Below are 56,794 nucleotides of genomic sequence, written 5' to 3' on the forward strand. Positions count from 1 at the left end.
TTCCTGGCCGACGACACCATGATCGCCAGTTACGAACTCGGCGGCGGCTGGCTGCGCATCGGCGAGGCGAAGGTCGGCAAACGCGCCTTCCTCGGCAATTCCGGGATGACCGCGCCCGGTCGCCGGGTGCCGAAGAACGGGCTGGTCGCGGTGCTGTCGGCGGCCCCGAGCAAGGCGAAGGCGGGCTCGTCGTGGCTCGGCAGCCCGCCCGTGCGGCTGCGCCGCGCCGCCGAAACCGCCGATACCGAGCGCACTTTCGATCCGCCGCTGCGGCTGCGGATCTTCCGTGGTGTGGTGGAAACCTGCCGCCTGCTGCCGGTGCTGGTCACCTTCGCGATCGGGCTCGGCGTGCTGTTCACCCTGGCCTGGCTGGCGCAGACCATCGGCTATCCGGGCGCCGCACTGCTGTCGGGTGTGGTGCTCATGGTCGCGGGCGCGCTGGCCTGCGCGAGCGCGATCACCGCCAAATGGCTGCTGATCGGCCGGATCGGCGCGGAGGAACATCCGCTGTGGAGTTCGTTCGTCTGGCGCAATGAGGTCTCCGACAGCTTCGTGGAAACGGTGGCGGCGCCGTGGTTCGCGCGCGCCGCGACGGGTACTCCGGTTCTGAATCTGTGGCTGCGTGGTCTCGGTGCCCGTATCGGTCGCGGTGTGTGGTGCGAGTCCTATTGGCTACCGGAGGCGGATTTGGTGACCCTCGGCGACGGCGCGACCGTGGAACGCGGCTGTGTGGTGCAGACCCATCTGTTCCATGATCGGATCATGTCGATGGACACCGTCACCCTCGGCCCCGGCGCCACCCTCGGCCCGCACTGCGTCGCCCTGCCCGCCGCCACCATCGGCGCGGGCGCGACCATCGGCCCGGCCTCGCTGGTCATGCGCGGCGACACCGTGCCGCCGTCGACGCGGTGGTGGGGCAATCCCATCGCTCCCTGGGCCGCGGCCTCCGATCCACGGGCCGCTAGCCGATGAGAGGCAAGTTCTACGACGCCCCCATCGACGAATACCTGCCGCAGAACGGAAACCGGGGCTACCGGGTCTCGCGGTACGAACTCGACCTCACCTACAAGGTCGCCAGCAACCGTCTCGCCGGCCGCGCCGACATCACCGCGGTCACCACCGAGGTGCGCCCGCGCTTCGCCCTCGACCTGTCGCAGTCGCTGTCGGTGTCGAAGGTCCTGGTCAACGGCGGCAAGGTGGCGAAATACAGCCACCAGCACGGCAAACTCGTCATCACCCCGCAGCAGAAGATCCCGGCCGGCGGGCTGCTCGCGGTGACGGTGCAGTACGCGGGCACCCCGCGTCCGGTGCGCGGCCCGTGGGGTGAGGTGGGCTGGGAGGAACTCACCGACGGCGCCCTTGTCGCCAGCCAGCCCAACGGCGCCGCGTCCTGGTTCCCCTGCGACGATCACCCGAGTTCCAAAGCCAGCTACCGCATTTCGATCACCACCGACACGCCCTACTACGCCCTCGCCAACGGCACCCTGCTGCGCAAACAGACCAAGGCCAGCCAGACCACCTGGGTCTACGAGCAGTCCGAACCGATGTCGAGCTATCTGGCGACCATCCAGATCGGGCAGTACCGCAAACACCGGATCGGCCCGGCACACGGACCGGTCCCCATGCACGCCCTGGTGCCCGCCCGGCTGCGCGCGAACTTCGACCACGATTTCGCCCGGCAGCCGCAGATGCTCGCGGTCTTCATCGACAAGTTCGGGCCGTACCCGTTCGAGGCGTACACGGTGGTCGTCACCGATGACGAACTGGAGATCCCGATCGAGGCCCAGGGCATCTCGATCTTCGGCGCCAACCATTGCGACGGCCGCCGCGGCGCGGAACGACTCGTCGCCCACGAACTGGCCCACCAGTGGTTCGGCAACAGCCTCACCATCCGGCAGTGGCGCGATATCTGGCTGCACGAAGGGTTCGCCTGCTACGCCGAATGGATCTGGTCCGAGGCCTCGGGCGGGCCGACCGCCGACCAGCAGGCCAGGGCGGCGCGGCACAACCTGGCGCGGCAACCGCAGGACATCGTCGTCGGCGATCCGGGGCCGACCCATATGTTCGACGACCGGGTCTACAAGCGAGGCGCGCTGTGCCTGCATTCGCTGCGGCTCGAACTCGGCGACACCGCGTTCTTCGACATGCTGCGGGAATGGACCTCGCGATATCGGCACGCGTCGGTGACCACCGAGGAGTTCACCGATCTGGCCGGACACTACAGCCTGGTGCCGCTGCGGCCGCTGTGGGACAGCTGGCTGCTGACGGAGGCCTTGCCGCAGCTGCCGCCGTCGGGCGGGATGTCGACCGGCGCCTGAACGTTCGTCAGAAGACCAGGTAGCGGGTGGCGAGTTCCTCGACCAGCGGATCGTCCTCGGCGACGCTGTCGAGGGCATCGAGATCGGTCTCCACCGAGATCAGCCGGGGATCGTCCTGCTCGGAGTCGGTCGGTCCGTCCTCGGCGAGCTGACGCAGCAGCTTGGCACGTACCCGCGCCTTGAGTGAGTCGATCATGCGCTGTGTCCTTTCCGGCCGGTGCCCTACCTCCAGCTTGCCCCGTTTCGCCGGGGAGCGGGGGCGTTCGGGCAGCTCAGACCGGCGTCAACCAGCTACCCCACGGCGTATTGCGCAGCACGGTGAACACCGCGAGGAAACCGAAGATCGACCACATCGTGAGGGCGTTGATGCCGAAGTGCCGCATCGGCTTCCCGCGCCACGCCCGGATCGCCCAATCACCCACCCACACCGCGAACAGCACCAGCAGCGGCAACGCGATGAGGTTGCTGTGCAGCGAATCGAGCACCTGCCCCTCGGTGAGGTTGTGTACTGCCCGCATACCACCGCACCCCGGGCAGTACACCCCCGTGAGCGCGTACACCGGGCATATCCCCCACGACCCCTCCACATGCGGATCCCGCAGATGCACCGCCAGCACCGCGAGCACCCCGGCCCCCGCCACCGCCGCGGGCATCGCCAGCGCCCGCCACCCGGTCCGCGCCGGCCGCGGTGCCATCGGTTTCGCCTGCGTGATGTCCACGAATCTCACCGTAGCGGGGGCGCGGCGGCGCGGCTATCGAGACTCCGGTTACCCGAATCTCAGCGGGTTTCCAGCCGGAACGAGCAGGACGAAGCCAGGTGGCGCCGAGCGGATCCCGTCGGTAACGACACGCACACATCAGCAAACGGCAGGCATACTTCGGCCCTATTTCGGGCATTTTCCCGGTAACGGCATTACACACCGGACCGACACCCGGTGTAGCGGACCGTCGCGGTCAGAGTTTCCGGTAAGCGGCGCTTGCACTTGCAAGCACCCCAGCTTGCATTTACCGTGACGGTAGACACAAAGGAGTGCTCTGATGCTGGTGAAGTCGATGAAGACGCTGGCGCAGGTCCGCCACGGCGCCCTGACCGCCCCCTTTCGCGCCGGACTTCGGTCGCGCACGTTCGAGACGGCGTCGCTGAACGCGCCCACCGCGCCGCACGAGGTCATCCCCGTCACCACTGTCGACGGCGCCCGCCTGCGGGTACACGCCTACGGCCCGGCCGATGGCGATCCGATCGTGCTGGTGCACGGCTGGAGTTGCAGCATCGAGTACTGGAATCCGCAGATCAACGCCTTCGCCGACACGCACCGCGTCATCTGCTACGACCAGCGCGGCCACGGCGACAGCCAGGCCGGAACGCTGTTCCCCAGCGCCGACACCATGGCCGACGATCTCGCCGCCGTCCTCGACGCCACCCTGCGCCCCGGTCAGCGCGCGGTCCTCGTCGGCCACAGCATGGGCGGCATCACCCTGCAAGCGTGGGCCGCCCGGCATCCCGATCAGGTCAACCGTCGCGCGCGGGCCGCCGTGCTGGTGAACACCACCTCGGGCAACATCCGCTACGACACCGATCTGCTGCCGCTGCTGAACAAGCCGCTGACGGTCGCCGAGCGCCCGATCACGGTCTTCGGCGCCGGTGTGCGGGTGCCGATCATCTTCGCCGAGACCCTGCTCACCGCGCCGGTCCCGTTCCCCGGTGGATGGGCGGCCCGCGCGGTGCTCAAGTCCCGCATCATGTCACCGACGGCCACCCCCGACCAGGTCGAGTTCGCCCTCGGCATAGTCCGGTCGTGCCGCCCGCTGGCCCGCGGCCGCCACGCCGCCGCCCTCGCCGACCTCGAACTCGGCGACGCCGCGAGCAAGCTCACCGTCCCCACCACGGTCATCGCGGGCAGCCACGACCACCTGCTGCCCGAACGCATGTCCCGCATCATCGCCGACCACCTCGACCGCGCGGGCCACCTCGCCGGCTACCACGTCTGGCCCACCGGACACCTCACCAATATCGAAGCGGCCGACCGGTTCAACGAAGAACTGACTCGGATCATCCGCCGCACCGGCCTGCGCGCGGCAGCCGCGGGCTGAGCGGAGGTTCACCGAGATCCGGTCAACGGTGCCCGGTCTCGGTGAGCTCTGGTTTTCCGGTCGTGACACCTTCGGGCCGGTCGGCGCGGTAGGTCAGCAGCAGTTCGGATCGAGGACCACGCACAGCGCCGCCAGCGCATCGCGGCGGGCCTGATGGAACACGCTCATCCCGCGTCGCTCGGACGTCACCAACCCGGCCTTGCGTAGCTGGCCCAGGTGATGGCTGACCGTCGATTCGGCCAGTCCGAGCGCGCGGGCCAGCGCGCCGGTGCTCTCCGCGCCGTCATCGGTCGTCAGCAGCAGTGACATCAGTTTGACCCGCGCGGGGTCGGCGAGAGCCTTCAACCGCAGCGCGACCTCCAGCGCGGCGGCATCGTCGACCGGGCCCGCGGCCACCGGCGCGCAACACACCGGGGCCGACATATCCACCAGCGGCAAAGTTTTCGGCACGAATCCACCCTACGCCGGGTATTGACATATGTCGAAAAGGTGAGCAGGCTGATGCCTGTCAGTTCTTCGATATATGTCTCACAGGTGGAGGTTCTGCCATGTCACGCATCCAACTCGCCCTCAACGTCGACGACCTCGAGGCCTCGGTGAAGTTCTACTCGACGCTCTTCGGCACCGATCCCGCCAAGCGCAAGCCCGGCTACGCCAACTTCGCCATCGCCGAACCCCCATTGAAGCTCGTCCTCATCGAAAACCCCGGCCACGGCGGTTCCGTCAACCACCTCGGCGTCGAAGTGGAATCCACCGAAACCGTCCACTCCGAAATCACCCGCCTCGCCGACGCCGGCCTGTTCACCGAGGAAGAAATGAACACCACCTGTTGCTTCGCCACCCAGGACAAGGTCTGGGTCACCGCCCCCGACTCCGAACGCTGGGAGGTGTACACCGTTCTCGCCGACAGCGAAACCTTCGGCAAGGCACCGGAATTGCCCGCCGACGACGAAGCCCGCTGCCGCGGAACCACCGCCGCCGAAGCCGACACCGCCTGCTGTTCGACGGCCGCCCGCGCGTAATCGACACGCGCCTCAGCCGCGAAGCCTAACGCCCATTGTCAGCAAACCGGCTCCGGGATATCGCGCGTCATCAGCGCTATGACCCCACCGGTCGCTGATAAGCGTCCAGAGTCGATTTGCCAGTACTCGACTCCTGGAGCACCAACTCCCATGGCCCCGAGTTGATTTCGAAGTCCTTCCCGAATCCGATCCACTTACCGGCCATCCGGTTGCCGGTCGGGTCGATGAGCAGTTGCACCGCACCGTGGTAGCGGGCGCCACGGTAGTACCCGTCGACAGCGGTGCGCTCCGACCATGTGCCGGTCGCGATATTGCCGTCCACGGTCAGGTCCATCTCGGTGACCGACGGCGACGATCCGGGCAGACTGCGGACGGTGATCTGGGTGTCGTGATGCAAGACCACCGCGTAGTGGGCGACGGTGAAGGTCGCGTCGCGGCCGGTCGAGTAGTACTCGTATCGGCTCAGCCAGACTCCCGAATGATCGCCGTTCACCCGTGCCGCCGCGGCAGGAACGCTGTCGAACGTACCGACCGGCGACTCGACATCGCGGCTGTTGTCGTTGAGGCCGCCGATTCCGCGCCCTGCCCGGACCGCCCCGAATCCGAGCGACTCGATCGGCAGCTTCATCACCCGTTCGAGCGCCTGAGCGTGACTCGGCCGCGGGTAGGCGGTCGCACCGGACTCCCACCGCTGCACCAATCTCTTGGTCGCGCTGACGCATCCGGCCTCACGTAGCGCCCGCGCCAAATCGTCTTGACTCATCAAGCGGGCAGTACGCGCGGCCCGCAACGCCGTGTTGGGTGTCGTCCGCATGACCGCCACGGTAACCGAATGACGCCGAAATGTCGCCCTATTTGCGAACAATCCGACGCCCACTGGGTCGTCGTCCGGACATCCTCGGCCGAGCAGTGTCAGCAGTACGCCCCGCCGCCGGGTGACAGATCTCCGGCAGTGGGAGCGAGCCAACGACAGCACAGAGGGGCAGTTGGGAATGGAATGCATGCCGAAGGCGATCGGATTGGTGCGGCGACGAGTACCGGGCGGAGACGCAGCCGATCTGGGCGCGCTCGCCGACCGGCACGGGTATCGGCTGGTATTCACGGTCGGACTCGACGTGCGCCCGCTGGTGGCGGCGATGGCGCTCGCGCAGCACTTGGGCGATCACGCGGCGACAGCCGTGGTCGTGCCGGCCTTCGAGCACGCCGAACCGTACCGAATGATCGTCACCGAGCTCGCTGAGCTGATCACACCGATGAGGTTCTACCCTCGCGGGTACCGCTGGCCAACCGCTCTCAATGAAAGCGGGTGGAGGTGAGCGGCTGTCTCACCTCGCGGACAGCCTTCAGTTGTAGCAGAACAGCGATGTGACGATCCGTGACAAGGACGGTTCCGGACCAACTACGCCGGAACCGTCGTCGCGGTCGAGAACCAGCTGATCAGAGCTGGTTTCCGAGTGGAGCCGCCTGGGGGAATCGAACCCCCGACCTTTTCATTACGAGTGAAGCGCTCTACCGACTGAGCTAAGGCGGCGTGCCTTTCGGCGTCGCGAGTCTATCGTCTCGGCGGGCGGAACGCGAAAACGGGTGTTCGGAGTACTGGTGGCCAGGGTGAACAGGCGAGGCGTGCGGCTCGGTGGATCACCTCGGGGATGCGGGTTGCTCATCCATGAGGTGTTCGCGGCCCCAGGCCTCGAGCGGGAGGAGGGCGTTGTTGAGCAGGTGGCCGAGCTGGGTCAGGGAGTATTCGACTCGGGGCGGTACCTGGTCGAACACTTCGCGGTGGACGATCCCATCGGCTTCCAGCTCGCGCAGCTGGGTGGTGAGCACCTTTTCGCTGACGCCGGGGACCTGGCGGCGTAGCTCGCCGAAGCGGTGGGGACGTTCGCTCAAGGGCCAGAGGATCAGGACCTTCCATTTGCCGTTCAGGACCGACAGCGTCGCGTCGAGCCCGCACGTGTAGGCGCCCGGTCTGCGTGTGATCGGCACGACTACCCCTTTCACCTGCCTGTTTGCTTACCCGGATGTACGTACCCACTTCGTTGTGCGTACTTGTCCGGCCGCGTGGCCGCCCAAAGACTAACCAGCATGTCCGACAACTCACGCACACTTTCCGTCCTCGGCCTCGGCGATATGGGATCGGCGCTTGCCCGTTCGTGGATCGCCGCCGGCTATTCCGTCACCGTCTGGAACCGCAGCGCTCGACCGGTCCCGTCAGGAGCGGTGGTGGCCGACGACGTGACGGCCGCTGTCCGCGCGAATGCACTGGTCGTCGTCTGTCTGCTCGATGACGCTTCGGTGCGCGCAACGCTCGACGGTGTAGACCTGACCGGTCGTGACATCGTCAACCTGACCACCAGCACCCCCGCGGAGGCCCGCGCGCTGTCGGAGTGGGTGACCGCGCGCGGTGGACGGTTCCTCGACGGCGGGATCATGGCCGTTCCGTCGATGATCGGGGTGCCCGGCTCGGGCGCTTACGTGTTCTACAGCGGCTCCCCCGAACTGCACGAAACCCATAACGACGCGTTGTCGGTGCCCGCCGGAGTCGAATACGTCGGCGCGGACGCCGGTTTCGCCGCCCTCTACGACATGGCCCTGCTCAGCGGCATGTGGGGCATGTTCGCCGGTGCCGCGCACGCGTTCGCGCTGATCGCGAAGGAGGACATCTCGCCGGTCGAGTTCGCGCCCCGGATGATCGCCTATCAGCAGGCGATGGCCGGCTACTCGTTCGGCACCGCGGCCCAGCTCGCGAGCGGCGACTACACCGAGGGTGTGGAGTCGAATCTGGCGATGATGGTGACGACGAACGCGACCCTGCTGCGGACCGCCGAGGAGCAGGGCGTCAGCGCCGAACTCCTCACGCCGTTCATGGCGTTGATGCAGCGGCGGGTCGCCGAGGGTGGTGGGCAGGAGTCGACCACCGGAGTTGTCGACCTGCTGCGCCGACCAGGCGTGGCACCGCAGCCCGGCGGCCTGCGGTGATCATCGCGCCGCGATTCACCGTCTCGGCGGCGCGACCGGACCACACGTATCGTCAGCCGAGGATGCTGCCGCCGATGGCGACCCACCGCCCTGGATGACTCGCTGCTGCGAACCGTCGCAACCGCCGATGTCGGGCCGACGGGCCAGCGCCCACGACAACTAACCACCCCCTCCGGACACGCCGCAAAGCCACTCCGTCGCCGAATCCGGCAAGAGCTCCGGCTAGCCGGACTGAGCGGCGATCAGCGCCGCCACCATCGCCGCGAGGGCGAACCGGGGTTTGACGTTGAGGTCCAGCGCTTCACGGCAGGCCAGCACCGCTTCGAGGGAGCGGAGCAGACCCTCGGGCGGAACCCGGTCGGCCAGGTCGGTGATCTGGTCGGCCAGGTCGGGGTGGGTGAGGGTGATGCCGTCGGCGCTGGGTTTGCGGCGGGAATGGCCCGCGCCGCTTCCGGCGGCGAAGCGGACGGCGAGGGCGTCGCGGTAGACGCCGGCGACGTCGATCAAGGCGCGGTCCAGGGCGTCGCGGCCGGTGCGGGTGGCGCGGGATTTCTGCCGGCGTTCGAGGTCCTTCAGCACGCCGGCCGAGCCGCGGGTGGCGCTCGCGGCGCCCTTGCCGGTGCCGCCCGCACCCATGGCGGTGGCGAGCTCCTCGCGTTCGCGCTCGTCTCGGTCGGCGCTCATCTGCTTGGCTTCGTCGTCGGCGGCTTTCACCAGGTCGTCGGCGGCGGCGTAGGCGGCGCCGGGGCGGGATATCGCGGCGACCAGGGCGAGGGCGCGTTTGCGGTGGTCGCGGGCTTCGGCGTCGGTGGCGAGGCGGCGAGCGCGCCCCACATGCCCACCGCTGACCGAGGCCGCCCATTCGGCGGTCTCCGCGTCGAGCTGGTCACGTTCGCGCAGGACCTGGGCGATCGCGGGGACCGACGGCGTCACCAGATGGACGTGCCTGCACCGGGAGCGCAGGGTGACCGAGATGTCCTCGGGATCCACCGACGGCGCGCACAGCAGGAATACCGTGCGGTCCGGCGGTTCCTCGACCACCTTGAGCAGCACGTTGCCCGCGGCCTCGGTGAGCCGGTCGGCGTCCTCGATCAGCACAACCTGCCAGCGGCCGGTGCTGGGGCGGCGCGCGGCGATCTGCACGATCTCGCGCATCTCCTTGGTGCTGATGCTCAGGCCCTCGGGGATGACCCTGCGCACGTCACCGTGGGTGCCCGCCATGGTGGTGGCGCAGGCGTGACAGTGGCCGCAGCCGGGTGTGCCCGGATCGGTGCATTGCAGCGCTGCGGCGAAGCACAGGGCGGCGATCGACCGGCCGGAACCGGGCGGCCCGGTGAACAGCCACGAATGCGTCATCGCGCCTTCGACCGAACCCGCGCGGGCGGCGATCGCGGCAGCCGTCAGCTCGGATTCGACCGAATCCTGGCCGACCAACCGATCGAAGACACCCGCCACGTCGTACACCCTAGCGGCCGCCACCGACAGGGTCGTCGGCGCTGGCCCGGCCCGCGTCCGGCGTCGGCAAGCGCCGCGATCGGCGGCACATCCTGATCACGGCCGGTACGCCGACCGCCACGCCACTAGGCCGACCGCCATCCGGCCGCTGCGGGGCTGTGTCCGACACCAGCTCGCTCGGCACCAGCGCACCATCGCCGACCAGCGGCAGACCGGCACCGAGTTTCAACACCGGTGCGAGACCGGCTTCCGCTAGTCCGAAACCGCTTTCGCCGCAGACTTCTTCGCCGGCGCCTTCTTGGCCGCGGTCTTCTTCGCCGTGGTCTTCTTGGCGGCGGTGGCCTTCGCGGCAGTCTTCTTGGCGGGCGCCTTCTTCGTGGTCTTCTTCGCCGCCTTCTTCACCGGCCCACGCGCCCGGCGATCGGCCAGCAGCTCGGCCGCCCGCTCGTCGGTGATGGATTCGACCTCGTCGCCCTTACGCAGGCTGGCATTGGTTTCACCGTCGGTGACGTACGGACCGAAGCGACCGTCCTTGATCACCATCGGCTTACCGCTGGCCGGATCGTTGCCGAGTTCGCGCAGCGGGGCGGCACTGGCTGCCTGCCTGCCACGCCGTTTGGGTTCGGCATAGATCTTCAACGCCTCATCGAGCGTGATGCTGAAGATCTGATCCTCATCGGCCAGCGAACGGGAATCGGTGCCCTTCTTCAGGTACGGACCGTAACGCCCGTTCTGCGCGGTGATCTCCTCACCGGAGGCCGGATCGGTGCCCACCACACGCGGCAGCGACAGCAGTTTCAGCGCATCGTCGAGGGTGATCGTGGCCAGATCCATGGACTTGAACAGCGATCCGGTGCGCGGTTTCGGCGCCGCCGCCTTCTTCGCGGTCTTCTTCGCCGGAGCAGGCTCCTCGGCGGGTTCGGGCAGGATCTCGGTGACGTAGGGGCCGAATCGTCCTTCCTTGGCGACGATTTCGTGCCCGGTGGCCGGATCGACGCCGAGTGAACGGCCCTCCTGCGGCGTCGCGAACAGCTTCTCCGCGACCTCGGGAGTCAGCTCGTCGGGCGGCAGATCGTCGGGCAGGTTCGCCCGCTGGGAGATCGGATCGCCGTCCGGGTCATCCGGATTGGTGACCATCCGCTCCAGGTACGGACCGTAGCGGCCGACGCGCACCACCACGTCACGGTTTTCGGCGTCGGTGAAGAGTTTGATCGAGTTGACCTCGCGGGCATCGATATCGTCGAGCCGCTCGCCGACCATCTTCTTCAGTCCGCCCGAGCGCGCGACCGAGCCGTCGGCGCCGTGGTCGCCGCCGAAATAGAAGCTGGACAACCAGTTTCCGCGCTGCTCACGGCCACCGGCGATGGCGTCGAGATCGTCCTCCATGGCGGCGGTGAAGTCGAAGTCGACCAGGCGGCCGAAGTGCTCCTCGAGCAAGCCGATCACCGCGAACGCCACCCACGAGGGCACCAGCGCGCTACCGCGCTTGTAGACGTAGCCGCGATCCAGAATCGTCTTGATGATCGACGAATACGTGGAGGGGCGGCCGATGCCGAGCTCTTCGAGCGCCTTGATCAGCGAGGCCTCGGTGTAGCGGGCCGGCGGATTGGTGCTGTGCCCGTCCGGGTTCAGTTCCACCGCGGTGACGCCCTGGCCCTCTTCCAGTGCGGGCAGGCGCGATTCGGCGTCGTCGGACTGGCCGCCGGCCTCCTCGTCGACGCTCTCGACGTAGGCCTTGAGGAAGCCGGGGAAGGTGATGGTGCGCCCGGAGGCGGAGAACACGCATTCCTCGCCGGTGCCAGCGACGCCGGTGATCCGCAGGGTGAGTGTGGTGCCCCTGGCGTCGGCCATCTGGGAAGCGACCGTGCGCTGCCAGATCAGCTCGTAGAGCCGGAACTCGTCGTTGTCGAGACGGGAGTGCAGCTCACCGGGGGTGGCGAAGGTATCGCCCGCGGGGCGGATCGCCTCGTGTGCTTCCTGCGCGTTCTTGACCTTGCGGGTGTACTGCCTGGCCGTGGGATGCACATATTCCGAGCCGTAGAGCTGGGTGGCCTGCGACCGGGCCGCGTTGATCGCCGACTGCGACAGCGTGGTCGAGTCGGTACGCATGTAGGTGATGTAGCCGTTCTCGTACAGCCGCTGCGCCACCCGCATGGTGCGCTCGGAGGTGAAGCGCAGTTTGCGGCCCGCCTCCTGCTGCAAGGTCGAGGTCATGAACGGCGCGTACGGCTTGCGGGAGTACGGCTTGGCCTCGGCGGAGGAAACGACCAGGTCGGCGCCGTCGAGCGCCTCGGCGAGCCGGCGCGCGTACGCCTCGTCCAGCACGACGACACCGGCGTCGGCCTTCAACTGACCATCGGAACCGAAATCGCGGCCCGATGCCACGCGCGCACCGTCGACGTTGACCAGACGCGCACCGAACGTGCGCGGATTCCCACCGGCCTCGCCGGTATCGCCCGCGTCGAGCTTGGCGGCGATATCCCAGTACTCGGCCGACCGGAACGCCATCCGCTCGCGCTCACGCCGCACGATCACCCTGGTCGCGACGGACTGCACGCGGCCCGCCGACAACCGCGGCATGACCTTCTTCCACAGCACCGGACTGACCTCGTACCCGTACAGCCGGTCCAGGATGCGGCGGGTCTCCTGCGCGTCGACCAGGTCGCTGTCCAGATCCCGGGTGTCGGCGGCCGCGGCCTGAATGGCGGGCTCGGTGATCTCGTGGAACACCATTCGCCGGACCGGAATCTTCGGCTTGAGGGTTTCCAGCAGATGCCAGGCGATGGCCTCGCCCTCGCGGTCGGGGTCGGTGGCCAGGTAGAGCTCGTCGGCATCCTTGAGCAGGCTCTTGAGCTCGGTGACCTTGCCCTTCTTATCCGGGCTCACGACATAGATCGGCTCGAAATCGTGATCGACGTCGACACCGAGGCGCGCCCAGGGCTGGCCCTTGTATTTGGCGGGCACGTCCGCCGCGCCGCGCGGCAGGTCCCGGATATGACCGACGGAGGCCTCCACCGTGTAATTGCGGCCCAGATAGGGCGCGATTTTGCGGGCCTTGGTCGGGGACTCGACGATCACGAGACGACGCAGGGGACGGCCCTGGTCGGCTGCACCGCGGTCTCGTGTTGCCACCGGCGAATACACCTTTCCTTCTCGACCCGCGCGCCGCTGTTCGCGTCCGCACGGCTAGGGCAAATAGTGGCGATGTCGTATATCGCTACCAGACACGTTTATACCTTGACGCTGCGCGTGGTCGAGTGGTTGCGATCGGAACCACCGAGCGTACGCGCTATCGCGGATCAGTATGCAGTGCCCCGGTCCGGCCGTCCCGCGCGGCGGGGGTGGAGACGGAGGAACCTACCCCAGATATAGCTCGTCCCTCACCGCCGTTACCGGTGGTGAGGGACGAGCTGTGGATGAATGCGAGCTCAGCTGAGCGCGCGAACTCCGGTGGCCTGCGGGCCCTTGGTGCCCTGGCCGACCTCGAACTCGACCTTCTGGTTCTCCTCGAGGGTGCGGAAGCCCGAACCCTGGATCTCGGAGTAGTGGACGAAGACGTCAGCGGAGCCGTCCTCGGGCGCGATGAAGCCGAACCCCTTCTCCGCGTTGAACCACTTCACAGTTCCCTGTGCCATTCTGTTCCTCTTCTTTTCTTACCGGAACGGCGGACAACTGGGTTCGTCCACCGGGCCCGTTCCGACCGCTGTACTGTTGGTTCCCCCTGCAAGGAAAGCACCAAGTACATCGTTCGCAACATCGATCCTGCCGACGGTTTGGACTTTGGATCCGTCCCTCGAACACAGAAGCTTGCGACCAGGAACCAGTGAACCATGTCTCTGCGCAATTCGACAGCGGAGTTACCGACAATTTGCAAAAAACTTGATCTTGCGAATGCGCAGGTGAGGGACACATTGGGGGAATCCAGACTTCCGGTACGTTTGCCCCCCGATAACCGAGCGAGCATCTGGCTACCGGGCTGTGACCCAGGTCGCTATTGGGTATCGAATTGGCAGGTAGCGCTCCCCGGACGCACACGTTTCACACTTTTCCGACACGCCGGAGGTCCGAACGAGTGAATCCGGCAGACCGGACGAGCCGTACAGCGACCGCGAACGGCGAAAGCTACGGGCGATCGTTGCTGAATCGTGTCCGAACGCAGGGCATCGACGGGGACTCTCGGCTCACTCACGTGGCCGAACTCCCGGCTCGGTCCGGGCGCATCGGTGCGTGGCCCGAATGGGTGCGCCCCGAGGTCGTCGCCGCACTCGGCGGCATCGGGATCGAGGCACCGTGGTCGCACCAGGTCAGCACCGCCGAGGCCGCGGCGAGCGGACAGCACGTCGTGGTCGCGACCGGCACCGCGTCCGGGAAATCGCTGGGATACCAGCTGCCCGTGCTCAGCGATCTGCTCGACGATCCCAAGGCCACGGCCCTCTATATCGCCCCGACCAAGGCGCTGGGCGCCGATCAGCTGCGCGCGATCGGCGAACTCACCCACGACGGCCCGCTGCGCGATATCCACGCCGCGACCTATGACGGCGATACGCCAGGAGAGATCCGGCAGTGGGTGCGCGCGAACGCGCGATGGATCTTCACCAACCCGGACATGCTGCACGTGGGCATGCTGCGCTCCCACAAACGCTGGGCCAGGGTGCTGCGCAGGCTGCGGTATGTGGTGGTGGACGAATGCCACGCCTACCGGGGCGTATTCGGCTCACACGTCGCGCTGGTGCTGCGCCGTTTGCGCAGGCTGGCCGCCCACTACGGCGCCGATCCGGTATTCGTGCTCTGCTCGGCCACCACCGCCGACCCCGCCGAGGCCGCGTCACGGCTGGTCGGCGCGCCGTGCGTGGCCATCACCGACGACGGCTCACCGCGCGGTGCGCGCACGGTCGCGTTGTGGGAGCCGCCGCTGTTGACCGCCGTAACCGGGGAAAACGGTGCACCGGTACGGCGGGCGGCCAACTCGGAGGCGGCCAGGATCATGGCCGATCTGGTGGTCGAAGGCGCCCGCACCTTGACCTTCGTCCGCTCCCGGCGCGGCGCCGAGGTGGCGGCGATGGAGGCTCGCAGGCTCTTGGCCGAGGTCGATCCGGGCCTGGTCGAACGGGTGGCGGCCTACCGCGGCGGATACCTGCCCGAGGACCGGCGCGAACTGGAAGCGGCCATCTCCGACGGGAGGCTACTGGCCGCGGCCACCACGAATGCGCTGGAGCTCGGCGTGGATATCGCGGGCCTGGATGCCGTGGTGATGTCCGGTTTCCCCGGCACCGTCGCCTCGTTCTGGCAGCAGGCCGGACGGGCGGGCAGGCGCACCCAGGGCTCGCTCGTCCTCCTCGTGGCCAGGGACGATCCGCTGGACACCTATCTGGTGCACCACCCCGAAGCCCTGCTGGGCAGGCCGGTCGAGGCAACAATCACCGACCCGGGCAATCCCTATGTGCTCGGGCCGCAACTGCTGTGCGCCGCCCTCGAACTGCCGCTCACCGACCAGGAAGCCGACGAACTCGGCGCGGGTGCGGTGCTGGACGATCTGGCTGGTCAAGGGCTGATCCGGCGCCGGGAGAACGGTAGCCCGGACACCGCGCGCTGGTACGTCACCGCCGATCTCCAGCCGCACGACGCGGTCGATGTGCGCGGCGGCATCGGAGCACCGGTCGCGATCGTCGACGGCGAATCCGGCAGGCTGCTCGGCACCGCCGACGCCGGTCGCGCCCTGGCGACCCTGCACACCGGCGCGGTCCACCTGCACCAGGGTGAGACCTACGTGGTCGATGAACTCGACCTCGACGGTGGCGTCGCATTCGTCCACCAAGGCGACCCGGGCTGGACCACCAGCGCGCGCCAGACCACCTCCCTCACCGTCGACGCCTTCCTCGATCGACGCGACCACGGCGCGGTCACCGCGGCATCGGCGCAGGTCACCGTCACCAGTCAGGTGGTCGGATACCTGCGCACACTGCCCACCGGCGAGGTGCTCGACCTGGTGGAACTCGATCTGCCGCCGCAGACCCTGCCCACCAAGGCCGTGCTGTACACCGTGACGCCGGAGCTGCTGGCACACGCAGGCATCACGGCAGCCCGGGTTCCCGGCGCCCTGCACGCCGCCGAGCACGCCGCCATCGGGCTGTTGCCGCTGGTGGCGACATGCGACCGCTGGGACATCGGCGGCGTATCCATCGCCGAGCATCCCGACACCGGACTGCCGACCGTGTTCGTCTACGACGGTCAGCCCGGTGGTTCGGGCTTCGCCGAGCGGGGTTACGCCCAGCTCGAGCGCTGGTTGTCGGCGACATCGGCGGCCATCGACTCGTGCACGTGCACGGCGGGCTGCCCGTCCTGTGTGCAGTCACCCAAGTGTGGCAACGGCAACAGTCCGCTGGACAAGGCCGGCGCGGCCCGGCTGCTGACGGCCGTGCTCGCCGAACTGCGAACCGGCAGGTGACGGCCGGCCGCCCGAACGGTGACGTTGCCGCTGCCGTGGTGTAACCGTCCGGTCATCTCCGGCGGTGGTGGCCGGCCCGAAGCCCGGTGCGCACGCCGAGTAACCGGGTTCGCCAGCGCCATCCGATTAAAGAGGAAGATTCTCATGTTAACTGGTGCATAGCCATGACCTCTCATGTATCCATATGCGGATCTATTCATCCCTTTTCCGCGAGCGCCCGGAGAATTAACAGCCGCGCCGTATTAATTCATCGATAAGAAAAGGGAATACTCGCCGTTAACAAAATGCGGGACGTGCCATCACCGCAGTTCTTCGAGCGGTCCGGCGCGTGCCATGGCGCGTACTGTTCGGTCGCCCAATAGACCCATTGGTACTTTTCCTTCCACAGTCACCACGACGTCCCAATCGGCGATCTCACAACCGCGAATGGTCATGCGCATCCGATGCGCGATCTCACCCCCTTCGGCGCATGCGTCCGCCGCTCCGTAGACCAAGGCACCGGCCGCCGCCAGAGCCGCCAGATCGGCCGCCGCCTGTGCCCGATGCCGAGCCACCACTCCCGCACCCACCTGCCCCACCAGCACCGTCAGCCCCAGCAGGCCGGCCAGAGCCAACGCGGCGAAAACGGTGGCGGCACCGGCCTCACTCCGTATTCGCACGGACTCATCCATCCCGGCCCGGTCCGCGCCGAGCCGCCGAAGCCGCAACCGCATGAGCGCGATGCCACAGCCAGCCGAGCCCGGTACCGCACCGACAGCGCCGCGATCAGTCCGCGCTCGGCATTGCGCCGGACCGGACACCGGACGGCCCGACACCGACAGCAGGTGCGACAGGCCGCGTCGCCGGGTGGCCCGTGGACGTCGGTGGCCGAGGCGCGGCACCTCGCCGAAGCGAGGTTCACCGTCGCTCATGGTTCTGCGCCCGGTTCCGGCGTCGCGACGGCGTCGGCCCGCAGCTCCAGCAGCGGCAGCAGTGGCGTCCCGGCGGTGACCGTCGCGAGGATTCGCGTGCCCTCGCGGCGCACAGAGATCTCCGCGCCCGGTGGGGCTATGGCGCGGGCGGCGGGCACGGCGCCCGCGGCGTCGCCTCGGGCGGTGAGCCGGGCGGCCTCGCGCGCGGCGTCGATGCAGCGGACCTGGGTCGAGGCCGCCAGCAGCGCCCCGATGCACGCGACGACGGCCACGACTATCGCCGTCAAGGCGATCGCCGCCTCGACGGTGACGGCGCCGGTGTCGTCACCGAGAACCACTGCACCACAACGTCGCCCGCCCCGCGCTACACGTTCGTGTTCAGCGCCCGGTCGATGATCTTGGTCAGCGCGTCCACGATGCTGTCGCCCGTCACCACCGCGTACAGCACGGCGCCGAAGGCCGCGGCGGCGATGGTGCCGATGGCATATTCGGCGGTACTCATGCCGCTGTCGTCGGCCATCAGGTGGCAGAGCCGGGTCCGCACCGCCGCACTCGACGAGCGCATTCGGTGGATCCCGATCGAGCATGCTCCGTGGATCTCGTGCCGGACCGGCCTCTCGATTCGCATCTGATTCCCCTCTCCTGCGAGCCCACGCGGCGAATCCGCGCGGGAACGTCTCCATTGCCGAACCCGGCGGCGTCACAGCAGGCCGCCACCGAGCACCCGCCCGGCCAGCCCGATGATCACCGGGACGATGCCGAGGCAGATGAACGCGGGCAAGAAGCACAGCCCGAGCGGCCCGCCGATCAGCACGCCGGCCCGTTCCGCCCGCGCGGCGGCCGCATCCTCGACCGCACCGCGACGCTGCTCGGCCAGTTCCCCCACCGCCACCGCGAGCGAGGACCCGGATCGGGCCGAGCGCCTGGCCAGCCGCGCCAGCGCTTCGATCTCCCCGGACCCGTCGGTCGCCTCCCGTGCCGCCCGCTCCCAGGCGGACGCCGCATCGGCTCCCAGTGCCAGCAGGTCGGCGGCCCGGCGCAGCGGCTCTGCCAGGGCCGGTGGTGCACCAGGAACCACCGCGTATACCGCCGTGTCGATCGGCATGCCCGCCCGTAGGCACGCAGCCAGGAGGTCGAAGACCGAGGCGGCCGCCAACGGGTCGACGCCATGCCGGCGCCTCGCGCGCGCGAACCACCGAGCGGTGTCCGGCTTCTCGGCCGGGATCAGGCGGCGCGTGACCACCAGCCGCCCCGGCAGCAGCAGCATCGCGACGGCCAACAGCATCGCGGCATTCGCGGCCGGCGATCCCATGGGTGACCTCCTGATACACAGCACGATCCGAATGGTTCACAGCAGCACCCTTCGGGTGATCTCGTCCGACCACAGCAATCCGGCGCAGGCCAGGGCGGTGCCGAGCGGGAGCAGAATCGCGCCCGCAGGAGCGGTGAACAGCACCTCCAGCGGCGCGGCCCCCATGAGCTGGCCGAGGCCGACGCCGAGCAGCGGCAGCCCGGCCAAAACCGTCGCCGTAGCCTTGGCACCGGCCAGCGCGGCGGTCGTGCGGCCCCGAAAACGGATGCGGCCGATCAGATCGTTGCGCGCGGCGCCGAGCAGCTCGGCCAGCGCAAGACCGTGATGTTCGGCCACGCGCCAAGCCTCAGCGACGCGGTCGAGTTCGGCCGCGATCACCGAATCCGGCCTGCACAGCCCGTCCGCGCCGGACCCGCCGAGCCTGCTGCGGGCGGCACCGATCGCGAAGACTTGCGCGGCAACGCCTTTCGCATCGGCGGCCGCGGTCTCGGCGGCGACGCTCGGATGCGCACCCACCCGCAACTCGCCGATCACCGATTCGAGCGCGTCGAGCAGGTACCCGCATTCGGCGGCATGGCGGCAGTCCCGCGCGTTGCGCCGCCCACGGAAGATCAGCGTCGCGGCGAGCAGCACCGCCGCGGTCAGCGGACCGACGCCGAGCACGAACGCACCCGCGCAGGCCATCGGTGCCATGAGACGGAAGACGAGGCCCCGGTTCCTCCGCGGGCGTGCGGCGACGTCCCTGAACAGCTCGCCGAACCGCCGCTTCGGCACCGCCACCGGCGCCACCAGCAGCGCGAGCACCAGGCACGCCAGTGCGCCGATCATCGCCCGAGCCGATCGTCGAGCAACTGCCGCAGGCGCGCGGCCGCCGGTGTCTCCGCTCCATCCGCACGCCAGGCCGCACTGATCCGGACATGGCCGGAGTCGTCGCGACGGACCAGCCCGATCTCCTGGAGACCTCGGCTGCCGTCGGCTCTGCGGTGAACGTGCAGGATCACCTGGACCGCGGCAGCGAGCTGACTGTGCAGAGCGGCTCGATCCATACCGCCGAGCGCCGCCAGCGCTTCCAGACGCGCGGGCACTTCGCCCGGCGAGTTGGCGTGCACGGTGCCCGCTCCCCCGTCGTGCCCGGTATTCAAGGCGGTGAGCAGGTCGACGACCTCGGCGCCGCGCACCTCCCCCACCACGATCCGGTCGGGCCGCATGCGCAGGGCTTGGCGCACGAGTTCACGCACCGTCACCTGGCCGACACCCTCGACGTTGGCGGTGCGGGCGACCAACCGCACCACATGCGGATGCGGCGGTGCGAGCTCGGCGGCATCCTCGACGCAAATGATGCGTTCGGCGGGATCGACCGTGGCCAGCAGGCCGGACAAGAGCGTAGTTTTGCCCGCGCCAGTGCCGCCGACAACCAGGAAAGCCAGCCGGGCCGCGACGATGCGCTCCAACAGCATCTTCGCTTCGACGGCAACGGCCCCCATCGCGACCAGCGCATCCAAGCCCTGCGTCGCCGGGCGCAGCACTCGAAGCGACAGGCAGGTGCCGCCGTGCGCCACCGGAGCCAGTACCGCATGCAACCGCACCCCGAACGATTCGCCCAGCACCGCATCTCGACCGGGCAAGGTGGCGTCCACCCACGGTTGGGCGTCGTCGAGGCGCCGGCCCGCGGCCGAGGCCAGCCGCTGCGCCAGTCTGCGTACCGCGGCCTCGTCGGCGAAGCCGATCGACGTCTTCTCGATCCCGCGACCCCGGTCGATCCAGACCTCGTCGGGTGCGGTGACCAGCACATCGGCGACCTTGGTGTCGTGCAACAGCGGTTCGAGCACGCCCGCGCCGGTCAATTCGGTCTGTAGTAGCCGCAGCGCGCGCAGCAGGTCGGTGTCGCCGAGCACCCCACCGGCTTCGGCCCGGATCGCGGCGGCGACCTCGGCCGGGTCGGGATCTCCGGCCGCTCCCGCCAAACGCTCGCGAACCCGGTCCAGCAGCTCCGCCGTCACCAGCGCGCCCATTGCTCCCCCTTCGACCATTCGGGCCGGCGCCTCCACAGCGGCAATCGCAGGAAGGCCGACAAAGCCAGGTAATCCGTTGCCCTGCCATTCATTTCGCCAACTCCGCCGGCACGCCGAGCACCATGAGCACCGCGTCGGCCGCCTCCCGCAGCGGCCCGCGGCCGACCGAGAGCCCACCGCGCTCCAGCCGAGCGGGTAGCCCAGGCTGAGCGCGCACCGCCGCCAGCAGTGGCAGGTCGAGCACCTCGGCGATCTCCGGTCCGCGCAGTCCGCCCGGTGCAGGACCACGAACAATGAGGCCGCGGTTCGGATTTCGCCGGCCGATATGTACCGAGACCGCTTCCGCGGCGGCGACCGCGCGCAGACCGGCGGTGACGACGAGGACCACCAGATCGGCGGCGTCGAGGACTTGATCGGCATGCGGCGAGCGTTCGGCCGAGAGGTCGCAGACGACGAGATCGCCTGCGGCCCGGCCCGCTTCGATGACGGCGTGCATGGCGCCGCCGCCGATCACCGGACGGGCGCTACCACCCCGGCCACAGGAGAGCACTGCCAGCCCGGGCGCGGCGGACGGCAGCGCGCCGTGCAGGGCGGCGGCAGATATCCGGCCGTCTTCGACGATGAGGTCGGGCCAGCGCAGGCCCGGTGTCTTCTCGATGCCGAGCAGCATGTCGATTCCGCCGCCCAGCGGTGCGCCGTCGACCAGCAGGGTGTGGCGCCGGAAGCCGGTGTGAGCTGAGCGCAGGGCCAGCGCGGCCGACAGCACCGAGGCGCCGGCGCCGCCGCATGCGCCGGTGACGGCGACCACCACGCCGCCGCCTGCGTGGTGTTCGCCGCGTTCGGCGAACGCCTCGATGAGCCCGACCGCGGCGCCCGGTAGCGCGATGACGCGTTCGGCGCCGACGGCTGCGGCGGCTTGCCAGTCGATGAGTTCGGGTTCCCCGTCGGTGACGGTGACGACACCGGCGCGTCGTAGGTAGCCGGCTTCGGCGCAAGCTACCGCGGCGGGGGTGTCGAGGATCACCAGCGGTGCGCCGGCCCAGGCGTGCCTGCCGACGGGCATCGCGCGTTCGTCGATCTCGCGTTCCGCGGCGGCCGCCACACGCCTGACTTCCTCGCGCAAGCCTGGCGTGCCGATGATCGCCAGCGCCGGTGCTGCGGGTGGCCGGTCGGTCGCTTCGAAGTCCATGCAGGTCAGCGTCGCGGACTGCGAACGCACACAACAGGGCCGTTTCGCCGAATGTGGATAACTCGCCTGCTGTGGATAACGCCGGAAGAACCACTGGCCGCCGCCGTGCCCGGCGCTGCGACAACCGACCTGTCCCGAAATAGAGGACGGCCCCAGCCGGGGGGGGGAGGAGGCTGGGGCCGTCGGGTTCAGCCCCGGGGGGTCGGGCTGAACGCGCCTGGAACATGTCCAGGTGCCAGCAATACTACACCCAAGGTCCGGCGCAAGCGCAAGTCCAATGTTGAAGAAGTTTCGCCGGGGCGCCTCGGCCTCCGGCGGGCGCGCCGGAGCGTCGACGGCAGCGCCTATCCTTGACCCCGTGACGGCCAACGGCGAGCAGACCGGACATCCGCACCACGGCAGCGAGCGGGCCGGTCGGGTGGCGGCGTTTTTCGATCTCGACAAGACCGTGATCGCGAAGTCGAGCACCTACGTGTTCAGCAAACCGTTCTTCGCGCAGGGCCTGTTGAACCGGCGGGCGGTACTGGAGAGCAGCTACGCGCATTTCATGTTTCTGCTCTCCGGCGCCGACCACGATCAGATGGAGCGGATGCGCGCGCACCTGACCAGCATGTGCGCCGGCTGGGATGTCGAACAGGTGAAATCCATTGTGGCCGAGACCTTGCACGAGCTGGTCGACCCGCTGGTCTATGCCGAGGCCGCCGATCTGATCGCCGATCACAAGATCCGCGGCCACGATGTGGTGATCGTCTCGGCTTCCGGCGAGGAGATCGTCGCGCCGATCGCCGAAGCACTCGGCGCCGATCACACCGCGGCCACCAGAATGGTCGTGCAGGACGGCAAGTACACCGGCGAGGTGGAGTTCTACTGCTACGGCGAGGGCAAGGTCACCGCGATCGAAAAGCTCGCCGCCGCCGAGGGTTACGACCTGTCGCGGTGCTACGCGTATTCGGATTCGATCACCGATCTGCCACTGCTCTCGGCGGTCGGCCATCCGACGGCGGTGAACCCCGATCGCGCCCTGCGACGCGAGGCGGTGGCCCGGAGCTGGCCGATCCTGACCTTCTCCAACCCGGTGTCGCTGTGGTCGCGGTTCCAGGCGCCGTCCTCCACCACAGTGGCGGCCACGGCGGCGGTGGGTGTGAGCGCTGTGCTGGCGGGTGCGATCAGCTACCGACTGCTGCGTCGGCGCCGCTGACGACGGCCGCGAAGCCGGGTACGCCAGGGCCTTACGGGCCGCGGCGGGGAGGCCGGCCGGTACGCCCGTACAAGATCGCGAACTGTGCCGCGACCTGGGATTCAACCACGAAACGCCGGGAGACACGCCGATAATTCGATGTTTTCCGACCTCTTGCTGTGAGTGCGCTCACGGTGTAAAAATGAAGGCACGGAAGGACGGAAGGCCAGGACGGAGTCGGAAGAGAAGGCTCAGCCCCCCATCCCACCCTTCCCAGCACGGACGCCAGGCACCCACGCGGAGCGCGCCGCGACAAGGGCAAAAGCGTTGTGGGCCTGCGACATTCGAGCTGTCGACGGCGAGCGCCTCGCATAATTGCGGGGATGAGCCGCGGTGGAATCGGATCACTCGCCGAGGCCGAAGAACACAACCCACCCAGCACGCTTGGTAACCGGGTTGTCCGTGCTAGCGGGCGGTGAGGTCGGTGACGACAACGCCGCCCGCTTCGATATGTCCGGACCTATCCCTACAGACCTAGCTCCCCTGACCAGAGGCGGCGTCGGCGATCGACGTCGCCTCTCGTGCGCCGTCCTCGAGCGCACCGCAGCACAGGATCACCCAGCTGCCGACCCCCTCGGGAGTGCCCGTCCCGAACGCCGCCGCGGCATCCAGGTAGGCCTGGCGCCTGCGCAGCCAGAACACCTCGGGCACCCCGAGACTGTGCGGATCGAGTCCGGTCGACACCGCCACCAGCCGCGACGCCGCCCGCGCGACGATCCCGTCGGCGGTGCCGAACGGCTTCAAGGTCAGCAGTTCCCCGTGCACCACGGCCGCGATCACCGGGGCGGGCGCCGAGGATCCGAGCACGGTCTGCGCGAGCAGGTCCAGCCGCTGGGCCACCCCGTCGTCAGCGCGCGGCCTGCCGAGTTCGGCCTCGTCGGAGACCAGGTCGGCCGCGGCGAGCAGATGCAGCCGGGCCAGCGCCTGCAAGGGCGCACGCTGCCAGGTGCCGACGAGATTGCGTAGCGCGTCACCGTCGAGCGCCTGGCCGACCCGCAGCGATCCGGCCAGAATCGGATCGCTGACGTTGCCGTCGGCGGGCAGCTCCACACTGCCGCCGTCGATGGCGGCCGACGACCGCGCGGCCCGGACGGCCGCCTCGGCCGCCGTGGTCGGCCAGCCGCGACGGTTGCTCTTGTGCCGGTGCACCTCGGCGAGCGCATCGCGGGCCTTGTCGGCGGCGGCGCGCACACCGGGCAGTTCGACGAGGGGCTGCAGCGGATCGGTCACGATTGACGAGGCTACTGCCGTGGCCTCGGTCAGCTCACCAGCAGGTCCCGGCCCGGAATGGCGTCGAGCAACCGGCGGGTGTAGTCCTCGCGCGGATTGTCGAACACCTCGTCGGTCGGTGCGGCCTCGACCACCCGGCCCGCGCACATCACCAGCACCTCGTCGGCGATCTGCCGGACGACGGCCAGGTCGTGGGTGATGAACAGATACGACAGCCCCAGCTCGGCTTGCAGGTCGTTGAGCAGCTCCAGGATCTGGGCCTGGACCAGCACGTCCAGCGCGGAGACCGCCTCGTCACAGACCACGAGCTCGGGCGAAAGGGCAAGGGCGCGGGCGATGGCGACGCGCTGGCGTTGACCGCCGGACAGCTCGTTCGGGTAGCGCGACAGCACATCGGCCGGTAGCGCGACCTTGTCGAGCAGGTCGCGCACCGTGGCGTCGCGTTCGGCGCGGCTGCCGATGCCGTGGGTGCGTAGCGGCTCGGTCAGGGTGCGGTGGATGGAGTACATGGGGTCGAGCGAGCCGTAGGGGTTCTGGAAGATCGGCTGCACCCTTCGCCGGAATGCCAGCGGCGATGTCCGGCTCAGCTGGGCCACGTCGGCGCCGTCGAAGGTCACCGTCCCCGAGGTCGGCTCCAGCAAACCGAGCACCATCTGGGCGACCGTGGACTTGCCGGATCCGGATTCGCCGACGATGGCGGTGGTCGTTCCGCGCCGCATCCGGAATCCGACGTCGTCCACGGCGAGCAATTCGGTCGACTTCCATGGCACCGATCCCCGGATCCGGTACCGTTTGGTGAGCCGGTCGACCACCAGGATCTCTTCGCCTGCAACGGTATCCGCTTCCTCGGCGACCTCGATCGCCTGCCGCCGCACCTGCGCGCGCGCCATCCGCACCGACCGCCGCCCGGCCGCCAGCGAGGGCGCCGATTCGACCAGCCGACGTGTGTACTCGTGCTGCGGGTCACGCAGGATCTCCAGCGCCGGACCGGATTCCACCACCCGGCCGCGATACATCACCACCAGATGTTCGGCCCGTTCGGCGGCCAGCCCGAGATCGTGGGTGATCAGCAGCATCGCGGTGCCCAGCTGCCCGGTGAGATCGTCGATGTGATCGAGGATCTGCCGCTGCACGGTGACGTCGAGGGCGGAGGTGGGCTCGTCGGCGATGAGCAGGTCCGGGCGCCCGGACAGCCCGATCGCGATCAGGGCGCGCTGGCGCAGACCACCGGACAGCTCGTGCGGATACTGGTTCATCCGATGTTCCGGATCCGGGATACCCGCCTCGCGCAGCAGCTCGGCGGCCCGTTCGCGCGCTTGCTTGCCGTGTGCGATTCCATTGGCGGCCAGGGTTTCGGTGATCTGGAAACCGATCTTCCATACCGGGTTCAGATTCGACATCGGGTCCTGGGGGACGAACCCGATACCGTTGCCGCGCACCCCGATCAACTCCGATTCCGGTGCCGCCGCCAGGTCGCGGCCGGCGAAACGAATAGCACCGGACACCACTCGTCCGCCACTGGGCAGCAGTCCGATCACCGCATGGGCGGTGGTCGATTTGCCGGACCCGGATTCGCCGACGATCGCCACGGTCTGGCCGGGATAGACCGTCAGATCGACGCCTCGGACGGCCTCGACCCGATCGGCTCCCGAACCGAAAGCGACGTGCAGATCACGGATCTCGAGCAGCGGCACGGCCTGTTCGCCGGTCTCGGGCGCGGCGTTCATGCTCGCCTCCTGCGGGACTTCGGATCGAGAGCGTCGCTGAGCGCGTCGCCGAGCATGATGAAGCTGAGCACCGTCAGCGCGAGCGCCGTCGCGGGATAGAACAGGATCAGCGAGCCGCCGCGCAACTGCTGCTGGCCGGTCGCGATATCGGCACCCCAGGACACCTCGGTGGGCGGCAGACCGACACCGAGAAACGACAGCGTGGCCTCGGTGACGATGAACACGCCCAGCCAGATGGTGGTCACCACGATGACCGGGCCGAGCGAATTCGGCACCACATGCCGCAGCAGGGTGCGAAACCGCGACACCCCCAAAGCCCGTGCCGCCAGCACGTATTCGCTGTTCTTGGCCGCGATCACCGCACCACGCGCGATCCGCGCCACCTGCGGCCAGGTGAATCCGGCCAGGATGACGATCACCAGCCCGATCGTCCGGCGTTCCGACAGCTGCATGACGACGATGGCGGCCAGCATCAGCGGGATCGCGTACACGATCTCGGCGATCCGGGAGATGATCGAGTCCAGCAGCCCACCGTAGAAGCCGGCCAGCGCGCCCAACGTCGCGCCGATCGTGACGAACAGCAGCGACGCGCCGACGCCCGTCAGCACCGACGCGCGCGCCCCGTAGACGGTGCGGGCGTAGATGTCGCAGCCTTGCAGATCGAACCCGAACCAATGCTGTGAGCTGGGCGGGAGCAGGCTGTTGTCGACCACGCAGTAGCGCGGGTCCTGGTCGGTGAACAGACCGGGGAACAGTGCCAGCAGCAGCACCAGCACGATCATCGCGACCGACACCAGGAACAGCGGATTGCGGCGCAGCCCGTGCCAGGCTTCGCCCCAGAATCCGCGCGGTGTTCCGGCCACCCGCACCCGGTCGACGGCATCGACCTCGATCTCGTCGGCCGGCGCGACCCAGCGCTGCTGCCCGGGACGGGCCCGGCCACGCTCGTCGGACATGCTCACACTCCCTTCTCACGCATAGCGGATCCGTGGATCGAGTGCCGCGTACAGCAGGTCGACGATCAGGTTGGCCAGCAGGAACACCACGATCAGCACCGTCACGAAGGAGACCACCGTCGGCGCCTCGCCGCGCACCACGGCCTGGTAGAGGGTGCCGCCGACGCCGGGGATATTGAAGATGCCCTCGGTGACGATGGCCCCGCCCATCAGCGCGCCCAGATCGGCGCCGATGAAGGTGACCACCGGGATCAGCGAGTTGCGCAGGATGTGCACCACCACGACGCGCCGACGCGGCAATCCTTTCGCGGTGGCGGTCTTCACGTAGTCGGCGTCCCGGTTCTCCACCACCGAGCTGCGGGTCAGGCGCAGCACGTAGGCGAACGAGAGCGCGCCGAGCACCATCGCCGGCACGATCAGCCGGGCGAAACTGGCGTCGGCGCCGACGGTCACCGGCGCGATCCCCCACTCGATGCCGAACAGATACTGCGCGAGGAACGCCAGCACGAACACCGGAACCGCGATCACGATCAGGCTGGCCACCAGCATTGTCGAATCGAACAGCTTGCCCTTGCGCAACCCGGCGATGACGCCGAAGAACACCCCGAACACCGTCTCGAACAGCACCGCGAGCAGCGCCAGCCGGAAGGTGATCGGGAAGGCGCGCGCGAGTTCTTCGCTGACCGGACGTCCGGAGAACGAGGTGCCGAGATCGAAGGTGAAGATGCCCTTCAAGTAGTACAGGTACTGCACGATGAAGGGGCGATCCAGGTGATAGCGGGCCTGTAGTTGGGCTTCCAGCGCGGGGGTGAGTGTTCGTTCACCGGCGAGGGCGGCCACCGATCCGCCGGAGACCTTGTAGATCAGGAAGTAGATGAGCAGGGTGGCGCCGAAGAACACGGGGATCATCTGCAACAGCCGCCGCACGATGTACCAGGCCATACGCTCTCCTCATTCTCCGGCGGCTCAGCGCAGCTCGATGTTCTCGAAGTCGGCCAAGCCGTTCCAGGCGAAGGCGACATTGCGGACGCGCTCGGAATAGCCCGCGGAGTTGACGTAGTCGAAGACCGGGATGGTCGGCAGGTCGCGCAGCAGCACCGTCTGCGCCTGTGCGACCAGTTCCCAGGACCGTTCCTCGGTCGGTGCGGCTTCGGCGGCGGCGATCAGCGCGTCGAATTCCGGGTTGTGGTAGTCGAAATCGTTGGTGGCGGAGTTGCTCAGGAACCCGGGTTCCAGGAATTGCAACATGGTCGGGTAGTCGCCCTGCCAGCCGGACCGGAACGCCTTGCCGACGGTCCGTGTGGTGACCTGGTCGCGCAGCTGTTTGAAGGTCGGCAGCGCGGCGCCGACAGCTTCGATGCCGAGGGTGTTCTTGATGCTGTTGGCGACCGCGTCGACCCAGGCCTGATGGCCACCGTCGGCGTTGTAGGCGATCTCGAAACGTCCACTCCACGGGGAGATCTCGTTCGCCTGCGCCCACAGTTTGCGGGCCTGTTCGGGGTTGTAATCGAGCACCTCCGAGCCGGGCAGGTTCGGGTTGTAGCCCGGCAGCACCCGCGAGGTGTAGTCGCGTGCGGGCTTGCGGGTACCCCGGAAGATCTTGTCGCCGATGCGTTCCCGCTGGATCGCCATGGAGATGGCGTGTCTGCGCAGCCTGCCCTCTTCGCCGTCGAAATGCGGCAGGCCCGGTTGAGTGCCGATCCACTGGTTCTGCGCGGTGGGCGCGGAGACGGCGCGCTCGCCGAGATCGTCGTCGACGACGGTGAGCGCGCTGGGCGGGACGGTGTCGAGCACGTCGAGATTGCCGGCCAGCAGATCCGAATAGGCGGCGTCGAAATTCGAGTAGAAGACGAAGGTCAAGCCCTTGTTCCTGGCCGGGCGCCCGCCGCGGTAGCTCTCGTTGGGCACCAGGTCCAGCTTCACATCGTGCTGCCAGGCGTCACCGTCGGCGAAGCGATACGGGCCGTTGCCGATCGGGCGCTGGCCGAACGACTCGATATCCTCGAACGCCACCTCGGGCAGCGGATAGAACGGCGCGTACGCCAACCGGGTCCGGAAGTCGATGGTCGGCGCCTTCAGATCGACGGTGAAGGTGAGCTCGTCGATCACCCGCAGCCCCGACATCGTCTGCGCGCGTGGCGGATCGGCCTGCACATCGTCGAATCCGACGATCGGCTCGTAGGTGTAGCTCTGCAACTGCGCGTTGGTGATCAGCGCGCCGAAATTCCAGGCGTCGACGAACGAGTGTGCGGTGACCGGCGAGCCGTCGCTGAAGGTCCAGCCGGGTTTCAACCGGATCAGATAGTGCTGCTGGTCGGTGGTCTCGATGGATTGGGCGACCTCGTCGTGCAGGCCGCCGTTCGCATCGATGCGCCGTAGCCCGGCGAAGAGCCGGTCGACGATGCGGCCGCCGCCGTTCTCGTTGGTATTCGACGGGACCAGCGGGTTCTGCGGCTCGCTGCCGTTGACCGCGATCGATTCACCGAGCGCGGGAGTGATGGTGCAGGCGGGCACCGTCGCGGCGCACAGCAGGGCGAGCACCAACGTCGCGAGCCAGGCCGGAATCCGCATCTGCACCCCCGGAATCATCGTCGTCTGGCGGCTCGGACGCGGCGGTTTCGGGCTGCCACGGTCGAACCGGCCCTGCGCGGACCCCCGCCCGCCGATCAGAAGCCGACGATAACCACCGCGGCACCGATTTGTCAGGCGACCGGGCCGAATCGGTGTCAACCCGATGGACGGGGTGGCAGCGGCGTGGGTCACAGTTGACTACTGTCGAAACCGGCCGCATGCGCAGGTGATGTGAAGGAAGTGACGAGATGACCGAAACCACCGCCGATCACCAGGACTCGTACCCGCCCAGCGCGGCATTCGCCGCCGCCGCGAATGCCGATGCCGAGATCTACCGCCGCGCCGACGCCGACCGCGAAGGCTTCTGGGCCGAACAGGCGCAGCGTCTGCACTGGCATGAGCCGTGGAGCCAGGTACTGGACTGGTCGGACGCTCCGGTCGCGAAATGGTTCGCCGACGGCAAGCTCAATGTCGCTTACAACTGCGTCGACCGGCATGTGCTCGACGGCCACGGCGAGCAGGTCGCCATCCACTGGGAGGGCGAGCCGGGCGATTCCCGCGACATCACCTACAGCGAGCTGCTCGCCGAGGTCAGCCGGGCGGCGAACTACCTGACCGAACTGGGTCTCGAGGCCGGTGACCGGGTCGCCATCTACATGCCGATGATTCCCGAGGCCATCGTGTCGATGCTGGCCTGCGCGCGGCTCGGGCTCACCCATTCGGTGGTCTTCGCCGGCTTCTCCCCGTCGGCGCTGCGCCAGCGCGTCGACGACGCACGCGCCCGGCTGATCATCACCACCGACGGCCAGTGGCGGCGCGGCAAGCCCGCACCGTTGAAGGAGGCGGTGGACGAGGCGCTGTACGCCAAGGGCGATGTGCCGCACAGCGTCGAACGCGTGCTTGTGGTGCGGCGAACGAACGTCGAGGTGCCGTGGACCGAGGGTCGCGACCTGTGGTGGCACGACACCGTCGCCCAGGCTTCCCCCGAGCACGAAGCCAAGCCCTTCGACGCCGAACACCCCCTGTTCATCCTCTACACCTCCGGCACCACCGGAAAACCCAAAGGCATCCTGCACACCACCGGCGGCTACCTCACTCAGACCGCCTACACCCACCACTACGTCTTCGACCACAAACCCGGCGCCGACGTCTACTGGTGCACCGCCGACATCGGCTGGGTCACCGGCCACAGCTACATCGTCTACGGCCCCCTCGCCAACCGCGCCACCCAGGTCGTCTACGAAGGCACCCCCAACTTCCCGGATGAGCACCGGCACTGGCAGATCATCGAAAAGTACGGCGTCACCATCTATTACACGGCGCCCACACTCATCCGGACCTTCATGAAGTGGGGTCGTGAGATCCCGGACGCGCACGATCTGTCCTCGATCCGGGTGCTGGGCTCGGTCGGCGAGCCGATCAACCCGGAGGCCTGGCGGTGGTACCGGGAGGTGATCGGTTCCGGCAGCGCGCCCATCGTGGACACCTGGTGGCAGACCGAGACCGGTTCGATCATGATCTCCCCACTGCCCGGCGTCACCGCGGCCAAGCCCGGCGCGGCCATGACCCCGCTGCCCGGCATCTCCGCGAAGGTCGTCGACGAAGAGGGTGCCGTGGTGCGCCCGGCCGGTGATTCGGCCGTCGTCGGCTACCTCGTGCTCGACCAGCCGTGGCCGTCCATGCTGCGCGGCATCTGGGGCGATATGGAGCGGTACAAGGCCACCTACTGGCAGCGCTACGCCGAGCAGGGCTGGTACTTCGCCGGTGACGGCGCCAAACTCGACGCCGACGGCGACCTGTGGGTACTCGGCCGCGTCGACGACGTCATGAACGTCTCCGGCCACCGCATCTCCACCGCCGAGGTGGAATCGGCGCTGGTCGGTCACGCCGGCGTGGCCGAGGCGGCCGTGGTCGGCGCCAGCGACGAGACCACCGGGCAGGGCATCGTCGCGTTCGTCATCCTCACCGCCGAAGCCAAGGACACCGGCGATGAACTGGTGAACGAGCTCAAGGCCGAGGTGGCACGAGAGATCAGCCCGATCGCGCGGCCGCGCGAGATCCACGTGGTGCCGGAGCTGCCCAAGACCCGCAGCGGCAAGATCATGCGACGGCTGCTGCGCGACGTCGCCGAGGGCCGCGAACTCGGCGACACCTCGACGCTGGTGGATCCGAACGTCTTCGAGGCGATCCGGGCCTCGCGCGCCTGATCAGAACCGGCGGTTTTCCGGCAGGAGCGGCAGGTTACGCCCGGTGGATTCGGTTGTCACCGGGTGTAACCGTTAGAATTGCGTAAGGTGTGCCGGGAAGTCTGGTCGGCGCGTGGTCGTGTACGTCGAATCCCCTGCGGTTCGCCGCGCGTCTGCGGTCCCTGACCGACCGACGAGAGGTTTCCCGTGATCACAGCGGCACGCTCGGAGCTGTCCCGGTATCTGCGCACCGAAACCGTCGGCGGCTCACTGCTTCTCATCGCGGCCGCGGTGGCATTGCTGTGGGTGAACTCGCCGTGGGGCGCCTCGTACGAAACGATGACCGATACGGTGCTGGCGATTCCGTCGCTGCACCTGGAACTCACCCTGGCCGACTGGACCAAGGACGGGCTGCTCGCGGTCTTCTTCTTCGTGGCGGGCCTGGAACTCAAACGCGAACTCGTGGTCGGCGAGCTGGCCGACCGTAAACGGGCCGCACTGCCGATCATCGCCGCCGTCGGCGGTGTCATCACCCCCGCGATCATCGCCTACGCCATCGGGTACGGCGTGCCGGGCATGGATCGCGGCTGGGCCATCCCGGTCGCCACCGATATCGCGTTCGCCCTGGCGGTACTGGCCATGACCGGGTCGAGGGTCCCCGCCAGCGCGCGGGTGTTCCTGCTGAGTCTGGCCGTGGTCGACGACCTGATGGCCATCATCCTGATCGCGGTGCTGTTCACCGCCGGAGTGTCGATGCTGTGGCTGCTCGCCGCACTCGCCTGTTTCGGCGGCTGGTGGCTGGCCCAGCACAAGCGCATCCGCACCCCGCTGGTGTATCTGCCATTGGCCCTGGTGGCCTGGTACGCGCTACACGAGGCGGGCGTGCACCCGACGCTGGCCGGTGTCGGTATGGGCCTGCTGACGCGAGTCCGCAAGGACCCCGGCGAATCCGAAGCGCCCGCCACCCGCTGGGAACACCTGGTGCAACCGATCTCGGCGGGGCTGTGCGTGCCGTTGTTCGCACTGTTCGCCTCCGGAGTCCCGTTGAATGCCAGTGTGTTAGGTCAGCTGTTCACCGATCGGCTGCCGCTGGCCATCATCGCCGGTCTGCTGCTGGGTAAGACCATCGGCATCATGGGGTCGAGCTGGCTGGCCATCCGGCTCGGCATCGCCAAACGCCCCGCGCACCTCGGTTATCGCGATATGTTCGCCCTGTCGGTGCTGGGCGCGATCGGCTTCACCGTTAGCCTGCTCGTGGCGGAACTCGCGCTGGAGGACGAAACCGCCGTGGAATTGGCCAAGGCAGCGATCTTGGTGACCTCTATGGCAGCCTCACTGGCCGGTTCGGCGCTACTGTTGCGGCGTGGGCGTGTCCACCAGGCGCGGCGGGACGCGCGTGCGCTAGAACGAGAACAATGAAGCCTGGACAGGGAGAAGGGTCGACCAAGTGAGTGTCACACAGGGCGGTAACGGACGCGACGCGCATCGAGACGGCTCCCCGCACGATCCCGGACGCACCGTGACCGCGATCCCCCTGTCCGAGGTCGATCCGACCGCCTCGGCCAGCTTCGGCACCCTGGTGCGCGATGCCACCGAGCAGGTCTCCACGCTGGTGCGCGCCGAGGTAGAACTGGCCAAGGCCGAGGTGACCGGCGAGATCAAGAAGGGCCTGCAGGGCAGCGTCTTCTTCATCGTCGCGCTGACCATCCTGTTGTTCAGCAGCTTCTTCTTCTTTTTCGCGGTCGCCGAAACCCTCGACATCTGGCTGTACCGCTGGGCGGCGTTCTGGATCGTGTTCGCGCTGATGGTGATCGCCACCGCCGCCTTCGCCTTCCTCGGCTACCGCAAGGTCAAGAAGCTGCGCGCACCGGAGAAGACCATCGACTCGCTCAAGCAGACCCGTTCGGTGCTGCCCAGCGGGCTCGGCGCGCACGGCAAGCACGAGCTGACCCCCGACAAGATCGCGATGGACAAGCCCGCCCGCTGAGACACGCCCGGCCCGGGCCTACTACGCTCGGTCGGCGTGGCGTCGAACTTCCTGCCGGACCCGTCCAGCGTCCGTTATGAGGGTCCATGGACCCATCGCGACGTTCACGCCAACGGCATCCGCTTCCACATCGTGGAGGCCGCGCCCCAACGCCCGGACGCGCCCCTGGTGGTGCTGCTGCACGGATTCGCCGACTTCTGGTGGTCGTGGCGGCATCAGCTGACCGGACTGTCGGCCCTCGGCTACCGCGCCGTCGCGGTGGATCTGCGCGGCTACGGCGACAGCGATAAACCGCCACGCGGCTACGACGGCTGGACCCTCGCCGGCGATATCGCCGGACTCATCCGCGCGCTCGGCCACACCGAAGCCACCCTGGTCGGGCACGCCGACGGCGGTCTGGTCTGCTGGGCGACCGCGGTGATGCATCCGCGCCTGGTGCGGGCGATCGCGGTGATCGGCTCCCCGCATCCGGCCGCGCTCAAGAGCGCGATCCTGCGCGATCGAGCCCAGCGCAAGACCTGGCTGCCGAATTTCCTGCGCTACCAGCTCCCCCGGTACCCGGAACATCTGCTGACCCGCGGCGACGGGGCCGAGGTGGAGCGGCTGCTGCGTGAGCGGGTCGGTGCGTCCTGGTCCGGGAGCAGCGAATTCACCGACACCGTGCGCCGGATGCGCTCGGCCATCCAGATTCCCGGAGCGGCCCACTGTTCGCTGGAATATCAGCGCTGGGCGTTCCGTAGCCAATGGCGCCCGGATGGCCGCCGGTTCATGGCCATCATGCGCAAGCCCATCGACATCCCGGTGCTGTCGATGCGCGGCGAACAGGACGGTTACGTGCTCACCACGACCATCCATCGCGGCCACCGGCTCTCCCCGCGCCGCACCGTGGTCACCATCCCCGGCGCCGGGCATTTCGCGCATCAGGAGAACCCGGAGGCGGTCACCACCGAGCTGGCGAAGCTGCTGGGCTGAGGCCCCGCGTTGCTGTCGAGCACCCGGCGACATCATCGCCGCCGGGTGCCGCTGCGATCAGCTCAGCACGCACGGCCCCGTCGCGACCGGCGACTGCGATCCGGCAGCCGCGTCTAGCTGACGACGAACCTCCTGCAGGGTGAGCACATAACCGGTGTCGTCATCGGTGACGGCCGCGCCGAACACCACACCGAGCACATTGCCCTCGGTATCCACCAGCGGCCCACCGGAGTTGCCCGCCCGGACCTGCCCGCGCACCGTGTACACCTCGCGCTCGATGGTGCCGTCGCGGTAGATGGTCGGGCCGGTCAGATCCAGCGTCTCGCGGACGCGGGCCGCGCTCGCGGTGTAGCGCCCGCCGCCCGGGTAGCCGAGCACGATCGCGCTGTCACCCGAGCGGGCCGGGGCCGCGGCCTCCTCGATCTCGGGTGCGGTGAGACCGGGGACCGCCAGCACCGCGACGTCGGTGGACGGATCGAACAGCACCACTTCCGCTTCCAGCGGACCGGTGGCGGTATCCACGGTGACGCTGGTGGTGCCCGCGACGACGTGCGCGTTGGTCATCACCCGCTCCGGCGAGATGACGAAGCCCGAACCCTCCAGCGCCCGCTGGCAACTCGGCGCCACACCGCGGATGCGCAGCACACTCTGCTGCAACCTGGCGGCAACCGGACTGCTCAGCACACTCGGATCCGGCGGTTCCACCGCCGCGATCGGCGCGCGGCCGAACGGCCCGATGACGTCCGGCAGGCCCGAGGTGTTCAGCAGCTTGGAGAACTCGTTCGGCAGCTTGCGCAACCAGTTCGGCGCCACATCGTTGACGTCGGCCAGCACCCGCGAACCGTTGATCGCGGTCGCGATGGCCGGCTGCGACGAGGTGGCCAGCGGCAGCGCGAGCAGCCACGCCGTCACCAGCACGGCCACCGCCTGCAGCACCGCACCGACGACGCTGTCGACGGTGCGGGTGAAGGTGTGCCGCATCCCGCCCCGCGCCGCGCGGCCGAGCACCATGCCCGCGACCTCGCCGACGATCACCAGCACAACGATCAGCAGCACACCGGCCAGCACCCGGCTGCGGCCCTCACCGATGTGGATGAGGATGTGCGGGGCGATCAGGATGCCCGCGACGGCACCGAGCACCACGCCGAGGAAGGCCAGCGCCGACGCGACCGCGCCCTGCCGCCAACCCGATGAGGCGGCCAGCAGGGCGAGGATGACGACCGCGATATCGAGCCAGGTCGATGCGCTCACAGCGTCATCCCCACCGCGGCCAGCGAGGTTTCCAGATCACGCACGTCGGTGCGGTCCCATTCCCGCTCCCAGCCGAGTGTGGTGATCAGACTGGCGAGGATTCCGCCGGTCAGACCCCACACCAGCATCCCGTCCACCTGGAAGGCCGGGCTCTGGTAGCCGAGGCTGCCACGCACCAGGAACCGGTTCGCCGGATCGAGCAGATCGGACAACGACACGCGCACCACCCGTTCGGTTTCACTCTGGTCGACCACGCGCACCTCGCTCGGCGTGCGCCAATACGCCACCACCGGTGTCACATCGAACCGGGACGGCGGAACGAACAATTTCGGCAGCACCGCGACCGGCTCGACGCCGTCGCGGTCGAGTCCGGTTTCCTCCCAGGCCTCGCGCAGCGCGGTATCGATCGGACCGGTATCACCGGGATCGACCGCACCGCCGGGGAAGGCGACCTGCCCTCGATGCTGGCGCATGGTGGAGGCCCGCTGGGTCAGCAGCACCTCGGCGTCGGCGGGCAGCCCGCCCGGTGCCTTCGGGTCCGGATGCACGGAACCGCCGAACAGCACCAGCACCGCGGCCTGGCGCGGCTCGGAGGTCAGCGTCATCACCCTGCGCAGCGCGCGCGCTTTGGACAGGGTGTCGGAGAAGTCGGCGTGGGCCCGGGTGGCCCCGGCGAGCCAAGGCGGAATGTCGGTCATGCGGTAACTCCCAGCGCCCCGGCGACGGTGTCGGCGATGTCGTCGACATCGTGGAACGGGCGGGCGACGTACTCGGCGATCGAACCGTCCGGCCGGACCAGCACGGTGATCGGCAGCGCGTTCGGTGCGCCCGCGGCCGTGCGCACGGCGGCGTCGGGGTCCTCGACGCCCGGCATGGTCAGTGGTGCCCGGCCAGCGGCACGCTGCTCGTCGTTCAGCGCGGCGAGCATGGCGATGGCCTTGTTCTCGGCGGGGTCGCTGTGCACGGTCAGCACCGTCACCGCCGGTCCCACCCGGTTCGCGTACTCCTGCAGGATGGGCAGCTCGGTGCGGCAGGGCTCGCACCAGTAGGCCCACAGATTCAGTACCGCGGGCTTGCCTGCGAGGGCCGCAGCGAGGTCGATGCGCTCACCGTCGGCCAGGCAGGTCAGCGCGAGCCCGGCCAGCGGGCCCGAACCGACCGCACCGTCGGCCGGCCGTGGACATTCGGCGAGACCCACGGCTGCGCGCTGTTGCGGGTCGATCCTGGCAGCCGAGGTGACTCGGTCCTCGACGGTGGCGGAGTCGTCGGCACCGCGCGGCCACAACGCGACGGCGAGCGCGACCACCACGATCAGGGCCGACAGCACCCAGCGCCAGACGACGGGAACTCGGCTCACCGGCCCACCAGCTCGAGCAGATGCTCCGCTTCCGGCCCCTTCACCAGCTCGGCGGCGGCATCCGGGTCGGTGGGCCCGATCCCGAACGAGGGGCAATCCTTGGCCAGCAGGCACACTCCGCACGCCGGTTTGCGCGAATGGCAGACCCGGCGCCCGTGGAAGATCACCCGATGGGACAGCAGTGTCCACTCCTTGCGCTCGATCAGCTCGCCGACGGCCTGTTCGACCTTGACCGGATCCTCTTCGGTCGTCCATCCCCAGCGGCGCACCAGCCGGCCGAAGTGGGTGTCGACGGTGATACCCGGCACCCCGAACGCGTTGCCGAGGATGACGTTGGCAGTCTTGCGCCCGATGCCCGGCAACTTCACGAGTTCGTCCATGGTGTGAGGCAACTCACCATCGAAGTTTTCCAGCAGGGCTTGCCCGAGGCCGATGAGCGCGTTCGCCTTGTTCCGGTAGAAGCCGGTGGGGCGAATGTATTCCTCGAGTTCGGCCCGATTGGCCTCGGCGTATGCGCGCGCGTCAGGGTACTTGGCAAAAAGCGCGGGGGTGGTGAGGTTCACTCGCACATCGGTGCACTGGGCGGACAAGATCGTCGCGACGGCCAATTCCAGCGGTGTGGTGAAATCCAATTCGCAATGCGCGTCCGGAAAAGCCAGCGCCAGTTTACGGTTCATCCGGCGCGCGCGGCGGACCAGACCCAAGCGGGTTTCCGCCGGTCGAGTGCGGGTTTTCGACTTCGGCGCGCCGTCGGCCGCCGGGACAGGATCAGCCGCCGCGGCGGTGGCCGAAGGCCCGATCCCGGCCGCGGATGAGGGGGAGACACGCACCCGTCCACCATACGGAACGCACCGACATCGTTGCCTGCCCAGATCTGGTGCCGTGTTCCATCTGAGACCTCGACAGTGTTTACTGCTCGGCATGCAAGGACTCGCTGTGGTGCTCTTCCCAGTGGCGTTGATGCTGTTCGCCCTGGGCATGGAGCGGGTCGAGAACCGGCTCCGCAAACTTCTCGAACCCGACGAAGAAGTTCAGCTGTACTTGGACAAGGCGAGCAACGCCGAGGTGAAAGAGCTGACGAAGCTCGGTCTACCGGCGGCGGTGGCCCGTATGCGCAGGCGCCGCTCCCGCGCCGAGGAAATGGACATCGCCCGGGCCAGCTGAGCCCGCGCGATGCGGAGTTCACGCCACGCAATCCGGCCGTTACGTGGTGTCTGTCACTACGCGCCGTGAATGCCGCGTAGACTGCACTGTCGGCCGACCCACTTCGGTCCAGGACTACAGCCATTTCCCATAAGGAGCACATTCGTGGACGAGGCCCTCGCCAGAGCAGGCATCTTCCAAGGCGTAGAGCCCACCGCGGTGGCGGCGCTCGCCAAACAACTGCAGCCCGTGGATTTCCCGCGCGGCCATGTCATCTTCAACGAAGGTGAGCCCGGCGATCGGCTGTACATCATCACGTCCGGCAAGGTGAAGATCGGTCGCCGTTCCCCGGACGGCCGGGAGAACCTGCTGACCATCATGGGCCCGTCGGACATGTTCGGCGAGCTGTCGATCTTCGACCCCGGCCCGCGGACCTCCACCGCGACCACGGTTACCGAGGTCCGCGCGGTCACCATGGACCGTGAGGCGCTCAAGTCCTGGATCGACCAGCGACCCGAGATCGCCGAGCAGTTGCTGCGCGTGCTGGCCCGCCGCCTGCGCCGCACCAACAACAACCTCGCCGACCTCATCTTCACCGACGTCCCGGGTCGGGTCGCGAAGGCGCTGCTGCAGCTCGCTCAGCGTTTCGGCACCCAGGAGGCCGGTGCGCTGCGGGTCACCCACGACCTCACCCAGGAAGAGATCGCCCAGCTGGTCGGTGCCTCCCGCGAGACCGTGAACAAGGCCCTGGCCGACTTCGCGCACCGCGGCTGGCTGCGGCTCGAGGGCAAGAGCGTGCTGATCTCCGACTCCGAGCGCCTGGCCCGGCGCGCGCGCTGATCTCGCGCACGGATCGCTGATCGTTCGAGGCCCGGCCGCAGCTAGCGGACCGGGCCTCGAACGTGTCCCTGGTCAGGCCTGCGACCGCAGGTACTCCAGCTGCGCCTGCACCGAACTCCGCGCCGCCAGCCACAGCTTCTTGTCGACGTCGGCGTACACCTTGCGCACCACCGCCATCGGCCCGGCGTCGGGCCCGAGTTCGGCCAGCGCCGCGCGCACCTGCTCCAGCCGTTCCTGCCGGTGGGCGATGTAGTAGCGCGCGACCGGCTCGAGATCCGGGTGATCCGGGCCGTGTGCCGGCAGCAGCGCCTTCCCCGCCCCCACCTCGACCAGCCGGTCCAGCGACCGCAGGTAGTCGCCGAGCGTGCCGTCGGTGGAATCGAGGACGGTGGTGCCGCGACCGAGGATGGTGTCGCCGGTCAGCACGGCGTCATCGAGCACGAAACTCACCGAATCCCCGGTGTGCCCGGGTGTGTGCAGCACGGTGATGCGCAAACCTGCCGCGACGATGACCTCGCCGTCGGTCAGCGCCGCATCGCTCCCGCGCAGGAACTCGCGGTCCATCGCCCGCACCGGCGTACCGGTCAGCTTCACCAAGCGGTCGATGCCGCCGGTGTGATCGGAATGCCGGTGCGTGATCAGGGTGAGCGCGATATCGCCGCCGGTCGCCGCGACGATCGCCTCGATATGCGCGCGCTGCTTCGGGCCCGGATCGACTACCACACAGCCGGGGCCGTCCGGGGCCCGCAGGATCCAGGTATTGGTCCCGTCCAGCGTCATCTGGCCCGGATTGTCCGCGAGCAGCACCGCCGCGGTCGGCGTGACCTGCCGCAGCTGCCCGTAGGCGGGATGGGTCAGGGTCATGGGCCTACCTCCTGATCAACGCACCTCGGCGATGAGTTCCACCTCGACCGGGGTGTTCTTCGGCAGTTCGGAGACCCCGACCGCCGAGCGTGCGTGCGTACCCGCGGCGCCGAAGACCTCGCCGAGGAACTCCGAGGCGCCATTGACGACCAGCGGCTGGTCGGTGAAGCCAGGGGCCGAGGCGACGAAGCCGACCACCTTGACGATCCGCACGACCTCGTCGAGGCCGACCAGATCGTGCACGGCGGCCAGCGCGTTCAGCGCGCACAGCCGCGCGGCCTCGGCGGCCTGCTCCAAGGTCACCTCCGCGCCGACCTTGCCGGTCGCCGACAGCTCACCGGAGACGAACGGCAACTGCCCGGAGGTGTAGACCAGCGAACCGGTGCGGACCGCGGGCAGATAGGCCGCGACCGGCGCGGCGACCTCGGGCAGGCTCAGGCCGAGCCGGGCGAGATTGCGTTGCCAGGGGGTTGCGGGTTCGGCAGCGGGCGATTCGAGTGCCATGGCCGCCCGCCCTACTGCTTCGGCCGCTTCAGGTAGGCCACGTGCTGCTCACCGGTCGGGCCGGGCAGCACGGTCACCAGCTCCCAGCCGTCGGCGCCCCACTGGTCGAGGATCTGCTTGGTCGCATGGGTGAGCAGCGGAACGGTCGCGTACTCCCACAGGGTCACATCGCTCATGGCTGGAGCCTAATAGGTGGGCTCCGGCCTGTTCCGACCGCAGCCGGGCCCGTTCCCGTCATACGAGCCGGACGTCACTGTCTGATACACCACACCCTCGGTATCCGGATCCCTAGGGCGCGATCTCAGAACGGGTTATAGGCTCGCGAACGTGGGAGCACCAACAACAGTGCCGGTTTCGGCCGATCCGGGGCTGACGACCGGCTGGCCGGAACGCGCGGCCAAGGCCCGTCTGCACTATGTGTCGGGTAAGGGCGGGACCGGGAAGTCGACGGTCGCCGCGGCCCTGGCGCTGGCGCTGGCCGCCGGCGGGCGCCGGGTCCTGCTGGTCGAGGTGGAGAGCAGACAGTCCATCGCCCAGCTGTTCGACCTGCCGCCGCTGCCACCCACCGAGACCAGGATCGCCACCGCCGACGGTGGTGGTGAGGTGGTAGCGCTCGCTCTCGATATCGAGCACGCCTTCCTCGAGTACCTGGACATGTTCTACAACCTGGGCTTCGCGGGCCGGGCCATGCGCCGGATGGGGGCCATCGAGTTCGTCACCACCATCGCGCCCGGTCTGCGCGATGTCATCCTGACCGGCAAGATCAAGGAGTGCGCGGTCCGCGTCGACAAGACCGGCAAGCAGGTCTACGACGAGATCGTGGTGGACTCGCCGCCGACGGGCCGGATCGCCAGCTTCCTCGACGTCACCCAGGCGATGGCCGAGGTGGCCAAGGGCGGGCCGATCGCCTCGCAGGCCGAGGGCGTGTCGAAGCTGCTGCATTCCGACCAGACCCTGATCCACCTGGTCACCCTGCTGGAGGCGCTTCCGGTGCAGGAAACCGCCGACGCCATCGCCGAATTGACCGCGGCCGACCTGCGGGTCGGCACGGTGATCGTCAACCGGGCCAGCCAGGACGAACTGCCTGCCGAACAGCGCAATCGCGCCGCTGCGGGCGACCTCGACGTCGAGGCGATCCGAGCCGGGCTCGACCGCGCGGGAATCTCGCTGCCCGAGGACGATTTCCAGGGCCTGATCACCGAAACCGTCGAGCATTCGGCCACCCTGCGGGCCCAGGACGAGAGCGCCACCGAACTCGCCAAGATCGATATCTCCCGGATCTCGTTGCCCGCGCTCACCGACGGCATGGATCTGGGCGGGCTCTACGAGCTGGCCGAACACCTCACCGCACAGGGAGTCCGATGAGCACGCCGCAGGCAGGCGCCCCCCAGCTGGACATCTCGACGATCATCGGCGACCCGAGCGCGCGCATCGTGGTGTGCTGCGGTTCCGGCGGTGTCGGCAAGACCACCACCGCCGCCGCCATCGCGTTGCGCGCCGCCGAGTCCGGCCGCAAGGTCGTGGTGCTGACCATCGATCCGGCCCGCAGGCTGGCCCAGTCGCTCGGCGTCGCCGATCTCGGCAACTCCCCGCAGCGGGTGGAGCTCGGACCAGAGGTCAAGGGCGAACTGCACGCGATGATGCTCAATATGCGCCGGACCTTCGACGAGATGGTGCTCGAGCACACCAGCCCCGACAAGGCCGAGCAGATCTTCGCCAACCCCTTCTATCAGACCGTGGCCTCGTCCTTCGGTGGGACGCAGGAGTACATGGCGATGGAAAAGCTCGGGCAGCTGGCGAATCGGCGCGAGTGGGATCTGATCGTGGTCGACACTCCCCCGTCGCGTAACGCGCTGGACTTCCTCGACGCACCCAAGCGGCTCGGCAATTTCCTCAACGGCCGGATGATCCGGGTGATCATGGCGCCTGGACGCGGCGTCGGCCGGTTCGTCACCGGTGCCATGAGCCTGGCGGTGCGCGGGGTGTCGACGATCGTCGGCGGCCAGATGCTCAAGGACGCGTCGCTGTTCCTGCAATCGCTGGAATCGCTGTTCGGCGGATTCCAGGACCGGGCCAACCGGACCTACGCGATGCTGTCCAAGCCGGGCACCCACTTCCTGGTGGTCGCGGCCCCCGAACCCGATGCCCTGCGTGAGGCCTCGTTCTTCGTCGACCGGCTCTCCACCGAGAAGATGCCGCTGGCCGGGCTGGTGCTGAACCGGACCCATCCGGTCCGCAGCGAGCTGTCAGCCGATCACGCGCTGACCGCCGCCGACCAGTTGACCGAATCGAATCCGCTGACGGCGGCGGTGCTGCGCATCCACGCCCACCGGGTGGCGACCGCGAAACGCGAACAGCATCTACTGTTGCGGTTCACCGGAGCCCACCCTCGGGTGCCGATCGTGCCGGTGACCGCGCTGCCCTTCGAGGTCTCCGATCTCGAAGCGCTACGCGCGGTCGGCGATCAACTCACCCGGACTCCGGCCGGCTCGGCCGTGCCGGTTACATAGCCACCTGATGCTGGCGCTGGGCCTGGAAGAAATCGGCCCATGACGTCACCTCGGGATGCTGCTTGAGCAGCGCACGCCGCTGCCGTTCGGTCATCCCGCCCCACACACCGAACTCGACCCGGTTGTCGAGTGCGTCGGCTCCGCACTGCATCAAAACCGGGCAGTGCCTGCAGATCGTTGCCGCTTTGCGCTGCGCCGCGCCACGTACGAACAGCTGATCGGGGTCTACTTCCTTGCATCGGGCCTGGGATACCCAGGCGATCCTCGCTTCGGCCTGCTCTACGTCCAATCGAGCGATGGGGGTTGTCATGTGCATTTGGTGTGCCCCTTTGCAGTCCGAACACCGGTCAACGGCGCTCCGGAATCGCGTGTCAGCCTCGCAGCAACCCAAACCCCGCTGCGAAGTGCACCACATTCCACTTTGAGTGTTAGCTCTATCACACTGGGTTCTCAATCTAGGTAAAGGTATGCCGGGAGCGCAAGACCGAGCTGTGATTTTTTGGTACGTCCGTGCCGCGACCACGCGACACGCCAGTGACCCAATCGCGACACGCCACCGAATCGACCGTTATCGCGTGTTCGATCGAACGCGGCGCTCACCTGCCCGCCGTCACGACCGGGTTTCGGCCGTCGAACCCACCCCGACCTGCAATCGAGCAATTCGGATCAAACACACCCGCGAGAGCGTCCGACCCACCCCTTAGTCTGGTCCCGTGCCGATCAGACATACGCTCGCGAAGCTGGCCGTTAGCTGCATGCTGGCCGCCGTGCTCGTCGCCGGGCTGTTGTTCCCGCTCGCAGGCGGTTTCGGATTCGTGTCCAACCGCGCCGCCGATGCCGTCGACAACGTCTCCGCCGAGTTGGTCGAGGGCACGGTGCCCGCGGTGTCGACGATGGTCGACGCGGCGGGCAATCCGATCGCCTGGCTCTACGAACAACGCCGTTTCGAGGTGCCGAGCGAGAAGATCTCCAACGACATGAAGCTGGCGATCGTCTCGATCGAGGACCGCCGCTTCGCCGACCACGACGGCGTCGACTGGCAGGGCACGCTGCGCGCGTTCCTCACCAACACCACCAGCGGCGAGGTGCAGCAGGGCGCGTCCACCATCGACCAGCAGTATGTGAAGAACTTCCAGCTGCTCGTGGTCGCCAAGACCGACGCCGAACGCCGCGCCGCCATCGAGACCACCCCGGCCCGCAAGATCCGCGAGATCCGGATGGCGCTGACGCTGGACAAGGAACTCACCAAGGACGAGATCCTCACCCGCTACCTGAACCTGGTGCCGTTCGGTAACTCCTCCTACGGCATCCAGGACGCCGCGCAGACCTACTTCGGCATCGACGCCGCCGATCTGAACGTGCCGCAGTCGGCGATGCTCGCGGGCATGGTGCAGAGCAGCTCGAAGCTCAACCCCTACACCAACCCCGAGGGCGTGCTGGCCCGCCGCAACACCGTGCTGGACACCATGATCCAGAACATCCCCAGCCGCGCCGACGAATTCCGCAAGGCCAAGACCGAGCCGCTGGGCGTGCTGCCCGAGCCCAAGGGCCTGCCCCGCGGCTGCATCGCGGCGGGCGACCGCGGCTTCTTCTGCGATTACGCGCTGCAATACCTGGCCAACGCCGGCATCAGCCGCGAGCAGATCGAAAAGGGCGGCTATCTGATCCGCACCACCCTCGACCCGGCCGTGCAGGATTCGGTCAAGCGCGCGGTCACCGAGGCGGCGCCGCCGGACCTGGAGAACATCGCCGAGGTCATGTCGGTGATCGCCCCCGGCCAGGAGTCGCACCCCGTGCTCGCCATGGCCAGCAGCCGCACCTACGGCCTCAACCGGGAGGCGCACGAGACGCTGCTGGCCCAGCCGTACTCGATGGTCGGCGACGGCGCGGGCTCGGTGTTCAAGCTGTTCACCACCGCCGCGGCCATGGAGAAGGGCATGGGCATCAACGCCCAGCTCGATGTGCCGGGCCGGTTCAACGCCCAGGGCATGGGTAACGGTGGCGCCCCCGGCTGCCCGCCCGCGACCTACTGCGTCGAGAACGCCGGCCGCTACAAGTCGCCGATGTCGGTGACCGAGGCACTGGCGACCTCACCCAACACCGCGTTCGTCAAGCTCATCCAGGCCGTCGGCGTCACCCCGACCGTCGACATGGCAGTGCGCCTGGGCATGCGCTCCTACACCGAGCCCGGCAGCTCGGGGCTGGAGAACAATCAGAGCCTCGCCGACATGATCAAGAGCCAGAACCTCGGCTCGTTCACCCTCGGCCCGGTCCCGATCAACCCGCTCGAGCTGTCCAACGTCGCGGCCACGCTGGCCTCCGGCGGCAAGTGGTGCCCGCCCTCGCCGATCAAGGAAGTGATCGACCGCAGCGGCAAGCAGGTGCCGCTGACCCAACAGGCCTGCGAGCAGGTGGTCGAGCCCGGCCTGGCCAACACCCTGGCCAATGCCATGAGCAAGGACGACCAGCCCGGCGGTACCGCCTTCGCCGCGGCCGCCAACGCGGGCTGGACGCTGCCGATGTCCGGTAAGACCGGCACCACCGAAAGCCACCGCTCCTCGGCGTTCGTCGGCTTCACCAACTCGCTGGCCGCGTCCGTCTACGTCTACGGCGACAGCCCGACGCCCGGCGAGATCTGCTCGTTCCCGCTGCGCAACTGCGGTGCCAGCGACGCCAACGGCCTGTTCGGCGGTAACGAGCCCGCACGGACCTGGTACAACGCGATCAAACCCGTTGTCGGGAACTTCCCGCCGCCGGTGCTGCCGCCGCTGGACGACAAATACGTGCGCGGCGCCAACAACGCGCAGGTGCCCGACGTGGTCGGGATGAAGCAGGGTGAGGCGACCGCCGCGCTCATCGCGGCCGGGTTCAAGGTCACCCCGGTGGAATCGCCCGGGTCCGCGCCGAAGGGCACCGTGACCGGGTCCTCGCCGAACGGGTCGGCCATTCCGGGCTCGCTGGTGACGATCTACGTCAGCGACGGCACCGTGCGCACCCCGCCGCCGCCCGGTCCGCAGGGACCGCCGCCGGGCGTGCCGGGACTTCCGCCACCGCCGCGGCTGCCGCCCATTCCGATTCCGATTCCGCTGCCGTTCCCCCGGTAACGACAACGCCGACCCGGTCTGACCGGGTCGGCGTTTCGTTTATCTGCTGGTCGAGCGGTTACAGCCGGGCCTTCACCGCCGCGGAGATCCTGGCGCCGTCGGCCTTGCCCTCGGCCAGCGCGGTGGCGATCTTCATGACCTGACCCATCTGGCGCATCCCGGGACGCTGCCCGGTCTGCTCGGCGATCTGGGCGATGGCCGTATCGGCGATGTCGGCGACCTCGGCGTCGGTCAACTGGGTGGGCAGGTATTCGTCGATGATCCTGGCCTCGGCGTGCTCGTTGGCCGCCAGCTCACCGCGGCCGGCCTGGGCATACACCTCGGCGGCCTCGTTGCGCTTCTTGGATTCCTTGGCCAGCACGGCGACGACCTCGGCGTCGGAGAGCTCACGTGCCTCGGGGCCCGCGACCTCGGCGGACTGGATGGCGGCGAGCAGCATCCGCAACGTGGCAAGACGCAGCGTGTCCTTGGATTTCATCGCGGCGGTCATATCCGCACGCAGCTGCGATTTGAGTTCCGACATGTGCCTCACGGTAGCCGCTGCGCCGGGACGGGCCCACCACATTTACCCGGCCGGTCGGCCGATCTGTGCCTGAACACACGCCGCGTTCGAGACCACCGTCACCTATGCTGGGCAAATGCCCGTGATCTCGACCTCCGCTGTCCGTCGAACCGCGCTGGGCGCCGCCGGAGCCGCGGTGGCCGGAGTCGGCTATGCCTCGCTCATCGAACGCAATGCGTTCGTGCTGCGTGAGGCGACGATGCCGGTGCTGCGGCCGGGTTCGGCGACGCTTCGGGTGCTGCACATCAGCGATCTGCACATGATGCCGGGCCAGAAGCTCAAGCAGCAGTGGCTGCGTGAGCTGGACCGGCTGGAACCGGACCTGGTGGTGAACACCGGCGACAACCTCTCGCATCAGAAATCGGTGCCAGCCGTTGTGCAGGCGCTCGGCGGATTGCTGTCGCGCCCAGGACTTTTCATCTTCGGCAGCAACGACTACTTCGCTCCGGTGCCGAAGAACCCACTCAAGTACTTCAAGACCGACCACCGCCGCGTGCACGGCGCGCCGCTGCCCTGGAAGGATCTGCGGGCCGCCTTCACCGAACGCGGCTGGCTGGATCTGACCCATGTGCGCCGCGACCTGGAAGTGGCGGGCATCCGCATCGCCAGCGCCGGCGTCGACGATCCGCACTTGCAGCGTGACCGCTACGACACCATCGCCGGCGCCCCCAATCCGCTCGCCGATCTGCGCATCGGTCTCACCCACTCCCCCGAGCCGAGGGTGCTGGATCGGTTCGCCGAAGACGGCTACGACCTGGTGCTGGCCGGCCACACCCACGGCGGCCAGCTGTGCCTGCCCGGGTACGGCGCTCTGGTCACCAACTGCGATATCGACCGCTCGCGGGTCAAGGGCCCGTCGAAGTGGGGTGCGCACACCCGGCTGCATGTCTCCGCGGGCCTCGGCACCTCGCCGTGGGCGCCCTACCGCTTCTGCTGCCGCCCGGAGGCCACCCTACTCACACTGGTCGCCGCACCCCCGAAGCGTCCGAACTCCGATACCGCGCAGGGCGTTTCGACCTCGGAGACCGTCGCCCGCTAAGGTCGCTTGCCGAGACTGTGGCCGGCAAGAGGACGAACGTGAACACTTTCGACCCCAGCAACGGGGCGCACCCGGCGGGGCAGCCGGGACCCGGCGCGTTTCCCGACCCGGGAACGCCGTACTGGCCGCTCGGTGGCCAGGAAGCCGCGCCGACGCCCGGCGGGCCATGGGCGCCCACCCAGACCGGACAGTGGGCTCCGGGCCCCGCATTCTCCGGCCCTGGACCGATGCCGGGTCAGCAACCCGTCGGCCCCGAGGCCGCGCCGACGCAGGGCGGACAGCCGACGGCAGGCCACGCCACACCGGCCGCCCCGCACCTCGGGCCGCCAACTGCCCCCGATGCCGCGCCGACACAGGGCGGGCAGCCCACGCCGAGCTATTCCCCACCGTCGGCTCCGCAGCCCGGTCTGCCCGTTGCTCCTCACACAGCGGCGACACCATCCGGCCACTGGACCGATAGCCGGCAGAACTGGACGAATCCCGCTGCGCCCGGGCAGAACTGGACGAACCCGAACGCACCGGTCGAGCAGCATCCCGGAGCCCACCCCCTCGGACCAGCCGCTGCACCCATTTCCCCCGACCCCAACGCCCCCAATGCCCCCGGGAAACTCTTCGCCTTCGGTGCCGCCGCCATGGCGGTGGTCGCCGTCGGTGTCGGCGTGGTCGCGGTGACCGTCAGTGGATCCGATGAGGCCTCGGCGTCCGACGGATCCACCCCGTCCATGGTCAGCGCGCTCACCACCGGCGAATCGAGTTCGCGGGCACCGCGTTCCACGACGACACGGTCGCGTCCGGCCGATCCCAGCCCCGATGCCGAACTCGGCCCGATCGTGCCGGGATTCCAGCCGGTCGCGGTGCCCAACCGCAGCGCTGCCTACGACGTGCCCGCCGGATGGGTGGTGGCACCGGAAGGCAGTGTCGGCGGGTTCGGCGAACCGCCGGACGCGGTGGTCGGCACCGGCCTGGCCACCGACGGCGTGGACTACTGCCCCGGGTCCACGCGCACCGTCGCCTTCCTCACCGGATCCGGCACCGCCGACCCCGCGCAGGCCGCCACCGAACTCGGCACCAAGTCCGCGACCATCGCCTACGCCGGCAGCCGCGACGTCCGCCCCGGTGCCGCGCAACCGCTCGCCTCGGCGGACGGATCGCAGCAGGGCATGCTCGTCGAAACGACGGGCAGACTCGACTCCGCGCAACCCGGCTGCGCCAACCAGTTCTCCGTCTTCACCTACGCCGTCCCCGCCCGCACCGGAACCATCGTGCTGGTCCTGGCCGCCGACACCGGCGTCCCCGACGCCGTCGACCCCGAGACCGCCAAGCGCGTCCTCACCAGCATTCGCCCCCTGAAAACCTGATTGACCTGCCGGTTTAACGTCCAGCCCCGACCTGTTGTAAGCTACCTCAGGTCCGCTTCACGGGGTGTGGCGCAGCTTGGTAGCGCGCTTCGTTCGGGACGAAGAGGTCGTGGGTTCAAATCCCGCCACCCCGACTCGTGTGGTTGAGACACGACGGGAACCCTGATCAGCATCGCTGGTCAGGGTTTCCTTCTTTTCCGGGCCGGGTCAGGTGATCTCGAGGCGGTCGTCGAGCAGGAACGGCAGCAGGAAATTGCGGAGCAGGGCACGTTCCTCGTCTTCGCCCGCGCCGGGCAGGGTCAGCAGCGACACCATGGTGCGCACGGTCCACTTGCCGAGCCGCACTGCGGCCTCCGGGGCGAGGTCGGACCGGAAGTTGTGCACGAACGCGGCGGTGAGGGTGTCGATGACGCCCGGCGACTCCGAGAGCTGCGCGACGATGCCGGCGTTCTCCGGCTCGAACCACACCGCCAGATGCGGTGTCTTACGGACCTCGGCCAGCAGTGCGGTGAGCACATCGAGCAGCTGTTCCTCGAGATCGGGTCCGTCGAAGCGATGGGCCCGCCACACCCGCTCGACCAGCAGCCGCGCCTCCCGGGCCGCGAACGCGACGTACAGCGACTGCCGGTTGTCGAAATAGCGGTACAGCGTCGCCCGCGAACAACCGGCCGCCTCGGCGACCTCCGCCATACCGACCCCGGTCACGCCCTTGTCCATCGACAAGGCACGGACCGCGTCGAGGATTCGTTCGGCCGCCAGTTCGGCCCGGCCACCCGCCAGCCAGTCACCACTCACCCGCTGATCCTCTCAGCCCGCGCACCGGAACGGCACGGTGGTCGGCCGACGCACATACGGTCCGGACGCGTATTCCACCGCGTCGATATCGACGCGGTACTCCGGGAACCGCGCCAACAGCTCCTCCAACGCCACCCGCGCCTGCATCCGGGCCGCCGCCGCGCCGAGACAGTGGTGCGGGCCGTGCCCGAAGGTCATGATGCGCTGCGGATTCCGGTCGATGTCGAGTTCGGCGGCGTCGGCGCCGAAGGCCTGCTCGTCCCGATTCGCGGAACCGTACACCAGCAGCACCTTGCGTCCGGCCGGGATGGTGACGCCGGCCAGCTCCACATCGCGGGTGGCGGTGCGGGCGAGCCCTTGGACGGGTGAGGTCAGCCGGGCGAACTCCTCGACGGCGAGCTTGATGCGAGCCGGATCGGCCGCCAGCACCGCGCGCTGCTCGGGATGCTGCTGCAACAACTGCACCGCACCGCCGAGCAGCCCGGTGGTGGTGTCGTTGCCGCCGGCGACCATGGTCCAGGTGTAGGCCAGGATCTGCACCAGACCGTTCACATCGGTGTCGTCGGCGGCCATCCCGGCCTGCACCAGCAGCGAGACGGTGTCGTCGCCGGGATCGGTGCGCCTGCGTTTGATCAGTTCGGCGAAGTAGCCGAGCATCTCCATCGAGGCCTGCTGGGCGTCGGCGGTGCGTTCGGTGCTGGCGGCGACGACGGCGTCGGTCCAGCCGTCGAACCGGTCCCGATCCTGCTCGGGCACCCCGAGATAGTAGGCGACCACCATGCTCGGCAGCGGTTTGAACAGGTCTTTGACGATATCGCCGCCGCCTTGCTCGCCCAGCCGGTCCAGTCGTTCGCGCACGAAGCTGCGCACCACCGGCTCGACGTCGGCGACCTGGCGCGGGGTGAAACCGCGCGCGACGAGCTTGCGGAATTCGGTGTGCTCCGGCGGATCCTGCATGACCATCGGCGGGTTGGCGGTCAATCCGATCTGCTCGAGTTCGCCGTATTCGACGGTGAGCCCGTCGCGGGAGGAGAAGGTGTCGGTATCGCGGGCCGCGGCGTAGACGTGCTCGTGCCGGGTCAGCACCCAGTAGTCGTGGTCGGGTTGTTCCGCGGGCACCACCCGGTGCACCGGATCGTGCTCGCGCAGTGCGGCATACATCGCCCAGGGCTCTCGCCACGACGGGCCGGACCGCAGTTCGAACCTGGGATCGACACGATACTCATTCGCCAACATGTTCCGACGGTAAGACAGAACCTCCATTTTGTCTACACGCGATCTCCACCGGGATGACCTGGGAAATGCGGCGAACGCGCAGCGGTACCTGCCGCGCCGTGAGCACACGCTTACCTACCGGTTACGCACGGTGATTCCATGGAAACGCGAGGTCCATAGCGTATACAGGCATGTCGACACGGGTGGCCACACCGGCCGATACCTCGGGAAAACCGCTGCGGGACGTGGTGTACGAAACCCTGCGCGCGGAACTGATGAACGGTGACATCAAGTTCGGCGAACGCCTCACCGAACCCAAGGTCTCCGCGCGCTTCGGGATCTCGCGCACACCGGTCCGCGAGGCCCTCACCGTGCTCTGTTCGGACGGCTTGCTGCAACGTGAGGAGTACGGCTTCTCCCCGGTGCGTCCGAGCATCCCGCTGGTGCGCGATCTGTACGAGCTGCGAATCACCCTGGAACTGGGCGGTTTACAGCGTGCGATGCAGAACCCGGACGTCGTGCACGACAAAGCGCTACTGACCGCCGAACGCAAGGCCTGGCTGGACTTGCAGGCCGACCCGCCCGAACAGGAACCGGGTTTCGTGGTCCGTGACGAGGAATTCCACGTCACCTTGCTGACCGCCTCTGGCAATGCCGAGATGGTGCGGGCGCTGCGGTCGGTGAACTCCCGCATCCGCCATGTGCGGATGTACGACTTCATGGTCAACAACCGGATCGAGACCACCATCTCCGAGCATCTGGCCATTCTCGATGCCGTTCTCGCCGAAGATCTTTCGCTGGCCTACCGGCTGCTGCACACCCATATCGGCGAATCGCTGGACGTCGTGCTCGACCGCGTCACCCGCGCGATCGCGGCCATGTCCTTGGCCACCGACTAGTCCCAACTGAACACAGGAGCCCGACGTGAGCCTGGATTTCGATACCGTCCTCGTCGCCAATCGGGGCGAGATCGCCTGCCGCATCATGCGCAGCGCCCGCACTCTCGGCCTCAAGACCGTCGCGGTCTATTCCGAGGCCGACGCGGGCGCCGCGCACGTCGAAATGGCCGATGCGGCAGCTTATCTCGGGCCGAGCGCGGCGGCGGAATCATATTTGCGCGCCGACCGCGTGATCGAGGCGGCGCTGGCCACCGGCGCCGGTGCGATTCACCCCGGGTACGGGTTCCTGTCCGAGAACGCCGAATTCGCGACCGAGGTGGCGAAGGCGGGCCTCGCGTTCGTCGGACCCACGCCGGAACAGCTGCGGATCTTCGGCGACAAGCACACCGCCCGTGAGGCCGCCCGTGCGGTCGGCGTGCCGCTGGTCGACGGCTCCGGCCTGCTCGAATCGGCCGATCACGCGGTCGCCGAGGCCGAGCGGATCGGGTTCCCGGTCATGCTCAAGGCCGTCGGCGGTGGCGGCGGCATCGGCATGCAGGCCTGCCATGACGCCGATCAGCTGCGTGCGGCCTACCAGCGGGTGCAGCGGCTGGCCGCGACGAACTTCGCCACCTCCGGTGTGTTCCTGGAACGTTTCGTGGCGCGGGCTCGTCATGTCGAGGTGCAGGTGTTCGGCGACGGCCAGGGCCGGGTGGTCAGCCTCGGCACCCGTGACTGTTCGCTGCAGCGGCGCAATCAGAAGGTCGTCGAGGAGGCGCCCGCGCCCGGGCTCACGACCGAGTTGTCACAGCGGCTGTTGTCGGTCTCGCGTGAGCTGGCGCGGTCGGTCGGTTACCGCTCGGCGGGCACGGTGGAGTTCGTCTACGACGCCGACCGCGACGCGGCCTCGTTCCTGGAGATGAATACCCGCCTCCAGGTGGAACATCCGGTGACCGAGGCGGTGACCGGGGTGGACCTGGTGGAATGGATGCTGCGGCTGGCCGGCGGCGATACCGCGATGCTGGACGAGCTGCCCGAAACGGGCCCGCCGATCACCGGCTGGGCGGTGGAGGCCCGCGTCTACGCCGAAGACCCCGGCCAGGACTACCGCCCCAGCGCGGGCCTGATCACCGAGACCACCTTCCCCGAGCAGGCCAGGGTCGACACCTGGATCGGCACCGGTACCGAGGTCAGCCCCTACTACGACCCGCTGCTGGCGAAGGTGATCACCCAGGGCACCGATCGCGAGGAGGCGTTCAGCGCGCTGTCCGGCGCGCTCGCGCAGACCCGCATCCATGGCGTGCAGACCAACCTGGCGCAACTGCTCGCCGCCGCGACCGACCCGACGGTGCGCCGGGCAGGCCACATCACCGCCACCCTCGCCGATATCCGGCCCACCGCCGCCCGCATCGACGTGGAACGTCCCGGCACCATGACCACCATCCAGGACCACCCCGGCCGAATCGGCCTGTGGGAGGTCGGCATTCCGCCCTCCGGCCCGATGGACGACCTCTCGTTCACCCTCGCCAATGCCGCCGTCGGCAACCCCGCGGGCGCACCCACGCTGGAGTGCACGCTGCACGGTCCGCGGCTACGCTTCTCCGACGCCGCGGTGGTGTGTGTGAGCGGCGCCGACGCACCGGTCGAGGTGGACGGCGAACCCGTGCCGATGTGGGAGCCGATCACCGTGGCCGCGGGCAGTGTGCTCGACGTCGGTGCGCCCGCCGACACCGGCCTGCGCACCTACATCGCGGTCCGCGGTGGCATCGACGCACCGCTCTATCACGGAAGCGCCGCCACCTTCACCCTCGGCGGTTTCGGCGGTGTGACGGGTAAAGCGCTGGTCACCGGCGATGTCCTGCACTTGGCCGACGCGGCCGAGACCGAACCGCACCCGATCCCGGCGGCGCAGCGCCCGGACTTCTCGCACCTGTGGGAGCTGGCCGTCGGCGAGGGCCCGCAGACCGCGCCCGCCTACTTCACCGACGCCGATATGGCGCAGTTCTACACCCACGAATGGCGGGTCGGCAGCCACGCCAACCGCACCGGCATCCGACTGGAAGGCCCCAAGCCCACCTGGTCGCGCACCGACGGCGGTGAGGCCGGCCTGCATCCGTCGAACCTGCACGACAACCCGTACAGCGTCGGCGCGCTCAACGTCTCCGGTGACACGCCGATCCTGCTCGGCCCCGACGGCCCCAGCCTCGGCGGTTTCGCCTGCCCGCTGACGGTGGTGTCGGCGCACCGCTGGAAACTGGGCCAGCTGCGACCCGGCGATACCGTCCGCTTCGTCCCGGTGGACGACGCTACGGCGAGCGAACTGCGCGCGTCGAACACCGCGCGGGGCCGCACCACGGTGCCGAAACCGCTGGCCGGACTGAGTGATCGCGGCATCCTCGGCGGCGTCGACGGCACCGCCGACCGTCCGCAGGTCCGCTATCTGCGCGGTGGTGACGACAATGTGCTGGTCGAATACGGCGAGATGGTGCTCGACCTCGGCCTGCGGATGCGGGTGCACGCGCTGTCCACCGCGCTGGCCGGTGCCGGGCTGCCCGGCATCATCGACGTGACGCCCGGTGTGCGCTCGCTGCACATCCATTTCGATCCCGACGTCCTGCCCCAGCATCGGCTGCTCGGTGTGCTGGCCGAACTGGAGACCGAACTCCCGGCCACCCAGGACCTGGTGGTGCCCAGCCGCACCGTCCGGTTGCCGCTGTCGTTCGACGACCCGTCGATCGCGGAGGCCATCGACCGCTATCGCAGCGGTGTACGCGACAGTGCGCCGTGGCTGCCGTCGAATACCGAGTTCATCCGCCGCATCAACGGCCTGGACAGCGTCGACGACGTGCGGGCTACGGTGTTCGCCGCCGAATACCTGGTGCTCGGCCTCGGCGATGTGTATCTCGGTGCGCCGCTTGCGGTTCCGCTCGACCCGCGGCACCGGCTGGTGACCACCAAGTACAACCCGGCCCGCACCTGGACCCCGTCCGACGCCGTCGGTATCGGCGGCAAGTACCTGTGCGTCTACGGAATGGCCTCCCCCGGCGGTTACCAGCTCATCGGCCGGACCGTGCCGATCTGGTCGAGCTACCGCCAGCGCGCCCCGTTCGAATCCGGAACGCCGTGGCTGTTCCGGTTCTTCGACCGCATCGTCTGGGAACCGGTCAGCGCCGAACAGCTGCTCGACTACCGCGCCGCGGCGGCCGCGGGACGGTTCGACGCCGAGGTCAGCGAGGGCAGCTTCGCACTGGCCGACCATCTGCGACTGCTGCGCGAAGAGGCCGATTCGATCGCCGAATTCGAGACCAGGCAGGCTGCCGCGTTCGAGGCGGAAAAACAGGCCTGGCAGGCCGCGGGCGAATTCGATCGCGGCACCGCCGAGGTCGTCAGCGAGACCGTGGACGATCCGCTGGCGGGGATGCCCGCCGGTGCCACGGTGGTGACCGCGCCGATGATCGGCAATGTCTGGCGGGTGGAAGTCGAAGCAGGACAACGACTCACCGCCGGAGCGACGGTCGCCGTACTGGAAGCGATGAAACTCGAATTGCCGGTGCAGTGCCCCGAGGCGGGCACGGTACTGAAGGTGCTCGCCACCCCTGGTGCCAAAGTGGAACCCGGAACCCCTCTCGCAGTGATCGGAGTCGACTAGATGACCACCGGCCTCCCCGGCAACGCCCTACCCGGTTCGCCCACCGCGCGCGTCGCCGCCGCCTACCGCCGGATCGCGGAGGTCGACCGGCCGGAGGTGTGGATCACCCTTCGCCCGGAAGCCGAGGTCACCGCCGAGGCCGTTGCCATCGAAAAGCGCCTGGCCGACGGTGAGCAGCTGCCGCTGGCCGGGCTGCTGGTCGCGGTCAAGGACAACGTCGACGTCGCCGGGTTGCCGACCACCGCGGCCTGCCCGGCCTTCGCCTACACCCCGGAGGTGACCGCGTCCGCGGTCGAGCGGCTGATCGCGGCGGGTGCGATCGTGCTCGGCAAGACGAACCTCGATCAGTTCGCCACTGGCCTCGTCGGTACTCGCAGCCCATACGGTGCGGTGCGCAATGCTCATGCGCCCGAGTTGGTTTCGGGCGGTTCCAGTTCGGGTTCGGCGGTGGCGGTCGCGCTCGGCATCGCCGATATCGGCATCGGCACCGACACCGCCGGATCCGGCCGGGTGCCCGCTGCCCTACACGGCATCGTCGGGATCAAGGCGACCCTCGGTGTGGTGCCGGTGCACGGCGTGGTGCCCGCCTGCGCGGATTTCGACGCCGTCACCGTTTTCGCCGCCGACCTGGAACGAGCCGTGGCAGCGTCCGCGATCATGGCCGGTCCGGATCCACGCGATCCGCGCAGCCGTCAGCGGCCCGCCGATGTACTGCTGAGCGCACCGCGGGAGCCGAAGCTCGCGGTTCCGCGCGCCGCCGACCTGACCGCATTGAGCGCGCCCTACCGCGAAGCGTTCACCAACACTGTTGCAGGACTGGCCAATTCCGGTGTATCGGTCACCGAGGTCGATATCTCGGTCTTGCTCGAGGCGGCCCTCCTGCTCTACGACGGCGCTATCGTCGCCGAGCGGTACGCCGCCGTCGGCGAGTTCCTCGCCACCGCCCCACCGGACTCCCTCGACCCCACGGTCGCGGCCATCATCCGCGCCGCCGAGCACACCACCGGCCCCGGTTTCGCCACCGACCTGGACACCCTGGCGACCGCCCGCGCGGCCGCGAAAGCCCTGCTCGACGGCTACGACGGGCTGCTGCTGCCGACCACCACCGAACATCGAACCATCGCC

53 protein-coding genes and 2 tRNA genes (2 of these 55 only partly in view) are annotated in these 56,794 nt (G+C 68.7%); 23 read left to right on the top strand and 32 right to left on the bottom strand.

Annotation, left to right across the window (positions count from 1 at the left end):
• Both FEK34_RS10455 and FEK34_RS10460 read left to right on the top strand, forming a co-directional pair.
• Positions 1-972: the final stretch of a Pls/PosA family non-ribosomal peptide synthetase gene (locus FEK34_RS10455; RefSeq protein ID WP_138447671.1), read on the top strand. 2,955 nt of this gene lie to the left of the window's left edge; only the last 972 of its 3,927 coding nucleotides appear in the window; its start codon lies off the left edge, out of view; it ends in the stop codon at positions 970-972.
• Positions 969-2,318, top strand: a complete 1,350-nt coding sequence (locus tag FEK34_RS10460; RefSeq protein WP_138447672.1) for a M1 family metallopeptidase — start codon at positions 969-971, stop codon at positions 2,316-2,318. The genes FEK34_RS10455 and FEK34_RS10460 overlap by 4 nt, the downstream gene beginning before the upstream one ends.
• Before the next feature lie 7 nt (positions 2,319-2,325).
• Here FEK34_RS10460 and FEK34_RS10465 read toward each other — a convergent pair whose 3' ends face one another.
• Both FEK34_RS10465 and FEK34_RS10470 read right to left on the bottom strand, forming a co-directional pair.
• Positions 2,326-2,514: a hypothetical protein gene (locus FEK34_RS10465; protein WP_138447673.1), complete on the bottom strand. Its 189-nt coding sequence runs from the start codon at positions 2,512-2,514 to the stop codon at positions 2,326-2,328.
• Positions 2,515-2,590: 76 nt separating this feature from the next.
• A complete protein-coding gene (locus FEK34_RS10470) occupies positions 2,591-3,037 on the bottom strand; it encodes a DUF2752 domain-containing protein (protein WP_138447674.1) in 447 nt (148 codons plus the stop codon).
• A 319-nt stretch (positions 3,038-3,356) separates the two neighbouring features.
• On the opposite strand from FEK34_RS10470, the gene FEK34_RS10475 reads away from it, so the two are divergent.
• Positions 3,357-4,409, top strand: coding sequence for an alpha/beta fold hydrolase (locus FEK34_RS10475; protein ID WP_138447675.1), 1,053 nt, complete (start codon positions 3,357-3,359; stop codon positions 4,407-4,409).
• Between the two features lie 93 nt (positions 4,410-4,502).
• On the opposite strand, the gene FEK34_RS10480 is transcribed toward FEK34_RS10475, so the two are convergent.
• The gene (locus tag FEK34_RS10480) at positions 4,503-4,859 is read right to left on the bottom strand and encodes an Rv2640c family ArsR-like transcriptional regulator (RefSeq protein ID WP_036532372.1); all 357 of its coding nucleotides are present in this window, start codon (positions 4,857-4,859) and stop codon (positions 4,503-4,505) included.
• 98 nt (positions 4,860-4,957) lie between these two features.
• Here FEK34_RS10480 and FEK34_RS10485 point away from each other — a divergent pair, with 98 nt between their 5' ends.
• Positions 4,958-5,431 carry an ArsI/CadI family heavy metal resistance metalloenzyme gene (locus FEK34_RS10485; protein WP_138447676.1) on the top strand — a complete coding sequence of 158 codons (474 nt, stop codon included), beginning with the start codon at positions 4,958-4,960 and terminating at the stop codon, positions 5,429-5,431.
• Between the two features lie 76 nt (positions 5,432-5,507).
• Here the strand turns inward: FEK34_RS10485 and FEK34_RS10490 are convergent, their stop codons facing one another.
• Positions 5,508-6,245, bottom strand: coding sequence for a helix-turn-helix domain-containing protein (locus tag FEK34_RS10490; RefSeq protein ID WP_249358967.1), 738 nt, complete (start codon positions 6,243-6,245; stop codon positions 5,508-5,510).
• A gap of 187 nt (positions 6,246-6,432) precedes the next feature.
• Here FEK34_RS10490 and FEK34_RS10495 point away from each other — a divergent pair, with 187 nt between their 5' ends.
• Positions 6,433-6,747 carry a hypothetical protein gene (locus FEK34_RS10495; protein ID WP_249358969.1) on the top strand — a complete coding sequence of 105 codons (315 nt, stop codon included), beginning with the start codon at positions 6,433-6,435 and terminating at the stop codon, positions 6,745-6,747.
• Between the two features lie 139 nt (positions 6,748-6,886).
• Here FEK34_RS10495 and FEK34_RS10500 read toward each other — a convergent pair.
• A tRNA-Thr gene (locus FEK34_RS10500) sits at positions 6,887-6,962 on the bottom strand.
• A gap of 107 nt (positions 6,963-7,069) precedes the next feature.
• Entirely contained in the window at positions 7,070-7,417 is a 348-nt protein-coding gene (locus FEK34_RS10505) for a winged helix-turn-helix transcriptional regulator (protein WP_138447677.1), read from the bottom strand.
• Between the two features lie 99 nt (positions 7,418-7,516).
• Here FEK34_RS10505 and FEK34_RS10510 point away from each other — a divergent pair, with 99 nt between their 5' ends.
• Positions 7,517-8,410: an NAD(P)-dependent oxidoreductase gene (locus FEK34_RS10510; RefSeq protein WP_138447678.1), complete on the top strand. Its 894-nt coding sequence runs from the start codon at positions 7,517-7,519 to the stop codon at positions 8,408-8,410.
• A gap of 222 nt (positions 8,411-8,632) precedes the next feature.
• Here the strand turns inward: FEK34_RS10510 and FEK34_RS10515 are convergent, their stop codons facing one another.
• From FEK34_RS10515 to FEK34_RS10525, 3 genes are all read right to left on the bottom strand, one after another.
• Positions 8,633-9,865, bottom strand: a complete 1,233-nt coding sequence (locus tag FEK34_RS10515) for a DNA polymerase III subunit delta' (RefSeq protein WP_138447679.1) — start codon at positions 9,863-9,865, stop codon at positions 8,633-8,635.
• A gap of 252 nt (positions 9,866-10,117) precedes the next feature.
• Positions 10,118-12,997: a type I DNA topoisomerase gene (gene topA / locus FEK34_RS10520; protein WP_138447680.1), complete on the bottom strand. Its 2,880-nt coding sequence runs from the start codon at positions 12,995-12,997 to the stop codon at positions 10,118-10,120.
• A gap of 296 nt (positions 12,998-13,293) precedes the next feature.
• Positions 13,294-13,500, bottom strand: a complete 207-nt coding sequence (locus tag FEK34_RS10525; protein ID WP_011206895.1) for a cold-shock protein — start codon at positions 13,498-13,500, stop codon at positions 13,294-13,296.
• A gap of 500 nt (positions 13,501-14,000) precedes the next feature.
• Between FEK34_RS10525 and FEK34_RS10530 the strand changes: the two genes are divergently transcribed.
• On the top strand, positions 14,001-16,310 hold the full coding sequence (locus FEK34_RS10530) for a DEAD/DEAH box helicase (protein WP_138447681.1): 2,310 nt from the start codon (positions 14,001-14,003) through the stop codon (positions 16,308-16,310).
• 299 nt (positions 16,311-16,609) lie between these two features.
• Here FEK34_RS10530 and FEK34_RS10535 read toward each other — a convergent pair whose 3' ends face one another.
• The 7 genes from FEK34_RS10535 to ssd form a co-directional block, all read right to left on the bottom strand.
• A complete protein-coding gene (locus FEK34_RS10535) occupies positions 16,610-16,981 on the bottom strand; it encodes an Rv3654c family TadE-like protein (protein WP_138447682.1) in 372 nt (123 codons plus the stop codon).
• Positions 16,982-17,217: 236 nt separating this feature from the next.
• Positions 17,218-17,559, bottom strand: a complete 342-nt coding sequence (locus FEK34_RS10540; RefSeq protein ID WP_138447683.1) for a TadE family type IV pilus minor pilin — start codon at positions 17,557-17,559, stop codon at positions 17,218-17,220.
• Between the two features lie 26 nt (positions 17,560-17,585).
• Positions 17,586-17,786, bottom strand: coding sequence for a DUF4244 domain-containing protein (locus FEK34_RS10545; protein ID WP_212748738.1), 201 nt, complete (start codon positions 17,784-17,786; stop codon positions 17,586-17,588).
• A 135-nt stretch (positions 17,787-17,921) separates the two neighbouring features.
• Positions 17,922-18,533 (bottom strand): type II secretion system F family protein, encoded by a 612-nt coding sequence (locus FEK34_RS10550; RefSeq protein WP_138447685.1) that lies wholly within the window; start codon positions 18,531-18,533, stop codon positions 17,922-17,924.
• Positions 18,534-18,569: 36 nt separating this feature from the next.
• A complete protein-coding gene (locus FEK34_RS10555) occupies positions 18,570-19,361 on the bottom strand; it encodes a hypothetical protein (protein WP_138447686.1) in 792 nt (263 codons plus the stop codon).
• Positions 19,358-20,545, bottom strand: a complete 1,188-nt coding sequence (locus FEK34_RS10560; protein WP_138448096.1) for a TadA family conjugal transfer-associated ATPase — start codon at positions 20,543-20,545, stop codon at positions 19,358-19,360. The genes FEK34_RS10555 and FEK34_RS10560 overlap by 4 nt, the downstream gene beginning before the upstream one ends.
• Positions 20,546-20,633: 88 nt before the next feature.
• Positions 20,634-21,734 (bottom strand): septum site-determining protein Ssd, encoded by a 1,101-nt coding sequence (gene ssd / locus FEK34_RS10565; RefSeq protein WP_138447687.1) that lies wholly within the window; start codon positions 21,732-21,734, stop codon positions 20,634-20,636.
• A 358-nt stretch (positions 21,735-22,092) separates the two neighbouring features.
• On the opposite strand from ssd, the gene FEK34_RS10570 reads away from it, so the two are divergent.
• On the top strand, positions 22,093-22,932 hold the full coding sequence (locus FEK34_RS10570; RefSeq protein ID WP_138447688.1) for an HAD-IB family hydrolase: 840 nt from the start codon (positions 22,093-22,095) through the stop codon (positions 22,930-22,932).
• Between the two features lie 513 nt (positions 22,933-23,445).
• Here the strand turns inward: FEK34_RS10570 and FEK34_RS10575 are convergent.
• From FEK34_RS10575 to FEK34_RS10595, 5 genes are read right to left on the bottom strand one after another with little or no spacing between them, the layout of a single operon-like run.
• Positions 23,446-24,201 carry an oxidoreductase gene (locus tag FEK34_RS10575; RefSeq protein WP_138447689.1) on the bottom strand — a complete coding sequence of 252 codons (756 nt, stop codon included), beginning with the start codon at positions 24,199-24,201 and terminating at the stop codon, positions 23,446-23,448.
• A gap of 29 nt (positions 24,202-24,230) precedes the next feature.
• On the bottom strand, positions 24,231-25,928 hold the full coding sequence (locus FEK34_RS10580) for an ABC transporter ATP-binding protein (RefSeq protein ID WP_138447690.1): 1,698 nt from the start codon (positions 25,926-25,928) through the stop codon (positions 24,231-24,233).
• Entirely contained in the window at positions 25,925-26,884 is a 960-nt protein-coding gene (locus tag FEK34_RS10585; RefSeq protein WP_138447691.1) for an ABC transporter permease, read from the bottom strand. Before FEK34_RS10585 ends, FEK34_RS10580 begins: the two co-directional genes overlap by 4 nt.
• Positions 26,885-26,899: 15 nt before the next feature.
• Positions 26,900-27,826, bottom strand: a complete 927-nt coding sequence (locus FEK34_RS10590) for an ABC transporter permease (protein ID WP_138447692.1) — start codon at positions 27,824-27,826, stop codon at positions 26,900-26,902.
• 24 nt (positions 27,827-27,850) lie between these two features.
• Positions 27,851-29,455 carry a peptide ABC transporter substrate-binding protein gene (locus FEK34_RS10595; protein ID WP_138448097.1) on the bottom strand — a complete coding sequence of 535 codons (1,605 nt, stop codon included), beginning with the start codon at positions 29,453-29,455 and terminating at the stop codon, positions 27,851-27,853.
• A 248-nt stretch (positions 29,456-29,703) separates the two neighbouring features.
• Here FEK34_RS10595 and acs point away from each other — a divergent pair, with 248 nt between their 5' ends.
• The 4 genes from acs (at position 29,704) to FEK34_RS10615 (ending at position 34,600) form a co-directional block, all read left to right on the top strand.
• Positions 29,704-31,662 carry an acetate--CoA ligase gene (gene acs / locus FEK34_RS10600; protein WP_138447693.1) on the top strand — a complete coding sequence of 653 codons (1,959 nt, stop codon included), beginning with the start codon at positions 29,704-29,706 and terminating at the stop codon, positions 31,660-31,662.
• A gap of 186 nt (positions 31,663-31,848) precedes the next feature.
• Positions 31,849-33,060, top strand: a complete 1,212-nt coding sequence (gene nhaA, locus FEK34_RS10605) for a Na+/H+ antiporter NhaA (RefSeq protein WP_138447694.1) — start codon at positions 31,849-31,851, stop codon at positions 33,058-33,060.
• Positions 33,061-33,088: 28 nt separating this feature from the next.
• Positions 33,089-33,628: a phage holin family protein gene (locus tag FEK34_RS10610; RefSeq protein ID WP_432760943.1), complete on the top strand. Its 540-nt coding sequence runs from the start codon at positions 33,089-33,091 to the stop codon at positions 33,626-33,628.
• Between the two features lie 36 nt (positions 33,629-33,664).
• Complete coding sequence (locus FEK34_RS10615) at positions 33,665-34,600, top strand: alpha/beta fold hydrolase (protein WP_138447695.1); 936 nt, start codon at positions 33,665-33,667, stop codon at positions 34,598-34,600.
• A 57-nt stretch (positions 34,601-34,657) separates the two neighbouring features.
• Here the strand turns inward: FEK34_RS10615 and FEK34_RS10620 are convergent, their stop codons facing one another.
• From FEK34_RS10620 to nth, 4 genes are read right to left on the bottom strand one after another with little or no spacing between them, the layout of a single operon-like run.
• Entirely contained in the window at positions 34,658-35,851 is a 1,194-nt protein-coding gene (locus tag FEK34_RS10620) for a MarP family serine protease (RefSeq protein WP_138447696.1), read from the bottom strand.
• Positions 35,848-36,549 carry an NUDIX hydrolase gene (locus FEK34_RS10625; RefSeq protein ID WP_138447697.1) on the bottom strand — a complete coding sequence of 234 codons (702 nt, stop codon included), beginning with the start codon at positions 36,547-36,549 and terminating at the stop codon, positions 35,848-35,850. The genes FEK34_RS10620 and FEK34_RS10625 overlap by 4 nt, the downstream gene beginning before the upstream one ends.
• Positions 36,546-37,208: a TlpA family protein disulfide reductase gene (locus FEK34_RS10630; RefSeq protein WP_249358970.1), complete on the bottom strand. Its 663-nt coding sequence runs from the start codon at positions 37,206-37,208 to the stop codon at positions 36,546-36,548. The genes FEK34_RS10625 and FEK34_RS10630 overlap by 4 nt, the downstream gene beginning before the upstream one ends.
• Positions 37,205-37,912 (bottom strand): endonuclease III, encoded by a 708-nt coding sequence (gene nth / locus FEK34_RS10635; protein ID WP_104897843.1) that lies wholly within the window; start codon positions 37,910-37,912, stop codon positions 37,205-37,207. Before nth ends, FEK34_RS10630 begins: the two co-directional genes overlap by 4 nt.
• A gap of 217 nt (positions 37,913-38,129) precedes the next feature.
• On the opposite strand from nth, the gene FEK34_RS10640 reads away from it, so the two are divergent.
• Together FEK34_RS10640 and FEK34_RS10645 are read left to right on the top strand one after the other, a co-directional pair.
• The gene (locus FEK34_RS10640) at positions 38,130-38,372 is read left to right on the top strand and encodes a hypothetical protein (protein ID WP_036532224.1); all 243 of its coding nucleotides are present in this window, start codon (positions 38,130-38,132) and stop codon (positions 38,370-38,372) included.
• A 144-nt stretch (positions 38,373-38,516) separates the two neighbouring features.
• Positions 38,517-39,191 (top strand): Crp/Fnr family transcriptional regulator, encoded by a 675-nt coding sequence (locus tag FEK34_RS10645; protein WP_014348619.1) that lies wholly within the window; start codon positions 38,517-38,519, stop codon positions 39,189-39,191.
• Between the two features lie 72 nt (positions 39,192-39,263).
• Here FEK34_RS10645 and FEK34_RS10650 read toward each other — a convergent pair whose 3' ends face one another.
• The 3 genes from FEK34_RS10650 to FEK34_RS10660 are packed head-to-tail and all read right to left on the bottom strand — an operon-like array spanning position 39,264 to position 40,735.
• On the bottom strand, positions 39,264-40,055 hold the full coding sequence (locus FEK34_RS10650; RefSeq protein ID WP_138447698.1) for an MBL fold metallo-hydrolase: 792 nt from the start codon (positions 40,053-40,055) through the stop codon (positions 39,264-39,266).
• A 15-nt stretch (positions 40,056-40,070) separates the two neighbouring features.
• On the bottom strand, positions 40,071-40,559 hold the full coding sequence (locus FEK34_RS10655; RefSeq protein ID WP_138447699.1) for a RidA family protein: 489 nt from the start codon (positions 40,557-40,559) through the stop codon (positions 40,071-40,073).
• 11 nt (positions 40,560-40,570) lie between these two features.
• On the bottom strand, positions 40,571-40,735 hold the full coding sequence (locus FEK34_RS10660) for a DUF4177 domain-containing protein (protein ID WP_014348616.1): 165 nt from the start codon (positions 40,733-40,735) through the stop codon (positions 40,571-40,573).
• 169 nt (positions 40,736-40,904) lie between these two features.
• Here FEK34_RS10660 and FEK34_RS10665 point away from each other — a divergent pair, with 169 nt between their 5' ends.
• Both FEK34_RS10665 and FEK34_RS10670 read left to right on the top strand, forming a co-directional pair.
• Entirely contained in the window at positions 40,905-41,924 is a 1,020-nt protein-coding gene (locus FEK34_RS10665; protein WP_138448100.1) for an ArsA family ATPase, read from the top strand.
• Positions 41,921-43,069, top strand: a complete 1,149-nt coding sequence (locus tag FEK34_RS10670; protein ID WP_138447700.1) for an ArsA family ATPase — start codon at positions 41,921-41,923, stop codon at positions 43,067-43,069. Before FEK34_RS10665 ends, FEK34_RS10670 begins: the two co-directional genes overlap by 4 nt.
• On the opposite strand, the gene FEK34_RS10675 is transcribed toward FEK34_RS10670, so the two are convergent.
• Positions 43,062-43,385 carry a WhiB family transcriptional regulator gene (locus FEK34_RS10675; protein ID WP_011206869.1) on the bottom strand — a complete coding sequence of 108 codons (324 nt, stop codon included), beginning with the start codon at positions 43,383-43,385 and terminating at the stop codon, positions 43,062-43,064. The genes FEK34_RS10670 and FEK34_RS10675 overlap by 8 nt on opposite strands.
• 439 nt (positions 43,386-43,824) lie before the next feature.
• Here FEK34_RS10675 and FEK34_RS10680 point away from each other — a divergent pair, with 439 nt between their 5' ends.
• On the top strand, positions 43,825-46,173 hold the full coding sequence (locus tag FEK34_RS10680) for a penicillin-binding protein (protein WP_138448101.1): 2,349 nt from the start codon (positions 43,825-43,827) through the stop codon (positions 46,171-46,173).
• A gap of 58 nt (positions 46,174-46,231) precedes the next feature.
• On the opposite strand, the gene FEK34_RS10685 is transcribed toward FEK34_RS10680, so the two are convergent.
• A complete protein-coding gene (locus tag FEK34_RS10685) occupies positions 46,232-46,696 on the bottom strand; it encodes a GatB/YqeY domain-containing protein (protein WP_138447701.1) in 465 nt (154 codons plus the stop codon).
• 115 nt (positions 46,697-46,811) lie between these two features.
• On the opposite strand from FEK34_RS10685, the gene FEK34_RS10690 reads away from it, so the two are divergent.
• The 3 genes from FEK34_RS10690 (at position 46,812) to FEK34_RS10700 (ending at position 49,266) form a co-directional block, all read left to right on the top strand.
• Positions 46,812-47,774, top strand: coding sequence for a metallophosphoesterase (locus tag FEK34_RS10690; RefSeq protein ID WP_036532211.1), 963 nt, complete (start codon positions 46,812-46,814; stop codon positions 47,772-47,774).
• A gap of 38 nt (positions 47,775-47,812) precedes the next feature.
• Positions 47,813-49,132, top strand: a complete 1,320-nt coding sequence (locus FEK34_RS10695) for a hypothetical protein (protein ID WP_138447702.1) — start codon at positions 47,813-47,815, stop codon at positions 49,130-49,132.
• A 60-nt stretch (positions 49,133-49,192) separates the two neighbouring features.
• Positions 49,193-49,266, top strand: a tRNA-Pro gene (locus FEK34_RS10700).
• Between the two features lie 73 nt (positions 49,267-49,339).
• Here the strand turns inward: FEK34_RS10700 and FEK34_RS10705 are convergent.
• Both FEK34_RS10705 and FEK34_RS10710 read right to left on the bottom strand, forming a co-directional pair.
• A complete protein-coding gene (locus tag FEK34_RS10705) occupies positions 49,340-49,927 on the bottom strand; it encodes a TetR/AcrR family transcriptional regulator (protein WP_138447703.1) in 588 nt (195 codons plus the stop codon).
• Positions 49,928-49,939: 12 nt separating this feature from the next.
• Positions 49,940-51,163, bottom strand: coding sequence for a cytochrome P450 (locus FEK34_RS10710; protein ID WP_138447704.1), 1,224 nt, complete (start codon positions 51,161-51,163; stop codon positions 49,940-49,942).
• Between the two features lie 170 nt (positions 51,164-51,333).
• On the opposite strand from FEK34_RS10710, the gene FEK34_RS10715 reads away from it, so the two are divergent.
• The 3 genes from FEK34_RS10715 to atzF all read left to right on the top strand — a co-directional run.
• Positions 51,334-52,041 carry a GntR family transcriptional regulator gene (locus FEK34_RS10715; RefSeq protein ID WP_171048134.1) on the top strand — a complete coding sequence of 236 codons (708 nt, stop codon included), beginning with the start codon at positions 51,334-51,336 and terminating at the stop codon, positions 52,039-52,041.
• 85 nt (positions 52,042-52,126) lie between these two features.
• The gene (gene uca, locus FEK34_RS10720) at positions 52,127-55,669 is read left to right on the top strand and encodes an urea carboxylase (protein ID WP_249359073.1); all 3,543 of its coding nucleotides are present in this window, start codon (positions 52,127-52,129) and stop codon (positions 55,667-55,669) included.
• Positions 55,670-56,794 carry the 5' portion of an allophanate hydrolase gene (atzF, locus tag FEK34_RS10725; protein WP_138447706.1) on the top strand. Its footprint extends 609 nt past the window's final position, so the window shows 1,125 of its 1,734 coding nt (coding positions 1-1,125); the start codon lies at positions 55,670-55,672; its stop codon lies off the right edge, out of view.

It is taken from the genome of Nocardia cyriacigeorgica, from assembly GCF_005863245.1.
In the GTDB taxonomy this organism is placed as follows: domain Bacteria; phylum Actinomycetota; class Actinomycetes; order Mycobacteriales; family Mycobacteriaceae; genus Nocardia; species Nocardia cyriacigeorgica_C.

What these genes read in the sequence shown, in the direction of transcription:
- FEK34_RS10460 (WP_138447672.1), top strand. Translation starts at nt 969, where the DNA reads ATGAGAGGCAAGTTCTACGACGCCCCCATCGACGAATACCTGCCGCAG.
- FEK34_RS10465 (WP_138447673.1), bottom strand. Translation starts at nt 2,514, where the DNA reads ATGATCGACTCACTCAAGGCGCGGGTACGTGCCAAGCTGCTGCGTCAG.
- FEK34_RS10475 (WP_138447675.1), top strand. Translation starts at nt 3,357, where the DNA reads ATGCTGGTGAAGTCGATGAAGACGCTGGCGCAGGTCCGCCACGGCGCC.
- FEK34_RS10485 (WP_138447676.1), top strand. Translation starts at nt 4,958, where the DNA reads ATGTCACGCATCCAACTCGCCCTCAACGTCGACGACCTCGAGGCCTCG.
- FEK34_RS10490 (WP_249358967.1), bottom strand. Translation starts at nt 6,245, where the DNA reads ATGCGGACGACACCCAACACGGCGTTGCGGGCCGCGCGTACTGCCCGC.
- FEK34_RS10495 (WP_249358969.1), top strand. Translation starts at nt 6,433, where the DNA reads ATGCCGAAGGCGATCGGATTGGTGCGGCGACGAGTACCGGGCGGAGAC.
- FEK34_RS10510 (WP_138447678.1), top strand. Translation starts at nt 7,517, where the DNA reads ATGTCCGACAACTCACGCACACTTTCCGTCCTCGGCCTCGGCGATATG.
- FEK34_RS10525 (WP_011206895.1), bottom strand. Translation starts at nt 13,500, where the DNA reads ATGGCACAGGGAACTGTGAAGTGGTTCAACGCGGAGAAGGGGTTCGGC.
- FEK34_RS10535 (WP_138447682.1), bottom strand. Translation starts at nt 16,981, where the DNA reads ATGGATGAGTCCGTGCGAATACGGAGTGAGGCCGGTGCCGCCACCGTT.
- FEK34_RS10545 (WP_212748738.1), bottom strand. Translation starts at nt 17,786, where the DNA reads ATGCGCTCGTCGAGTGCGGCGGTGCGGACCCGGCTCTGCCACCTGATG.
- FEK34_RS10550 (WP_138447685.1), bottom strand. Translation starts at nt 18,533, where the DNA reads ATGGGATCGCCGGCCGCGAATGCCGCGATGCTGTTGGCCGTCGCGATG.
- FEK34_RS10555 (WP_138447686.1), bottom strand. Translation starts at nt 19,361, where the DNA reads ATGATCGGCGCACTGGCGTGCCTGGTGCTCGCGCTGCTGGTGGCGCCG.
- FEK34_RS10560 (WP_138448096.1), bottom strand. Translation starts at nt 20,545, where the DNA reads ATGGGCGCGCTGGTGACGGCGGAGCTGCTGGACCGGGTTCGCGAGCGT.
- ssd (WP_138447687.1), bottom strand. Translation starts at nt 21,734, where the DNA reads ATGGACTTCGAAGCGACCGACCGGCCACCCGCAGCACCGGCGCTGGCG.
- FEK34_RS10580 (WP_138447690.1), bottom strand. Translation starts at nt 25,928, where the DNA reads ATGAACGCCGCGCCCGAGACCGGCGAACAGGCCGTGCCGCTGCTCGAG.
- FEK34_RS10585 (WP_138447691.1), bottom strand. Translation starts at nt 26,884, where the DNA reads ATGTCCGACGAGCGTGGCCGGGCCCGTCCCGGGCAGCAGCGCTGGGTC.
- FEK34_RS10590 (WP_138447692.1), bottom strand. Translation starts at nt 27,826, where the DNA reads ATGGCCTGGTACATCGTGCGGCGGCTGTTGCAGATGATCCCCGTGTTC.
- FEK34_RS10595 (WP_138448097.1), bottom strand. Translation starts at nt 29,455, where the DNA reads ATGCGGATTCCGGCCTGGCTCGCGACGTTGGTGCTCGCCCTGCTGTGC.
- acs (WP_138447693.1), top strand. Translation starts at nt 29,704, where the DNA reads ATGACCGAAACCACCGCCGATCACCAGGACTCGTACCCGCCCAGCGCG.
- FEK34_RS10625 (WP_138447697.1), bottom strand. Translation starts at nt 36,549, where the DNA reads ATGACCGACATTCCGCCTTGGCTCGCCGGGGCCACCCGGGCCCACGCC.
- FEK34_RS10640 (WP_036532224.1), top strand. Translation starts at nt 38,130, where the DNA reads ATGCAAGGACTCGCTGTGGTGCTCTTCCCAGTGGCGTTGATGCTGTTC.
- FEK34_RS10650 (WP_138447698.1), bottom strand. Translation starts at nt 40,055, where the DNA reads ATGACCCTGACCCATCCCGCCTACGGGCAGCTGCGGCAGGTCACGCCG.
- FEK34_RS10655 (WP_138447699.1), bottom strand. Translation starts at nt 40,559, where the DNA reads ATGGCACTCGAATCGCCCGCTGCCGAACCCGCAACCCCCTGGCAACGC.
- FEK34_RS10660 (WP_014348616.1), bottom strand. Translation starts at nt 40,735, where the DNA reads ATGAGCGATGTGACCCTGTGGGAGTACGCGACCGTTCCGCTGCTCACC.
- FEK34_RS10670 (WP_138447700.1), top strand. Translation starts at nt 41,921, where the DNA reads ATGAGCACGCCGCAGGCAGGCGCCCCCCAGCTGGACATCTCGACGATC.
- FEK34_RS10675 (WP_011206869.1), bottom strand. Translation starts at nt 43,385, where the DNA reads ATGCACATGACAACCCCCATCGCTCGATTGGACGTAGAGCAGGCCGAA.
- FEK34_RS10680 (WP_138448101.1), top strand. Translation starts at nt 43,825, where the DNA reads ATGCTGGCCGCCGTGCTCGTCGCCGGGCTGTTGTTCCCGCTCGCAGGC.
- FEK34_RS10685 (WP_138447701.1), bottom strand. Translation starts at nt 46,696, where the DNA reads ATGTCGGAACTCAAATCGCAGCTGCGTGCGGATATGACCGCCGCGATG.
- FEK34_RS10690 (WP_036532211.1), top strand. Translation starts at nt 46,812, where the DNA reads ATGCCCGTGATCTCGACCTCCGCTGTCCGTCGAACCGCGCTGGGCGCC.
- FEK34_RS10710 (WP_138447704.1), bottom strand. Translation starts at nt 51,163, where the DNA reads ATGTTGGCGAATGAGTATCGTGTCGATCCCAGGTTCGAACTGCGGTCC.
- FEK34_RS10715 (WP_171048134.1), top strand. Translation starts at nt 51,334, where the DNA reads ATGTCGACACGGGTGGCCACACCGGCCGATACCTCGGGAAAACCGCTG.
- uca (WP_249359073.1), top strand. Translation starts at nt 52,127, where the DNA reads ATGCGCAGCGCCCGCACTCTCGGCCTCAAGACCGTCGCGGTCTATTCC.